This window comes from Corynebacterium meitnerae (genome assembly GCF_027570075.1).
GTDB lineage: Bacteria > Actinomycetota > Actinomycetes > Mycobacteriales > Mycobacteriaceae > Corynebacterium > Corynebacterium meitnerae.
Genome location: NZ_JAKMUS010000015.1, coordinates 1 through 55,811, shown reverse-complemented (window position 1 = coordinate 55,811; position 55,811 = coordinate 1). Strand labels below are relative to the sequence as shown.

The window sequence follows — 55,811 nt, the reverse complement described above, 5'->3', positions numbered from 1 at the left end:
AGCAATGTAGTTTTTTACACCGATGCACGCGGGAGCGAGCTGCGGGAGCGAGGTTCGGGGCCTAGAAGACGTCGATACGTCCACCGAGTGACTCGGTCTGCTTGAGCGCTTTCACCCACCCGTGTGCGCCGAGTTGGACGCGCATGACGGGGCGGGAGGAAATCTTGATGGGGGAGACGGACTCGCTGCGGGCGCCGTGGCGGGCACCCATGCGGGTGGAGGCGCGGTAGCCGGCGCCGGCGAGCTGCTCGATGGAGGGGGTGTGGGTAGAGAGGGAATCGCGGGCGCTGTGAAGCAGCTCCAGGATCTCGTCGAGGGTTTTCACCACGGCGTCAGCGTTGGTTTCGCACATGGCGCGCACGAGTTCAGGTTCGGTGCTAGCGACGCGGGTGGCGCCACGGAAGGAGCCGGCTGCGAGGGACTGGGCGAGGGTGCCACCGCGGTCCCCAACAATGGAGAGTGCTTCCGCCAGCACGTGAGGCAGGTGGGAGACGCGGGCGACGGCCTCGTCGTGCTTGGCCACGGATACCGGCACGGCCTCGGCACCGCAGATGCGGGCGAGCTTGCACACGTGGCGGAACAGCTCAATCCAGTCGCGGGGGACGGGCAGGCCAGCCTCTTCGCATTCCACGGCGTAGTCGTAGGTGATGGCCCAGGCGGCGCGCTTGAACAGGCCTTGCTTGGAGGCGCCCCAGCCGGAGTCCTCCGTGCCGGACATGGGGTGGCCGCCGACGTAGCGCGGCTGCATACCGCGTTGCTGGATGAGTTCATAGACACCCTGCTTGACGCTGACCACGTCGGTGACTCCGCAGTTCGGTGCATACATGGCAATGGCGTCGAGGACGTCTTCCACGGCGTGCATGGGCACGGCGATGATGATCAAGGCGTTGGAGGCTGAGGCGCGGGACAGTACTGCGGTGAGGTCATTGTGGGCGTCAAAGCCCTCACGGGTCGCGGCACGCACGCCGGCCTTGGTGTGGGTGTAGCCGAAAACGCTGATGTCCTCGGCCGCGAGGTCGCGCATGATAGATCCGCCGATGAGTCCTAGGCCCACGATGCAAATGGGTGGAAGGTCGCGCTGCGCGCGTGAAATGGAGTCAGGGCGGAGTTGGTCGATCACGCTGACAAGTTTTCCATAACCCGAGTAATCTCACTAGACATGAGTCAGACAGGGTTCGAAGAGGGCTACGCCGTGACCGTTGCGCAGCGTGATGGCGGCTGGCATGTGGCGGAGTTTGAGGACCGGTTTGAGACGTTGGGTGCCTCTGTCCAGGCTGTTCGTGGCCTGCGGAGTGAGGGGGCGGCGTTTGCGCTCCTCAACGTGGAAGAGGAGTACCTGGTCATCGTGCGGCCGGGGCCATCGCGCGTCCGTGTGCTGATCTCCGATGTGACGATGGCGGTGGATGATGATTTCGCTGCTGACATCTGTGATCAGGCAGGGCTAGAGATCCCGGAGATTGATCCGGATGAGCTGGATAATGTCGATGGTTGGGCTGACGGGGACTTTGCCATTCTGGAGGATATTGGCTTGTCGGAGGAGGTCCTCGCGGTGCTCGTGGATGACCCGATGGCGGACCCCTCCGCCACCATTGAGGCCATCGCTGAGGAACTCGGCTTCGCGGATGAACTGGATGACGCGCTCCAGTGAGTCAGCTTCAACGTCGCGCGCAGGAGCGGATGCGCCGCGCCATCGAGGTTGCGCGCACCACTCCGCCGGGGGATATTCCGGTCGGCGCGGTGATTTACGGCCCGGATGGCCGCGAGATTGCCACGGGGACGAACCGGCGCGAGTGTGATCAGGATCCGGCGGGGCACGCGGAGATCGTCGCTATGCGGGCCGCGGCGGAGGCGCTGGGGTCGTGGCGGTTGGAGGGGTGTGAACTCGTCGTCACGCTTGAGCCGTGCACGATGTGCGCGGGAGCTGTGCTGGGCGCGCGTGTGAGCTCGCTTGTTTTCGGCGCGTATGAGCCAAAAACGGGAGCAGTCGGATCGCTTATCGACGTCTTGCGGGACCCCACCCACCTCCACACCGTCGAAGTACGCGGCGGCGTCCTGGAAGCTGAAACCGCCGGTTTGATGACGGAGTTCTTTGAGCGTTTGCGCTGATCAGGCGCTTCCTGTGTGGATTGACACTGAATTGTTACCCATTAGGCAGGTGATCGTCCCTACCATGGGGCCCACTGTTACAAACGAGATTTAAAGGAGAGATCATGGCTGATTTTGATGCTGCCGCTGACAAGCTCAAGGGCAAGGGCAAGGAAGCTCTGGGCAACCTGACCGACGACAAGGGCCTGGAGAACGAGGGCAAGGCTGACCAGCTTGCTGGTGAGGTCCGCGACAAGGTGTCCGAGGCTGGGGAGGCCGCGAAGGACAAGTTCAACGAGGTCGCTGCCAAGATCCAGGACAAGCGCGACGAGGCTTAAACTTCTATAGGAAATTTGGCTCCCCGGCCGCGTTGCCGTTACTCTGTTTGGCGGTAGCGTGTCCGAGCGGCCGAAGGTACTCGCCTCGAAAGCGAGTGAGGGTAAAACCTCCGCGGGTTCAAATCCCGCCGCTACCGCCAATTTCAAGAAGTTCGTGGTTTGGGTAAAATTCGGTGGATAACCGCCGTTTTTACCGCTAAACCACGAACTTCTTTTTCGTGTGAAGGGAGCCTTGTGGCGACGATCCTGTACCGGCTGGGTAAGTGGTCCTTCCTGAACAAGTGGAAGGTCATTGTCGCCTGGGTGATTCTGTTTGCCGCAGGTATGGCGGGCGCGCTGAGTTTGATGAAGCCGCTGTCCTCCGACTTTGCTATTTCGGGCACGCCGTCGATTGATGCGTTGGTGTCGCTGCAGGAGAATTTCCCCGATCAGTCAGACCCGGTGCAGGCACCGGGAGTGAATCTTGTGTTCGCCGCTCCGGAGGGGCAGCGCCTAGATGAACCGCAGAATATGCAGGCGATTGATGCCACGGTCGGCTACATCCGTGACAACTTGGAGGGGCTGACCGGCACCACGCGTTTTGGCAATCCGGTTGAGGTGAACCAGCAGCTTTCTGAGCAGATTGTTTCCCAGATGACGCAGATGGGCATGCCGGAAGAGCGTGCCAAGGCGGACGCACACAATATTCGTTTGGTTTCGGACGACGGCAGGATCGGCTACACCACCTTCGAATTCGGCGCGGAGACCTCCATGCAGGTCACCGATGAGGAGCGCGAGGTGGTCAACGAAGCGCTGCGCATCGGCCGCGACGCGGGCCTGCAGGTGGAGGCCGGCGGGCCTGGTTTTGGTGATCCGATTGAGATCAAGGCCACCTCTGAGGTGGTGGGCATCGCCGTTGCTTTCGTGGTCATGATTGTCACCTTCGGCTCGCTGATGGCCGCCGGTATGCCGGTGATCACGGCGGTGCTGGGCGTGGGTCTGGGCACCTTCCTCACGCTCCTGGCCACCCGGTGGGTGGAGCTCAATGAGGTCACACCGACGATGGCCGTGATGATCGGCCTGGCGGTGGGCATTGACTACGCGTTGTTCATCCTGTCTCGCTACCGCGCGGAACGCCGCCGCCTCCCCGGCCCGGAAGCGGCCGGTTTGGCGGTGGGTACGGCGGGTTCCTCAGTGGTGTTCGCCGGTGCCACGGTGTTCACCGCCTTGGTGGCGTTGGTGCTCGCGCGCATTGAGTTCCTCACCTGGATGGGTCTGTCCGCCGCTGTCACCGTGGTCATCGCGGTGCTCGTGGCTATCACTCTGTTGCCGGCACTCATGGGGCTGCTCGGCGACAAGATGTTCGCCGCCAAGATCCCTGGCCTGGCTGGTAACCCCGGCCCGGGCAAGCGCCCGGCGAAGGACCTGAACACCCGCTCCCTTGGCCGCAGCTGGATCAACACCATCAAGCGTGCTCCGGCGCTGGTCATGGTCGTCGTGGTGCTCATCCTTGGTGGTTTGAGTATTCCGGTGCTGGGCATGGAGATGTCGCTGCCGTCGGACGCCAATGGTGACAAGGACACCACCCAGCGCAAGTCCGCCGACCTCATGGCGGAAGGCTTCGGTGAGGGCGTGAATGCGCCGTTCCTCCTCATCGTGGACGGCCACAGTGCTAACCCAGACTCGGAGGCCTTGAAGCCGTACATGGATTCCATCCCGGATGAGGCGGTGGACAGCGACCAGAAGAAGGCGGCCCTGGCCACGTTCATCTACGCGATGGAGCGCGCCGGCAGTGTCAACGGCATCATCCACGCTCAGCTGGCCGGTGTCAGCGATGACATGATGGCCGCTCAGATTCTGGCCAGCCCAGCGACGGGGCCGGATGACCAGTACACCGTCGACATCGCTCACGCTCTGCGCGAGACGGACGCGGAGATTGAGGACGCCACCGGCGCCGAGATCGGACTCACCGGCTTCACCGCGGTGCAGATGGACATCACCGAGGAGCTCGCCGCCGCGATGCCTCTCTACCTGGCTATCGTGGTGGGCCTGGCCATCGTGCTGCTTATCCTCGTCTTCCGGTCACTGCTCGTGCCGCTCGTCGCTGGTTTGGGCTTCTTGCTGTCTGTCGGCGCGGCCTTTGGCGTCACGGTCGAGGTCTTCCAGAACGGTCTCACCGGCTTGGTTAACACCCCGGGCCCGATTCTGTCCTTCCTTCCGATCCTGCTCATCGGCGTGACCTTTGGCCTGGCCATGGACTATCAGGTCTTTTTGGTTACGCGGATGAGGGAGGAGTACACGCGGCGTCGACAAGCAAACGATGACGCCGATGCGATCCTCGCGGCCGTCGAGCACTCCACCGTCGAAGGCTTCGCCCGCGGTGCGCGCGTGGTCACCGCGGCGGCGATCATCATGATCTCCGTCTTCGTCGCCTTCATCGACCAGCCGTTGCCGTTCATTCAAATCTTCGGCTTCGCGCTCGGCGCCGCCGTGCTTTTCGACGCTTTCTTTGTCCGCATGGCCCTCGTCCCCGCCACCATGTTCCTGCTGGGCACCACCGCGTGGTGGATGCCCGCGTGGCTCGACCGCATCCTGCCCGACTTGGACGTCGAGGGCGAAGCGCTCGAGCGTCAGTTTGAATCCCAAGGAGTTCCCGCATGACCGACACCACGTTTGAACTGCGCACAACGCTTTATAGCGAACCCGGCCGCCACGGCCGCACCGGCACCATCCATACGCCCCACGGCCCGATTCAAACGCCCGCGTTCATCCCGGTGGCCACCAAAGCCACGGTGAAAACTCTGACTCCGGAGCAGGTCCGTCAGACCGGTGCCCAGGCGATTCTGTCGAACGCGTATCACCTGTATCTTCAGCCCGGCCCCGACATCGTTGATGAGGCAGGCGGCGTGGCTGCCTTTGAAAACTGGCATGGCCCCACCTACACCGATTCCGGCGGCTTCCAGGTGATGAGCCTGGGCGTCGGCTTCAAGAAAGTCCTGGCCATGGATGTCGCCGGGTTGACCGATGAGGACATCCGCGCCGCCAACAAGGAACGCATGGCGCGTGTCGACGATGACGGCGTGGACTTCAAATCCTTCATCGACGGCTCCTCCCACCGCTTCACCCCGGAAGTGTCCATGCAGATCCAGCACCAGCTGGGTGCGGACATCATGTTCGCCTTCGACGAGCTGACCACCCTCGTGGACACCCGCGCCTACCAGGAACATTCCGTGGAGCGCACCCACCAGTGGGCCCGCCGCTGCTTGCTTGAGCACGAGCGCCTCACCCAGGCCCGCCCGGACAAGCCACTCCAGTCCCTGTGGGGTGTGGTGCAGGGCGCGCAGTATGAGGACCTACGCCGCCAGGCCACCCGTGGTCTTCTTGCCCTTGATGAGGAAGCCCGCGCTGAAGGCCGCCGCGGCTTCGGTGGCTTCGGCATCGGTGGTGCTCTGGAGAAGGAAAACCTGGGCACCATCGTCGGCTGGGTTACAGACGAACTGCCGGAGGATAAGCCCCGGCACCTGCTGGGCATCTCCGAGCCGGATGACTTGTTCACCGCCATCGAGGCTGGCGCCGATACCTTCGACTGCGTCGCCCCCACCCGCCTCGGCCGCCGCGGTGGCGTGTACACCCTCGATGGCCGCATGAACCTCATGGCCGCCCGCTTCCGCCGTGACTTCTCCGGCGTGGACGAGGAATTCGGCGGCTACGTCTCCGAGAACTACTCCCGTGCCTACATCCACCACCTCCTGCGCGCGAAGGAATTCCTCGCTGGCACCCTGTGCACCATGCACAACCTCGAATTCATGATCCGCCTGGTGGACAACATCCGCGCCGCCATCGACGCCGGTGACTACGAGGCCTACCGCGACGAGTTCCTCGGGCGCTATTACGCGGGGCGCTAAAACTTCCTAAGATGTAGGTATGTACCTACAGGAGGTGTGAGATGACAACACTTAGCGCGCGAGAATTTAACCGCGATGTCAGCGCTGCTAAACGTGCGGCACTAGATGGGCCGGTGGTAATTACGGACCGCGGCCGTGCGTCTCATGTGCTGTTATCGGTGGAGCGATATGAGGAGCTTTTGGGGGATACGGTCAACTGGGCGAACCGCCTGCATATGGAAGATGACATCGAGTTTGCGCCGACCCGTATGGATTTTGAGCCCAGGGTCCCCGATTTATGAGCTTCTTGCTAGACACAAATGTGGTGAGCGAACTGCGCAAGCCAGCCTTGAAGGTTGATCCTGGAGTGTTGGCCTGGTCCGAAAAGCACCCGCTCGTAGAGCAATTTCTTTCCGCTGTTACGGTTTTTGAGCTCGAGCTTGGAGTCGCACTGAAGGAGCAGCGCGATCCAGCCCAAGGGAAAATGCTGCGTGCGTGGCTGGAAAACCAGGTGAAGCCCACTTTCGCGGGACGGATCTTGCCTTTCGACGATGCCGTGGCCGGGTACGCCGCGCGCATGCATGTGAATGATCCTCGACCTTTAGCGGATTCATTCATCGCAGCCACGGCACAGTTGCACGGTCTCACCGTGGTGACCCGAAATGAGCGTGATTTCACCTCATTCGGAGTGCCCTGCATTAATCCATGGTCGGCCTAAGCGTCAGGCATCCGATATATCTGACAGTTTCGGCCTCGCGCCCCCGACATGGCCCAGGTCGCTCCTGGGGCCATGTTAGATAATGCGAACCTGGGGCTAAGCCACCACCGCACTCGCACGTTCTTCCGCCCGGCGCACGGCGGCGATGGTCGGGTAGGTAATCGGCAGCAGGACTACCTCCATGAGGGTCTTCCACAGGAAGCCAACCACAACGTAGTTCACGAACGTGCCCACCGAGTCAACACCAATCACACCAGCGGCGATGGAGCAGAACAACAGTGTATCGGCGAATTCACCAACGATGGTGGAGCCAATCAGACGCGCCCACAGGCGGTCTTTGCCGAAGCGATCCTTCATCTTCTGCAGCACCCACGCGTTGAGCAGCTGGCCCACAACATAGCCGGTCAGCGATGCGAGGATGATGCGCGGCAGCAGACCCAAGACAGCGGAGAAGGTGTCCTGCATGTCGTAGAAACCAGCGGCCGGCAGCCAGATGGCGATGTAGAAGGACGCCACGGCCAGCAGCGCAACACCGAAACCGGTGAACACGGCGCGACGCGCGGTTTTGAAGCCATAGACCTCAGCGATGACGTCGCCGATGACGTAGGAGATGGGGAAGAGGAAGAACGCGCCATCGGTAACGAGCGGCCCCAACTCAACGCCCTTCTGCGCGGTGATGTTGGAGATGAGGAAAACTGCGCAGAACACCGCCAGCAGGTACGGGTACGGGGAGCGCGCGACGGGGTGAGTAACTGGGTTCGACATGCGAAATATCATTGCATACCGAGGGCAGGGGAAGCACGTGCCTTCTGCTTTTCTTTCAGCGCCTGAATAAAGAATGCTCAATAATAATGAGCGCTCAATAATAGTGAGCGCTCAGGTGGTTGCTATGGACCCCAATGTTGAAGGTGCGAATCTTGTCTTGAAAAGGGAGGGATTCCCTTTCCGGTTGGAGCCGATAGGGTCTGTGGCCCAGGCTTCAGCTGAGGACGGAATGACCCCTTGCCCGCATCAACAATTGACTTAGACGCTGAAATTCGCGTAGACACCAGTGATGTCACAGATGAGGACATCATGAATGTTCAGAGGGCGTCCGATTGTTTGTGTGCAGGTCCATGCTTTGCTAGAGGGGAAGCACGCTGAAATCTCTGCGTTCGCAACGCAATATCATTGCACACATGCAGCATTCACAACCTGCCGCCGGCCGTTATGCCCCGAGTCCGAGTGGGGATCTTCATTTTGGCAATCTCCGGACGGCGCTTCTCGCGTGGCTTTTCGCGCGCCAGTCGGGGCGGCAGTTCTTTATGCGCGTCGAGGACATCGATTCGGAGCGTTCCAGCATGGAATCGGCCTGCCGCCAGTTGGAGGACCTCGCGGCGCTGGGCATCGAGTGGGATGAGCCGGTCATTTATCAGCATGAGCGCGGCGATGCCTATGCGGCGGCGTTGGAGCAGCTCGACACGTATGAATGTTATTGCTCCCGCCGCGACATCCGGGAGGCCGCCTCCGCGCCGCATGCCCAGCCAGGCATGTATCCAGGCACGTGCCGGGATCTCACAGAAGAGCAGCGTGCTTATCGACGTTCCCAGCTCGCCGCCCAAGACCGCCTCCCCGCCATTCGCCTCCGCGCCCATGCCCACGAGTGGACCGTCACGGACTACTACAAGGGTGAGTTCACCGGCCCAGTCGACGATGTCATTCTCAAACGCGGCGGCAACCTTAAGCAGGCACAAGCAGGGGATTGGGCGTACAACCTCGCCGTCGTTGTCGACGATGGCCACCAAAACATCGACCAGATCGTCCGCGGCGATGACCTCCTGGGTTCCGCGCCCGCCCAGGCATACCTCGCGCACGAATTGGGGCTGAAGCAGCCGAATTACATTCACGTTCCGCTTGTAGTAAATGCCCAAGGAAATCGTTTGGCAAAACGCGACGGCGCGGTGACCTTGCGGGAGATGTTGGCGGAGAAACCAATCACTGAGATCTTCAGCCAACTCGCCGCCTCAATAGGCGTTAGTGATGTGACCAGCGCTGATGAGGTGCTGGAGAAGTTTGATCCACGAAACCTATCCCAAGAGGCGTGGGCGTTGGTGCTTCCTTAATTATTGGAATAAGCTGGGCAAGGTCTGACATTCCCCGTCAAGTAATCTGGATTCTTAGAAAGAAGAAGCAGTGAAGATTCGCAAGACCGCTGTCGCCTGTAGCACCGCCTTGGCTCTTGGGGCAACGGCCCTTGTGGCGCCCCAGTCGCTGGCTGCGCCCCTGCAGTTGGAAGGAAAAGTACAGGCCCCAGAGGTCGGCTGTGTGCTGAAAGGCTCCACATGGTGGCGCGATTCCGTCTTCTCCGTGAGGTCGTCTGAGGACAATCGTGTCATCAGGCCAGGTAAGAATAAGACCACGTTGACGGTGGCTTACGCCGGTGATGCTCAACGTATTCTTTCGAACCCGCGAATGACCTTCACCCTGCGCAATTCGAGCAGCGAAGACCTTGAGTACTCGCTGACAGATGCAGCTCAATCTGTCGTTGGCACGGGGACAATCGGGCCAGGGGAGACCGCGGAGGTCGTGTACGAGGACTCGGGTACGTATGAGCCCGCCATTGGACAGAAGCAGGAATGGAAGTTCGATCTTCAGAGCGTTGGGGGTGGAAAATTCGCTTACTGGAGCACTCCTATCGGTGCAGATGTTGCGGTTGAGGGAAGAGTGGAACCGTGGCCGATGGAAGACGAGCAGTGCCGTCACTACATCCCGCAGGGGAATAACCTGGCTTACCCGCGGGGTATGTTCGCGGACGGGAAGCCTCATGATCCGAGTTTGAAGCTTTGGCACTCTGATTACTCGTACAGCGAGAACAGGGACCGCGTGATCTCTGATGCAGACAGGAAGCGGATTGAAGGCAAACTGTATTCCCGCTTGGGAGCGAAGGGGCCTGAGGATCCGATTGAGGGTGCTGAAGTGTCCATCGGGCACGCGTCCTACTCGAAGAGAGATGGGCAACACGCTCACACCTTGATGCTTCCGTATGGTTTCGTTCCTGCTGGGAGCCCAGATGATGAGAAGCCTGAGGCGGTGTACCTGAAGCTGGTTGCTCAGCCTCGCCCGGAGACCAAGAACTCTAAGTACGAGATTTACCGGGAGCCCTTCACGCTAAGGCGAGTGGAGGGTACGAGCGGTAAGTCGCTTGCGTCCCACGCGGAGTACGTGGGCAAACTGTGGCTATCTAAAGTCAATGCCCAGTTTCTCCCGACTGAAACATACCCAGGGAAAGTTGTCGCCGTTGACACTGCGGAGTCGCCAGAGGAGCTTGCCAGCAGATGGTTCCCTAACGACACCCGCATTGAGCTATCCACAGACAGCAAAAATAGCGTGGTAAAGAACTGGGATTTGCGTATTTTTGAGGGTTCCTTGATTCTTACTATTCCGGAAGATGCAACCCCGGGAACAGTGAAATTCAATGTTGACTTCGCTTACGCAGATGGCTCTGTGGACAAAAATGTTCCGGTTGAGCTGATCATTATGGATCCAGTTGAGTACGGCGAGGTGACCGCAAAACCCGGTGCAAGCGTCACTCTGAAACCGAAGATCGGCGCGGACCGTGAGGGGATTCGCTACTTCCTCGCGGAAGGTCAGGCCCTTCAAGGTTGGAAAGTGGATCTGAATAAGGACGGCACCCTCAACGTCACTGTTGCTGATAAGGCACGGGACGGAGACCGAAAGGCGATCGAGGTCAACCTCATCTACCCAAACGGTGAGATTGGTACGGCGCACGCTGTTGTGAACGTTCGCGATAAGTCCTTCTGGTGGTGGGTCATTCCGCTGCTGGTGCTCGGTGGCATCGGTGCTTTCATCATCGACATGCTTAACCGTGTCCCGTTTGTACCCCACCGCTAAGCAGCCCATCGGATCGTGAAAGTGAGAACCATGAATAAGTTGATGGCTCGGATTGTGGCAGGCGTTTCGCTGTCTACTGTGGCTGCTATGGCTGCAGCCCATGTCCCGGTGGCGAACGCATTGCCGGAGACCTTTGCCTCGCCACCGATAAGCGCTGGGGACTGGCTACTAACAAGCGGTTCGCGCGATGCTTGGCTTGACTGTACTCGAGTGAGCGGATCTGCTCGTGATTACGCGAACACCCGGAGCCAAAGCTATCCGCATTACGGTATTGAACACGACGCGAAGCGATTCGAAGACCGGACTGAGTTTTATGTAAACGTGGAATTGACTGATCCTGCAGACCGTGTGCCGGTGTCTTTGGATTTTGATATTGAGATCAAGAACCAGGACTCCCGGGCAATGCCGTACTCCATCGAGGCTGTGCCGGTTGATGGTGGAGGCGCGGATGTAGTACCGCCTGCCTCATCCGGCGGGATTGTGCAACCGGGTGAAACCGTTACTGTCACGGCACCGATTGGTACATCAGCGTTGCCGAAGTATCGGTATGCGCAGGATGCTGGCCCCGAAGAGTCACATCGCTGGGAGTACAAGATCACTGTCCCCAATGACAAAGGCAGCAACGCCGCGTTCCTGCCGAAGATTCATGGGTACAGGAAGCTGAACGTTCTGCCGTGGCCGATGGAGAGCGAAGACTGTCGTCCGCTTATTCCGCTGTATCTGGAGGATCTTTCTCTCCCCGCCGATGGGCAGGCGCACAAGACCGGCATGTTGATCGCTGGTGTGCATCAGGATGAAGCGTCGAAAAAGCGTATCGACGGAGAATTGACCTACAACGGCAAACCCGTCCCTGGTGCGACAGTGAGCATCCGTGGCAAGGGTGAAGTATGGGCGTCTATCCCCGAGGGGGCTCTGGGCGAGGAGGCTTCCGCTGACCCTCAGCGCGTCAAGGTACGGTTCTTCGCAAAACCGCGCCCGGACACCGCAGGCCTCGGCATTCAGGAATACTCTGAACGGACTGTGCTGAGAGGAACGAGGTTGTTGACGGAGGATCCATACTGGTGGTGGCGAGATTTTTATTACCGCGGGTCTCGTAAATCCAGAATCACGCAAGACCACAAGGTTTTTGAGCGTGAGTTAGACGTGACCATCCCAGAGAAGCACACCAAACCGGACGAGCCGGAGAAGACCAGTTCTGAGAAGCTGAGTTCGGAGAGCTCTCCGCTGTGGTGGCTTGCGCTCATTCCAGTGTTTGGGGTGATTGGCCTGATCGTGGATCAGTGGGTCAAATTCCAGCAGGGTAAGTTCTGAGTTAGATAACAAAAATTCCCCCAGACCTGCACATTCAGGGCTGGGGGATTTTGCGGAGGATGTGGGATTTGAACCCACGAGGGTCGTGAAACCCGCACGCGTTCCAGGCGTGTGACATAGGCCGCTAGTCGAATCCTCCAACGACGCTTTTTCTCGTTCCGCGGGCGTACCTGCGGAACGCGTCGAGGAGTTACTTTAGCGGATTGGGTGGTGGGGACAAAATTGGTGGTGGGGGTGGGCGTCGAGAAGCGAAAAGGGTGCTTTTTGAAGAGCGTGAGAGGAACTACTACACTCGGGCGCAGGATCTCACGCGGTGCTTATCTTGTGAACTCCCCCAGGGCGGGAACGCAGCAAGGGTCAACGAGCTCTGGCAGGTGCGTGGGGTCCCTTTATTTTGCCTACGGGGGGTAGGGGTGTGAGCGTGACGCATGTAGTCTGGGCGGAGTAAACAATCCACTCCTCAAAGGAAGTGAACCCATGTCCTTGCTTGATTTGGATACCGCTGCACGTGAAGATCTCACCGCGAAGGTGCGTGAGGAATATGAGGCGCTGAAGGCCCGCAACCTTAACCTTGATTTGACGCGCGGTAAGCCTTCGGCTGAGCAGCTGGATTTGAGTGATGATCTGCTGGAGCTGCCCGGCACGGGCAACTATGTGGATGTCACGGGCGCGGATGTGCGTAATTACGGCAACCTGCAGGGCATCAAGGACATCCGCGAGATCTGGGGCGAGGTCATCGGCGTGCCGGCGGAGAACCTGTACGCGGGTGATGCGTCCTCGCTGAACATCATGTTCGACCTGATCAGCTGGTCCTACACCTTTGGCAACAACGACTCCGAGCGCCCGTGGAGCGCTGAGGAGACCGTGAAGTGGATCTGCCCGGTGCCGGGCTATGACCGTCACTTTGCCATCACCGAGAAGTTCGGTTTTGAGATGATCACGGTGCCCATGCTTGAGGATGGCCCGGATGCGGATGCCATTGCTGAACTGGTCAAGGACCCGGCGGTGAAGGGCATGTGGGTTGTGCCGATGTTTGCCAACCCGACGGGCGCGACGGTGTCTGAGGAGGTCGTGCGCAAGCTCGCAACGATGGAAACGGCGGCGCCGGACTTCCGCATCGTGTGGGATAACGCGTATGCCGTACACACGTTCACGGAGGAATTCCCGCAGATTATCGACGTAGTGGGCCTCGCCGCCGAAGCCGGCAACCCCAACCGTTTCTGGGTGATGAGCTCCACGTCCAAGATCACCCACGCTGGTGCCGGCGTGGCCTTCTTCGCCGCATCTAAGGAGGACCTGGACTGGTACTCCTCCATCGCCGGTATTCGCGGCATTGGCCCGAACAAGATCAACCAGCTGGCACACGCCAAGTTCTTCGGCGATGCGGACGGCGTGCGAGCGCACATGCAGAAGCACGCGCAGATCCTCGCGCCGAAGTTCGAGGCTGTGCTGGAAATCTTGCAGAACCGTCTTGGTGAGTACAGCGTCGCACGCTGGACCACCCCGGCCGGCGGCTACTTCATCTCCCTCGACGTCGTCGACGGCACCGCCACCCGCGTGTGGGAGCTTGCCCGCGAGGCCGGCATCACGCTGACCAAGGCCGGCTCCGCCTTCCCGAAGGGCGAGGACCCGAACGATCGCAACATTCGCCTCGCGCCGTCGCTTCCGCCTATTAGCGAAGTCCGCACCGCCATGGACGGCGTAGCCACCTGCGTCCTGCTCGCCGCGCTGGAGAAGCTCGAAGCCTAGTGTCGCCCGAAGAAAGGCTCGCCTGGCTTACCGACGTCTTAGGTCCCCTCGACATCATTGATGTCGCTGGCTATCCCGTCGGCCTAGCCACCGTCATCCCCGCCGCTGTGAGCATGGGTTTCGGCGACGTGGACAGTGGGCTCGTGGCCGGCGACATGGACGTGCGCTGTGAGATCATCTGTGCGGCTGCCGGCGCCGGTGCTTCGTCGCAGCAGCGCGCGATGGCCGTGGCTGGCACGTGGAACATGCTGGTGGAGCTTGGGATTCCCGCTCAGCCGGGGACCCTGCTTCCGGGCCTGGTGGACGATCCCGCGCTGACGGTTCATCATGGTCTGCTGCGCGAACCGCAGATCTTCGACCGCGGCACGCCGATGATGACAGAACCAGGCCGCATGACGCTGCTTCTGGAGCTGGTTCTGCTCACCGATGAAGAATATGGGATCGCCGCCGAACAGGGCCTTGACGTGCTAGAACGTCGCCTGCGCCGCCGCCGGATGGACCTGGGGGACTGGGGGCGGGACTAGGCGAGCTGATGCTGCTAGCTGATTCCGCGCTCAGACAGGTACATCAAGATCGCGCGGACGCGGCGATTCTCCTCATCGGGCGTGAGCCCGAGCTTGGCAAAGATGCTGGATACATGCTTGGCCACCGCAGCGCCGGAGAAATAGAGCTTCCCGGCGATCTCGGCATTGGACAGGCCTTCAGCCATGAGCTCGAGCACCTCCCGTTCGCGTGGGGTGAGCGTGGTCAGCCAACGCGAGCTGGCGGCCATGAGCTCGCTGGCGACATCGGGGTCGATGACCACACCACCGGCTGCGACAGTCTCACAGGCCTGGACGAAGTCTTTCACCTCAGCGACACGGTCTTTGAGCAGGTAACCGGTTCCGCCATCGCCACCGGAGAACAATTCGCGGGCATAAGCAGGTGCGACGTATTGGGACAGAACCAGCACGTTCACTGGGCCTTGCTCGCGCAGCTTCAAGGCTGCTTGGAGCCCATCGTCGAGCATTTTGGGTGGCATGCGGACATCGGTGATCACCAAGTCTGGGAAGTGTTGTGCCACAGCGCCGGGTAAGGCATCTGCATCACCGACCTGCTCGACGACCTCGTGGCCGCGCCGAGTCAGCAGGCCCGCAACCCCTTCACGCAGTAGGGCGGAGTCATCAGCGATCACGATCTTCATGGTGCTAGTCCACTTTCTCCTCGGTACAGCAGCAACGGTATCCGCGCTGTGACGGTGGTAGGTCCACCGTGGGGTGAATGCACTTCTATTGACCCGCCGAATGCAGCGATGCGTTCGCGCATGCCATCGAGCCCTCCGCCCGAAATGAAGCGGGCCCCACCGTCGCCGGAGTCAGTGACTGCGATATTGAGGGTGTGATCGCAGGTGATCAGCACGCTGACGGGCGCACCAGGGGCGTGCTTCGCGGCATTGGTCAGGGCTTCGGAGGTGAAGAAATATGCGGCGGCGAGGACGGAATCGTCGATAAGCGGAAGCGCGTGCGGGGCACGGACAGTGACGTGCGGGCCATACTTGGCGGCGGCGGTTTCGACGGCTTCGACGAGTCCGCGGTCGGTCAGTTCGCGCGGGTGAATGCCGTGCACAGTGCGGCGGAGGGCGTCGAGGCCGTTTTTGAGGTCGCGGGCAGCGGCGTCGAGAAGCGGTGAATCGGTCTCAAGCTGTGCTTCACCGAGCTTCATCGCTGCCGCCACGAAGTACTGCTGCGCGCCATCGTGCAGGTCGCGCTCAATGCGCAGGCGTTCGATCTCGTATGCTTCCGCAATCTTGCGCCGGGACGCCGTGAGCTGGTGAATTGCTCGCGCGGCCTCAGCCTCGTGGTTCTTCTTCCGCCACATGCACACGAGGGTAGCGGGGTAGTGCTAGCACTACCCGTATTTGGGAGCCTGTGCCATGGCGGCCGCACGCGGCGAGCGGTGAAATAGAACCATGCTTGAACTGAACGACATCACCAAATCATTCACCCAGCAACGGGTCCTCGAAGGCATCAGCCTGAATATCGAGCCCGGCGAATCCGTCGCGATCATGGGCCCGTCTGGCTCCGGCAAATCGACATTGCTCCACTGCATGTCCGGCGTGCTCGTCCCCGATCACGGCGAGGTCCGCTTCAACGGACGCGACATTGCATCGCTTAACGACGCCACCCGCTCCCAACTCCGCCTCGACCACTTCGGCTTCATCTTCCAGGACGGCCAGCTCCTTCCTGAGCTGACCGCGAAGGAGAACGTGGCGCTGCCGCAGATCATGCGTGGCGAGTCCCGCTCGAAGGCCCACGCGGAAGCCACTGACATGCTCACCCGTCTGGGTCTGGGGAATTTTGTGAACCGCTTCCCCGGGCAGCTCTCCGGTGGGCAGAGCCAGCGTGTGGCGATTGCGCGTGCCCTGGCCGGGCCGCCGTCGGTGGTCTTTGCCGACGAGCCGACCGCCGCTCTCGACCAGGCCACCGGCCACGAGGTGATGCAGCAGATCACTGCTGTTGCACAAAAATTCGGAGTGACGCTCGTGCTGGTCACCCACGACCCGAAGATCGCCCAATGGTGCGACCGCAGGATCGAGATCCGCGATGGCCTTATCCACGCTGAGGGTGCTGCGAAGGCGGTGCAAGCATGAGCGCCATGACACTGATGACCGCTGCGCAGTCCTCCACCGCAGAGGGCCGCGCACAACGCCAGACCGGCGAACGTTGGGTCCGTGCCTTGTCGCTCGTGGCATTCTCGGTGTCCACCTGGATCCTGTGCACCCTGGCTGCCGGAACGTGGATGTTCGCGCAACGCATGTGGCACCCGCATGAGGCGGTGAGGGTGATCGACGCAGACCTCGACGGCCTACTTACGTTGAGCTACGTCTTCCTTGCTCTCTTCGCATCATTGCTGGTGGTGCCAACCTTGCTCGGCCTGCTTACTCAGGCTGCGCGTGCGAATCTCGGTGGGCGTGAAGAACAGTTGGCGATTCTGCGCCTGATCGGCGCGACCTCCGGCCAAGTGCGCGGAATGATGATTCTCGACGCGTTGCGCCAGGCACTCGTCGGCCTTGGCATTGGCACTGTGCTGTACCTGGTCAGTGTTCCTGCATGGTCGCTGCTGACCTTCCAAGAAAAGCGCATCGGCACATGGGAGATGTTCACCTGGTGGATCGTGCCTGTTGCCTGGCTCGTGGTGCTCGTTTTGGCCGCAGCGTCTGTCTGGCTCGCCCTGCGCCGTGTGGCTGTTACCCCACTGGGAGTGACCAAGAAGATTCCGCCAAAGGGGCAAAGTGCGATCACTCTGGTCATCTCGCTTGTGGCAGCTTTTGCCCTGTACCGTTACTTGAGCACACTAACGATCGCGCCGGGCGCCAATGCCATGGACTTCATCATGCTGCTCGTCGTCGTTGCCGGCGTATTAATGGTCAACGCTCTCATCGCGGTCGGTGTGATCCAGTTGATCGCCCGATTCAGCTACCTGCTTCCTGGCTCCGCCAACTACGTGGCCACCCGCCGCGTCGGACGCGGCGCAAGGACGACGTGGAAGCGTGTCGCTGCGCTGTACTTCCTTGCATTTACCGCTGGTATCAGTAGCTGGATCTCTGCCATCCCAGAAATCGACGCAGACCCGGCCCTAAATATGATCACCGGCGATATTCCCACAGGAGTGGCCCTCACTGCGGTCTTTGGTGCCATCCTCCTCGTTGCCTCCACACTGCTCACCCAGGCGTTGGCTGTGGTGGAGCAGAAGCAGCTGACCAAGTCCCTTTACTTCGTTGGTGCGCCCGCGAAGTACCACACCTCCGTGGCTATCCGAGAGATCGGCGTACCAATGGTGCTGGTCACCCTATTGGGCTTCGGCATGGGCAACCTGCTGGGCTTCGTCATGGTCGCCGTTCCCGTCGACGTGTTACCCCAGCTCACCCTCTTCGCTGCCCTGATCGCGCTTGTTCTCGCCGGCTGCATTGCCGCCGTCGCCGCCACGGGCGAACTCCGCGAGCGCGTGCTTACTGAGACCGGCCGCCTCAACGACTAGCGCCTCAGGTACCTCGCGGTGATAGGACACTTTCAACGCTGCCCCGTTTCCCAGACACTGGAGCCCTGAGTCCACACCAAACGGGCTAGGGCGCGGGTGAGTGTCCTAGGTGCCTAGTAGGGTGAAACCGTGGCTTTGTACCGGAAGTATCGCCCGTCCTCGTTCGCCGAGATGATTGGGCAGGAGCAGGTGACCCGCCCGCTGTCCACGGCGCTGGACAATGGGCGCGTCAATCACGCTTATTTGTTCTCGGGGCCGAGGGGGACGGGTAAGACGTCGTCGGCACGCATTCTGGCGCGTTCGTTGAACTGTGCGGAAGGCCCGACATCAACGCCGTGTGGCGTGTGCCCGTCGTGTGTGTCGCTCGCGCCGGGTGGTCCGGGCAACCTTGATGTGACGGAGATGGATGCCGCCTCGAACGGTGGCGTCGATGAGATGCGTGAGCTGCGCGAACGTGCGTACTTCGCGCCGGCGGAATCGCGCTACCGCGTGTTCATCATCGATGAGGCCCACATGATCACCGGCGCGGGCGCGAATGCCCTGTTGAAGATCGTGGAGGAGCCGCCGGAGCACCTCGTGTTCATTTTTGCGACGACGGAGCCGGAAAAGATCATCGGCACCATCCGCTCGCGCACCCACCATTACCCGTTCCGCCTGCTCACACCGCAGGCGATGCGCCAGCTCGTCGAGCGCACGGTCGCCGCGGAAGGTGTCACCGTCGACGAAAATGTGTACCCACTGGTCATCCGCGCCGGTGGCGGGTCGCCGCGTGACACGCTGTCCATCCTCGATCAGCTCCTCGCCGGCGCCGGCCCGGAGGGTCTCACGTACGAGCTCGCCTTACCGCTCCTTGGGGTCACCGACCTCTCGCTTATCGACGCAACCGTGGACGCCCTCGCCTCCCGCGACGCCGCCGCCCTCTTCCAGACCGTCGACGACGTCATCGAAGCCGGCCACGAACCCCGCCGCTTTGCCATTGATCTGCTGGACCGCCTGCGTGACCTGATGATCATTCACGCTGTTCCGGACGCTTTCGGCCAGGGCCTCGTTGATGCCCCTGCTGACCGCGCACAGATCCTTGCTGCCGAAGCCGACAAGTTCCCCGGCAACCAGCTCGCTGCCCTGGCTACCGAGGTCAATGAGCGCATCACCTCCCTCCGCGGCGCCACCTCCCCGCGCCTGCTCCTGGAGATCATGATGGCGCACCTCCTCGGCGTCGCCGCCGGCACCCAAGCCCCGGCTGCAGTCACCGGACTGGAAGAAATCCGCGACGCTTCCGCTGCCGCCACCGGCGTGGGAAACCAGCCTCGTGGTGCCGCCGCTGCCCTGGCCGCTGCCGCCGCAGTCCAGGCCACCGCGAAGCCGGCGTCCCAGTCCACCCCGGCGCCGCGCGAGGCACCCAAGCCGGAGCCTCAACCTGCGGCCCCACAGCCAGCTCCAACGCCCGAGCCGGAACCCTCCCAGCCTGCCGCTGCGCAGTCGAGCGAAGATCTCATGGAGCGGATCCATAAGGAATGGATCACCCTGAGGCAGTTTGTCGGTGAGCGCAACAAGGTCGCTGAGATCATGCTCGCGGAAGCCAAACCGCTGGGGATGGAAGGCACTACCTTGGTGGTCGGTCACAACACAGGAGCGTTGGCAGAGCGCATCAACTCTGAGCACAACAACAAGGACATCGTTGCTGCTCTGAGTGAAAAACTTGGTACCACGATTGCTGTGCGCTGCGTGGTGGGCACGGACCCAAAAGCCGAGGGCTTCAGCCCAGCAAAGGATGAGCCGGCGGCGTGGAACCCGCGGGCCGCACTGGCTGAAGCGGAAGTAGCGAAAGAACCCCAGCAGCAGAAGCAGGAACCAACTCCACTTCCAACCCCGCCATCCCCAGCGCCAGCAGAAACAGGAGCTGCGGCTGCAGCGGCGGCGGCAGCGGCTGATGCTGCGAAATCCTCTGATCCGTGGGCGCGGCCGGCGAGGAAGGTTGGTGGGGAAGAGGACGTCGAGAAGCAAGCTGAGCATTTCAGCGACGGGGCGCCACTCCCACCGGAGCCCTCCGACCCGGACGAACCGGACGCGCCGGAGTACACCCGGGAGGACGAGGAACGGGACATGGTCGACCAGTCCATGGAGGCTGGGGAGCTTGACCGCCGGAATCCCACCGAGGTGGCCATGGACTTGCTCGCGGAGGAACTCGGCGCGCGGCCGCTGTAAAACAGCCGGTACACTAGTGGCCAGATCTGATTAACGTTTTGAAGAAAGGTTCAACACTATGACTCAGCCAGAGCAGCCAGGTATGCCCGATATGCAGGAACTCATCCGCCAGGCGGCTGAGGTCCAGGCACAGATCCAGCGCGCACAGGAGGAGATCCTCGCAGCTGTCGTCCAGGGCACCGCAGGTGGCGGTCTTGTGAATGTCACCATGACCGGTGGCGCCGAGATCACGGACCTGACCATCAGCCCGGAGGCAGTGGACCCCAACGATGTGGAGACCCTGCAGGACCTGATCCTCGCTGCTTACCGCGATGCGCACACCAAGGCTGGTCAGCTCGCACAGGAGAAGATCGGTCCGCTGACCCAGCAGCCGGCTGACGGTGGCAATGATTTCACCCAGATGTTCGGTGGCAACTAGTCCTAGTTAGGTCTAGCGCAACGGGGCCTTAGGGCCCCGTTTTTCTGTGAGGAGGAACCATGTTTGAAGGACCGCTCCAGGACCTTATCGACGAGTTTTCCCGCCTACCCGGCGTCGGCCCCAAAAGCGCGCAACGCATTGCGTTCCATCTTCTGAAGACGGATCCGGATGACATCGATAGGCTGCGAGCGGCACTCGCTGCCGTCCGCGATGGTGTAGCTTTCTGCCGGATCTGCAACAACGTCTCCCGTGAAGAGATCTGTCGCGTCTGTGCTGATAGTGGCCGGGACGCCGGGCTGATCTGTGTAGTTGAAGACGCCAAGGACATCCAAGTAATCGAGCGGACTGGTGAGTACACCGGCCGCTACCACGTGCTCGGTGGGGCACTGGATCCGTTGGCAAATGTGGGGCCGAAGGACCTTGCTATCTCCAGTCTCCTGCAACGCATCGGTGGGGTCTTGCCGGACCTCGATGGCGTTGCTCCGGAGGACAACCCCGTGATCCACGAGGTCATCCTGGCCACCGACCCCGACACCGAAGGGGAGGCTACCGCCTCCTACCTGGCGCGGCTGTTGAAGGACTTCCCGGATCTCACCGTCTCGCGCCTGGCCTCGGGCATGCCGTTGGGTGGGGACTTGGAGTTCGTCGACGAGCTCACCCTCTCGCGCGCCCTCACCGGCCGACTGAAGTTGTAGCACCGCTGCTTGTGGTAGCCGTCTTCAATGGCGAAGTTAGTCCCGTCCGCGATGTGAGTCCCACAAATCACATAGGCAACATTTGACCTGGGGTTTTGCAAGGGCGGCCCGGACGGGACTAACTTGCCGCGCGGGGGCAGCGGGGAGAGGCGCGGGGTGCGGGGGCAGCGGGGAGAGGCGCGGGGTGCGGGGGCAGCGGGGAGAGGCGCGGGGCGCGGGGTTAGCGCATGCGCTCGGCGCGGAGGCGGTCGACCTCGGGAAGCTCGAGGGGCTCGAGGTCAGCGAGGGGGATACCGAGGGCGCGGGCGAGAAGGAGATCGGCCAATTCCGGATTGCGGGCCAGGGCGGGGCCATGCATGTAGGTTGCGATGACGCTGCCCTGAACTGCGCCTTCCCCGTTCGTGCCGCCAGCGGCGTTGCCGTTGCCGGTGCGGATAGTGCCCAGGGGTTGGGCGTCAGGGCCGAGGACGGTGCCGCCCAGGTGGTTTTCAAAACCGGTGAGTGGCTGGGTCAACTCTTTGGTGATCCCGGCGTGAGTGGGCGTGGACACTACTTCGCCGATGGAGCGGGAGGGGAGGGGGGTGGTGGTGGCGTCGATAAGCCTGAGGCCGTCGACGAGCTTGCCGTGGGCGCGGAAGGAAACGCCGAGGACCTGAAGGCCGGCGCATACTGCGAAAATGGGGCGCTGGTTGGCTGCGGCGCGGGTAAGGCCACCGTCGGCGATGAGGTGTTCCGCGGCGAGTACCTGGGCGGAGTCCTCGCCACCGCCGAGGGTGTAGACGGAGAGGTCGTCGGGGATGGCGTCGCCGAGCTTAAAGGGGATGATGTCGGCGTCGATGCCACGCATGCGGGCGCGGCCGCGCAGGACGAGGGCGTTTCCATCATCGCCGTAGGTGCCCAGGATGTCGGGCAGGATGAGGCCGATGGTCAGCTTCTTAGCCATGGGAGACCTCCTTGAGCAGGGCGTTCTTCAGGTTGAGCAGCGCGGTGTAGTTAGCCAGGACCTCCACGCGTCCGGGTGGGCAGGCCTTGATGGCTTTAAGGGGGTCGTGGATGAGCTCGTGGGAGATGCCGGCGTAGAGGAGGCGCACCGCTAGGTCGGTGCCGCGTTCGCCGGAGGCTTTGACGGCGATGCCGTCGAATTCTTCGAACTTGACGTCCCAGAGCCAGGAGAGGTCCTCGCCATCACCCTGTTGGCCATTGACGGCGATGACTAGGCCATCAGCGTCACGGTCCACCATGGACAGGGCTTCTTGCCATCCGGCGGGATTCTTAGCCAGGAGGAGGTGGATGTGGTGCTCACCCCAGGTGATGGTGGTGTAGCGGCCGGCCACGTCGTCGACCTGCTCGGTTGCGGCGATGGCGGCTGCGGTGTCGGCACCGTAGACATCCACTGCGGCGGCCACGGCTTGGGCGGCGTTGCCACGGTTAGCGCGGCCGGGCAGAGCCAGGTTAAGAGGGTGGACGGTGCCATCGGGGGAGGTCAGGCCCTCATCAGTGACGGTCCATTGGGGGGTGGGGCGGCGGAAGGAGCGGCCGCTGGCAAGCTGCTTGGTTGCGTACCAGTCCTCCTCAGTGCGCACGATGTGCCCTGCGCCGCGGGGGTTGGATACAGAATCACCGACCCAGCCGGCGCCGGCGGAGACCCAGACGACCTTCGGGGCATCGAAGGCCACGGAGGTCATGAGCACGTCATCGCAGTTAGCCACGACGGTCATGCTCGGGTGCATTTCCACCGTCTTGCGCAGGGCGCGCTCGATGGAGTTGATCTCGCCGACGCGGTCCAGCTGGTCGCGCGTGAGGTTGAGCAGCACGAGGGCATCGGGCTTGAGGCGGCGCACGATGGCGGGAACGTGCAGCTCATCGACCTCTAGCACCACGTGGGAGGCGGACTTATCGGCCAGGAGCGCGGAGATGATGCCGGCATCCATGTTGTCGCCGCCATCGTTGGTGGCCACGGTGAATTTTGTGCGCAGCGCGCCCACCAGCATGCGGGTGGTGGTGGACTTGCCATTCGTACCGGTGACCAAGATGGTGGGGCGGCCGGCCAGCTGATCCAGGATATTCGGGTCGATTGCGCCGGCAATGAGGCCGCCGATCATGCCGCCAGCACCACGCCCAGTTGCGCGGGAGGCGGTGGTTGCGAGCTTCGCCGCGCTGACCGCGACGGAGGAACGCAAACGTTGAAACGGCCCTGTTTTCCCAGTGCCGTGGCTACCGGGTGTGCTCGAACTCATGGGTTAAAACTCTAGACGATCACGGTCAGCCACCGTGAGGGCGCGCTTATTGCTCGCGCAGGACGGCAAAAAACTCTTCGTCCGTAATGAGTGGAATGTTCTTGCGCTCCGCGTGCATGGCTTTGCCGCGCAGTTCGGAGGCAGGGCCGGTGACGTTGCTGATCACCAGGGATGTTTCGCGGGAGAGCTTCTCCGTGTAGGTCATGTCGGCGTCGAGGATGGCTTGAATGATGTCGTCATGGTCCATCGCCACGTCGTCCGTGACCACCACTTCCATGCCGGGGCGCAGCCCAGATTTCGCGGTGTAGATTCCCGGGTTGCCCTTCGTGGGCTCAGCCTTTTCCGCCCGCACGCGAATGCGGGAGCGCTGCAGCCCGAAGCGGTCATTGGTCAACTCATCGGGGGTGCGAGTAACAAGCTCGCCAGCCTCACGTTGTCGCAGGTAGAGCTGCATTAAAGCGAGGGTTCGCTGGCGCGAGGTCGTCTCCTCAGGCTCAGCGGCGCGCGCGGCGCTTGCCTGTACAGGCGGCAGCTCAACACCAGCTTGGGCCGCCACGGCATCAAGGCGGGCGTCAGTGAGGACGTTTCCTTGTTTCCGGGCAGTCGCAAGCGTATCGACGATCCCAATCGGCGCCGGCACATGCCCCACCCGCTGCCTCCGTCGCCCTTGCCTGCGGTTACGGGAACGGTTCGCCCGGGCAGCCGCGTTCATTGCGCGGCGTGACTCGGACACAATGAAACCCCAGGCAAATGGCGCATCGTGGACGATGAGCGTGCGTCCATCAATGAAGCGGTCCAGGGTGCGCAGGTGGCGCCCAAACTTCGGGGCGCGATCGAACAAGCTGTAATCCACACCGTGCATGTGGCGTGGTCCGGGATCCCCACCACAGTTGAAGATGGCGTGGAATTCGTCCCCGACCTCACCCGCATCATTGAAGGCCACACCGTCGAGGGTGACCAGGCGGCCAGTGCTCGGGTGAATGTTCGTGGCTTGCGGGTACAGCGCAACGTAGGGGTAGAGCTCGGTGAGGTTCGGCTCCTCGGCGGGAGTGTCGTTGTTGTTTACCACTGGAACTCCAGAATAGGCACGGGCGCGGGGGCGTTCGGGTTTTCTTGCGGAGCGGGGACCGGGGCCGCCGGAGCAGGAGCAGGTGCAGGCGCCGGTGCGGGGGCGGGCGGTACATAGCCTGGGTCCACATGCGGGCGCGTTGGCGGAAGTGGCTGGTAGTTCTGCTGGGCAGGTGCCGGATTCGGATTCGCAGGAGCAGGCTCCGCCGGGGAGGTCTCCGTCTCAGATGACGGGGATTCCTCCGCGGACGTTGTCTCCGAAGAAGACGACGCTGGTGAAGAAGGCGAAGAGTTCGTGGCCTTAGACGCGCTCGAATCATTCACGTACGCATTGATCTCACGAGCATGCTCACCCGTGCTGGTGTAGTACGCAATAAACCCCACCACACCCAGCGCGATGGCAGCGCACAACACGGCGGCCATCTGCATGTTGAGGAGGGACGCGAACTCAAACTTCCGGCCCGTAGGGTCGGACGGAGTGCGCTCCGCATCCGCCGCCTTGGCTGCCGCTTCTGCTTCAGCATCCGCCGCGAAGTCCTCGTTGTGCTTGGACGGTTGGCTAGATGGGCTCCGCGTCGGGCCGAGGGGGTCGGCGTGGATGGTGAGGGCTGGGGCGCCGTCGATAAGCGAAAAAACGCCATGCGCAAGCGCGATCAACCCGCGGCTTTCCAGCAACCGCAAGGACGGGCTGAGCTCCATTCCCGCAGGTCCATCGAGCTCGCCGACGATGTGGCCGTCCACGAGGGCGACGACCTCGCCCGCAGCATCGAAGCCGATTTCCACAGCGACGGGCGCGCCATCGGTGCGCACGCCGAGAGCTTCGGCCGCAGCTTCATCGAGGTAGATCACACGCGGAGTGCCTGTTGGCAACCACACACTTTGAGCGTGCGGGGACAAGTCGGAACGGTGAATGCCATCATCAGCATTGCGGCCCATGCGCCCCTCCGATCCGTGTGAAACCAAAAACCAGTAAACCCTTTCTAGAGAAAGAGCCTAGTCGGGGAAACTTACTGGCCCAAAGGCTGCCTGATATTCAGGCTGCGGTTGGCGGCAGACACCATGGCCTTGATGGACGCGCGGGTGGTGGAACCAGCGATGCCCACGCCCCACGCGTCAGACCCGGCGACGGCGGCGTGGATGAAGCACACTGCATCTGCATCCCCACCAGCCGTGCGTGCCTGCTGGCTGTAGTCCGTGACCTCATAGTCCAAGCCCAGGCCACGCAGTGCGTCGGCGAAAGCAGCGATCGGGCCGTTGCCGGAACCCGTGATGGTCTTGGTCTCACCGTTGTAGACAACGCCGGCCTTGACGGAGGCCTCATCCTCGTCCGTCTCAGCAGCGTCGACGTGCAGGCTGACCAGCTCCAGCGGGGATTCCACGTCGAGGTACTCGCCGGCGAAGACATCCCACATGTTCTTGGAGTTGACCTCGCCGCCCTCCGAATCCGTGATGGCCTGCACGACGGAGGAGAACTCTGCCTGCATTGCCTTGGGCATGTTGATGCCGTGGTCCGTCTTCATGATGTAGGCCACGCCACCCTTGCCGGACTGGGAGTTCACGCGAATCACAGCCTCGTAGTCGCGGCCCACGTCCTTCGGGTCGATCGGCAGGTACGGGACCTCCCACACGGTTTCGCGCAGTTCCTCCCACGCGACATCCGTGGAGGAAGCGTCTGGACGGACCTTTTGCGCCAGGGCATCCAGGCCCTTGTTGATGGCGTCCTGGTGCGAACCGGAGAACGCCGTGAACACCAGGTCACCGCCGTACGGGTGACGCTCCGGGACGCGCAGCTGGTTGCAGTACTCCACGGTTTCGCGGATGCCAGCGATGTCGGAGAAATCAATCTGCGGGTCCACACCCTGGGTGAGCATGTTCAGGCCCAAGGTGATCAGGTCCACGTTGCCGGTGCGCTCACCGTTGCCGAAGAGGCAGCCCTCGATGCGGTCCGCGCCGGCCATGTAGCCGAGCTCTGCTGCTGCGACGCCTTCACCACGGTCATTGTGCGGGTGCAGGGACAGGATGATGGAGTCACGCTTCTTCAGGTTGCGGTGCATCCACTCGATGGAATCGGCGTAAACATTTGGTGTGATCATTTCCACCGTGGCCGGCAGGTTGATGATCATCGGGTTCTCCGGAGTGGCCTCCATGATGTCCACCACTGCGTCGCAGACCTCGGCGGCGAAGTCCAGCTCCGTGCCGGTGAAGGATTCCGGCGAGTACTCCCAGCGCCAGTGGGTGTCCGGGTAGTCCTTCGCAATGTCCTTGATCAGCTCAGCGGCATCGGTGGCCAACTGCTTGATGGCGGCGCGGTCCTTGCGGAACACCACTTCACGCTGCAGCTTCGAGGTGGAGTTGTAGAAGTGCACGATGACGCGCGGTGCGCCGGCGCATGCCTCGAAGGTGCGGCGGATCAGGTGCTCGCGTGCTTGGACGAGAACCTGGATGGTCACGTCCTCCGGGATCATGTCCTCTTCGATGATCTCGCGTACAAAGTTGAAGTCCGTCTGGGAAGCGGACGGGAAACCGACCTCGATCTCCTTGTAGCCCATCTCCACGAGCAGCTTGAACATGCGACGCTTGCGCTCCGGGCTCATCGGATCAACCAGAGCCTGGTTGCCGTCACGCAGATCCACCGCGCACCATTGCGGTGCAACGGTGATCTTCTTGTCCGGCCAGGTGCGGTCCGGCAGGGAGATGTCCTCTACCTCTTTGGCAAAGGGGAGGTAGCGCTCGAACGGCATTGAGGAGCCGCGCTGGGTATTCCAGGCCGGCTGGCCTGGGTTGCGCGGGCCGGTGGGCTTGCGGGTTTCAGCGGGCGGAGCGATGCGGGAATCAGAAGGGGTCATGGCTAGTCCTTAAAAGAAAATCACGGGTGAAAAGAGAAATACGGCCGGCATGACAAACTCCGCGACGGGGTGCCGGCCGTGAAGAAAATGGCCTAGAACCCGCCGCGGCTTAGAAGTAGGACAGCTCCTCGATGGAGAGCTGCCACACGCTGTGCGGTAGCCGATGACATGGTTCACATCGTAGCCAAGAAGAGGGCGTGCGCAAGCATCTTGCACAGATTAGGGGGAACTACATCTTTTGAGCGATATTCTTAAGGCGGATAGGGTGGGGCTTGCATTGACAAGTTCGTATGTCGTTTATTTCATTCAGCTGCACCTCGGCTGAGAAGGAGTTTTCCCATGAAGTCCCTGTACCAAGCAGCAGTTGCGTATTTAATCCTGGGCCTTGCCTCTGGCGTTTTCTACCGTGAATTCACCAGGAGCCAGGGCTTCACCGAGGGTCAGTTCAGCCAGCTTGGCGTGACCCACACTCACCTGCTGATGCTGGGCTTCTTCGCCTTCCTGATCTTCCTGCTGCTGGAGAAAAACTTCGCGGTCTCCCGCTCTAGCAAGCTGTTCACCAGCTTCTTCTGGTTCTACAACATCGGCGTTGTGGTGACCGTTGGCATGATGCTCTGGCGCGGCAGCCTGACGGTGCTCAACATGGAGGGCAACGCCATGATGTCCGGTATCGCCGGCCTGGGACACATCTCCATCACTGTCGGTCTGGCCTGCTTCATGGTTGCTTTGGGTCGCGCAATCAAGGACCCGGTTCCGGCTAACGCCGAAAAGGTCAACGCCTAAGCGCTAGATCGATTTCCGCGACAGGAAATAGGTCGCAGTAAACATCGCCACTACCGCCACTGCCATGAGGGCCCAGCCCCACATGGTGGTGACGGTAAATTTTTCGCCCAACAGCGCCATGCCGAGGGTGTACGCGAGTAGCGGCTCGAAGATCTTCATCGCGGGCAGAGACTGGGAGAGATCGCCCGCGCCGAACGCGTATTGCTGCACGATCGTGCCCACCACAGCTGCTGCGAGCAGCGCATACAGTGGCCACGTCGTGGTCATTTCGGCCAGGCCGCCGCGCACAAAAGCGTCGACCGTCGTTTTGGAAAACACGGCTAGGTAGCCAAAGATCGCGCCGCACACCGCGCCCAAAAGGAATGCGCGAAAAACAGAGCTTTGTCGCTTTGCGACGATCACAGTCACCCCCATCGCCGCCACCCCACACCCCACGGCGAGGAGCCATTCCTTCCCCGCTGCCATGCGGGTTCCCGGCTCAGGCCGGCCAAGGATGACCAGCACGCCCACCGCGATGGTGAGCACGGTGGCCCAGAAGGATTCGTCGAGTTCCATCCGCCGTTTGTTCACCCGGGCCGCCAGCACCAAGGTCATGAGCAGCGACAGCACCAGCACTGGCTGCACGACAAGGAGCGTGCCAAAACCCAGCGCTACTGCCTGAAAGCCATATGCAACCCACGCCAAAGACAGGGACAGCCACCACACTGGGCGCTTGATGGCCCCGATGGCACCCACGGAGTTTTCGTGCTCCGCGTTGTGGCGCAGCACAATCTGGTGGCGCCACACCGTTCCAATTGCGATAGTCAGCGCCGAGAGAAGCGCGAAGACTATGGCGAGGGTGTTGTTGTGCACGGACAGCATGGTACTCAACGATGACCGCTTCACGGCTGAAGCGCTGCCAGTCAATTGCCATGGAATCCTTCCCGGCATAAGCTTGGCGCAAGCTGCAATGCGCGTGGGAAAACTTTGGGATTCAGCTCAAATATTCACGTGACAATGCTTTGGGATGATTGATTTAGAAGGATTTCACGTGCGTTCCTCTCAACTGTTTAGGCGGATTGTTGCTGCGGTGACGTCGGTAGCAATGTGCGCGTCTTCCGTTTCTGTGGCGCAGGCGCTGACCGATGGCAATATTTCGAACCTCACCAACTCTGGTTTGGCTTTTTGTAATGGCCGCGACGTCCAGTGCTTCAAGGAGGTTGGTGATGAGGTCCGCGTGGAGTACACCATTCAGTTCAGCAACGGTGTGTCCTCGAGCGATCACGGGCAGACCGCTCGCGGGAAAGCGATTGCGATTCCTTCTGTCATTGAGAACGTCGAGCTTGAAGTCGTATCCGTTCCTACTTTTCCTCAGGAAGACGGGGAGATTGGCTACCCGGCCGATGAGAGCTTCTATCAGATGACCCCTGAGGGTGGCATTGAGCCGATTGTTCTCAATGAAGAGCTGAATATTCGAACCTTGGAATATGGCCCTGACGCTGAGGATTCTGATTACTGGGATTGGCGCGACCCGGAAGATCCCAACTTTGCTGAAGAAAAGCAGCGCACAGTGCTGTCTACCGGTGACGAAATTGATGTTGAACGCTACGTGGGCGAGGACTTTTTCAAAGCCGCTGATAATCGTTTCGGTCTTGCCGTTGAGGATCCAGCCGGAGTTGAAGAGCTCGATGTTGTCGGTTTGAACGGGATGGATTTCGGGACAAAAGAGCACTACTGGGATGAAGGGCCGCTGGCCAATATCTCGATCGGCGTGATGGAGCGTAAGTATCCCTACGACATCATTGCCATGAACGCCGTGCCCCGCCCCGGCATCACTACCTTGAAGCTGAGCGGCACTGTGAAGACGAAATCGGAGCAGGCCTATCTGCCTATCCGTGTGCGCGATTCCTACTGGAAGTGTTCTCAGGAAGGTGGCGGCCCGGGCAGCTATGAGGAAGGCTGCCAGTCGCTCGCTGAGTACGCCTGGGGCCGGATTGAAAGCCGTTTGCCGCGTTACTCGCTCGACGATCAGGTAGTGACGCAGGCGAATATTGAAAACTCCACACCGCATGGACTGAATGGCTATAACTGTTCCGTCAATGAGGACTTGTCCCTGACAGAAGGTCGGCCTGTCCTGGATCGTTTGGGTGCGGACCTCGTGCCGCGACCCCTTCCGTTCAAGTTCCACGGTCCTTCCGTAGAACCGATCTATGAGGGAACGTATAGCGGATTCGGCGAGGCTTATGCCAGTGTTTTCACGTTGAAGAACAACCCGGACGTCCAGTATCACGTTGCCGGTTACGGTGTCGAGGACGATGGGTGTGACCAAAGTGGTGTCCTCATCCAGAAGTGCGACTTTGTGGCTGACGGCAGCTCCATAAAGAGCCCATGTGGTGCCGCTATTGCCGGTGTCACGCTTCCGATGCTGCTGCTCATCCCGCTTGGTGTCATGTCCGCTCTTCGCGCGCCGGGTTTTGACAAGCTCGATCAGCAGCTCGATTCCGCACTCCGCATTGCTCAGGGCGAATTCCTTAACGGCGTGGGCATCAACCCGGGCAACTTCTACCAGGTAGCCAATAACGCTGGCGAGCAAGCGGCCCGAATCGCTCCGCTCATCGGTATTGCTGTGGGCGTTCTGGGCGCTATCGCGGTGGCCATTGTGGCGGGTACCGAGCTGTCCAAGGCGTGTGAGTTGAATACGCCGGGGGCTTCGTCCCGGAAGGATGGGTCGTCGTAAAGCTTTCATTTGAAACGCCTTTGGTTCGCCTGTCTATTAGCTGACAAGTAGGTGGATATTTGCTAGGTTGTTTTCTTGTCAATTACTGAACGTGCGAGGAGCAACCACATATGAATATGAAACGGGCATTGAAAGCCGCCGTCGTAGCGGTGACCACCGCGGCAATGTGCCTCACTGCAGCACCGAACGCGAACGCGAACCTGCCAAATAACGACAGCATTCACAACCCCGGCAACTCCGGCGGCGTGAACTGCAACGGCAAGGACGTCGAGTGCTTCAAGAAAGTCGGCGACAAGGTCGAGGTGGAGTACACCCTCCAGTTCAACAACGGTGTCCTTTCCTCTGACCATGGCCAAACCGCACGTGGTCGCGCGGTTGCTTTCCCCTCCGTCCTGGAGGACGTGAAGCTCGAGCTCGTTTCTGTTCCCGCGCAGGGAGATATCAAAGACACGCCCAGCGGCGGCGTAGCAGTTGAGCAGGTGAACAAGGAAGTCCCGCTGAAGGACGCCACCTTTGGTGAGATCACCGAGGAAGACGATTCCGAGGCGACAGAAAAGCCCACGGAGCCGACGATGGGCTGGACGCCTGATTACTCAGGCGGCAACGTTGACCCGTACGTTGACACGTATGTGGACGAACCAGGGAAGTTCTACGCCACTCGCCTGACCGCGGAGGAGCTTTTCAAGGAAGTTGAGCACTACCGCTCACTGGAGGGGAAGACTGGCCAGGTCGACGTGATCTCGTCGCATACCACTAGCAATGACACTTCAGTGCTGTACAACATCAGCATCGGCACGATGCGCCGTGACATGCCTTACGACGTCCTTGTGTTTGGCACCGCGCCCCGCCCGGGTATCACCACGCTGAAGCTGAAGGGCACTGTGACCACCAAGAGCGAGAAGGCGTATCTGCCGATTCGCGTGCGCGATGTCTTCTGGAAGTGCTCCCAGGAGGCAGCAGGTGCTGGTTCCAAAGAAGAGGGCTGCCTGAGCCTTGCTGAATACCCCTGGGGCCGCATCGAAAGCCCACTGCCGGAGTACTCCCTGACTGACCAGGATGTCACGGAGCGTGTTTCCCGTCAGCACACCAAGCACGGCCTCAATGGTGCGTCGCAGTGCAGCGTGACCACGGATCTGTCTGTTGCTGAAGGCCGTGAGGTTCTTGACCGAATCGGTGCGGATGTGGCTGCGCGCCAGAGCCTCGGCAAGCAGTACGCGGAACAATTCACCCTCAATCAGGCCCTGTCAGTTCTCTACTTCGTCGCGGGTTACGGAATGAAGGAAGACGGCTGCGACCAGGCGGGAATCCTGGTGCAGAAGTGTGACTTCACCCTTGAGAAGCAGCCTGACGGCTCCGTCGTTGTCATCTTCAACATCAACAACGTGACCAACGTGTCGATCAAGGAGAGCGGCTACAAGATCGAGCAGCGTCCGGATGGCACCTGGATCATCACCACCACCGACGGCAAGCCGGTCACCGGCAACATCACCCTGAACTACCAGGTGGGTGGCAAGCAGTACTCCAAGGTCATCAACATCACCAACAACAGCTCGCTGAGCAGCGGTAACCAGCTCAGTAGCGGCAAGGGCCAGGCTGGTGAAGGCTCGAGCGTCGACGGTAAGTGCATCGCGTCCATCGTGGGCCTGACCGCTCCGCTGCTTCTCCTGATCCCGCTGGGCATCCTGTCCCAGGTGCAGATCCCGGGCTTCGAGCACGTTCACGCGCAGCTCAATGAAGCAATGCGTGCAATTAACGACGAAGCCCAGCGCACCTTCGGCATCCACGACGCAGACCGCTCCCGCCGCGCGAACAGCCTTGCTGAGCAGGCTCAGGCCGCTGCAGCGCAGGCAGGTCCGATGATCGGCGCAGCAGCTGGTGCCCTCGGTGCTATTGCTGTGGCGCTCACCCTGGGTGACCTTGCAATGCGTGCGTGTGGTTACGAGGAGCAGACCTCCTCGTACAAGATCATGAAGGCCACCGGCAAGGAGGGTTCCTCCAAGGATCAGGAAAAGGATCCGGCCGCGGAGCCTAAGGAGTAAAGGGAGCACTCCCTCGCAGCCACAGTCCGCACTGTTCTTTTCCTGTTCGGTCCCACCGTGAATGTATGAGGGCAAAACTTAAGGCGGTTACCCGTAAAGTGGGTACCGCACATTGTCCGGGTGGATGACCCGGGGTAGAAGAAAGGCGAACTGTGGCACTGATCGTCCAGAAGTACGGCGGGTCCTCTCTCGAGAGCGCGGAGAGGATTCGCGCGGTGGCGAAACGGATCGTCGATACGCATAAAGCGGGCAATGACGTTGTGGTTGTCTGCTCTGCGATGGGCGATACGACGGATGAGCTGCTCGATCTGGCGGCTCAGGTGAACCCGACGCCGCCGCCGCGTGAGATGGACATGCTGTTGACCGCGGGTGAGCGTATTTCTAATTCCCTCGTGGCTATGGCGATTGCCTCCTATGGTGCGCCGGTGCAGTCCTTTACCGGCTCGCAGGCTGGCGTGATCACCACCGAACGTCACGGCAATGCCCGCATTCTTGAGGTGACGCCGGGTCGCGTGCAGGATGCTATCGACGCAGGCAAGATCGCCATCGTCGCCGGTTTCCAGGGTGTGAACCGCGATACCCGCGACGTGACCACGCTGGGCCGCGGTGGCTCTGACACGACCGCCGTGGCGCTGGCCGCAGCGCTGGAAGCTGACGTGTGTGAGATCTACTCCGACGTCGACGGTGTGTACAGCGCGGACCCGCGCATTGTCTCCGATGCGAAGAAGCTTGATCACCTTTCTTTCGAAGAGATGCTGGAACTTGCCGCGTCCGGTTCGAAGATTCTTGTCCTGCGCAGCGTTGAATACGCCCGTGCATTCAATGTTCCCATGCGAGTACGCTCGTCTTACAGCAACGACCCCGGCACGCTGGTGTCCGGAGCGATGGAGGATATCCCCGTGGAAGAAGCAGTTCTGGTTGGTGTGGCCACCGACGACTCTGAGGCAAAGATCACCGTGCTTGGTATCCCGGACGTGCCGGGTGAGGCCGCGAAGGTGTTCCGCGTGCTCGCTGATGCAGAGATCAACATTGACATGGTCCTGCAGAACACCTCTTCGCTGCATGACAACACCACGGACATCACGTTCACCCTCCCCATTGCTGATGGCCCGCGCGGGATGAAGCTGCTCGAGGACCTGGTGAAGCGCGAGGGTTGGCAGAACGTCACCTACAACGATGAGATTGCCAAGGTCTCCCTCGTGGGTGCCGGCATGAAGTCCCACCCGGGCGTCACCGCTGATTTCACGGAGGCGCTGCGCGACAAGGGCATCAACATCGGCATGTTGAACACCTCTGAGATCCGCATTACCGCTGTCGTGCGTCGCGCGGACATGGAGGACGCCGCGCGTGAGATCCACGAGAAGTTCGACCTCGGCGGTGACGAGCCGGCCGTGGTGTACGCAGGGACCGGGCGCTAAGCCCATCCTTGAAACGCGAAAGCAGATTGGAGTAATTCATTGACTACGGTCGCAGTCGTTGGCGCAACCGGCCAGGTCGGCCAGGTTATGCGCGATATCTTGGTGCAGCGTAACTTCCCGGCAGACAAGGTGCGTTTCTTCGCGTCCCCGCGCTCGGCGGGCAAGGAACTGGAGTTCCGTGGTGAGCAGATCGTGGTGGAAGACCTCACCCAGGTCACGCCTGAATCCGTGAAGGACGTGGACATTGCCCTGTTCTCCGCCGGTGGTTCCACCTCCAAGGAATGGGCTCCGGTTTTTGCTGAGGCGGGTGCCACGGTGGTGGACAACTCCTCCGCATGGCGCAAGGACGATGAGGTTCCGCTGATCGTCTCCGAGGTCAACCCGGAGCAGGCGAAGGGCCTGAAGAAGGGGATCATCGCTAACCCTAACTGCACGACGATGGCGGTCATGCCTGTTGCCAAGGCGCTTAACGACGAAGCAGGGCTCACCACCATGCGCGTCGCCTCCTACCAGGCCGTCTCGGGCTCCGGCCTGGCCGGTGTGGAAACGCTGGCGAAGCAGGTAGCTGAGGTGGGCGACCATAACGTGGAACTCACCCACGATGGCTCTGTCTTGGTGCCGTCTGACCTTGGCCCCTATGTCGCACCGATCGCGTTCAACGCGCTGCCGATGGCCGGCAATTTCGTCGATGACGGCACCTTCGAAACCGACGAAGAGCAGAAGCTGCGCAACGAATCCCGCAAGATCCTCGGCCTGCCTGACCTGAAGGTTTCTGGTACTTGCGTCCGCGTGCCTGTCTTCACTGGTCACACCATGGTTGTGCACGCTGAGTTCGAGCGTCCGATCACCCCGGAAGATGCCAAGCGCGTCCTCGAGGCAGCACCGGGCGTCACTGTTGTTGACGTCCCCACGCCGCTCGAAGCAGCAGGCAAGGATGACTCTCTGGTCGGCCGCATCCGCCAGGACCAGACCGTCGATGACAATCGTGGCCTCATCTTTGTCGTCTCCGGCGACAACCTGCGCAAGGGCGCAGCCCTCAACACGATTCAGATCGCTGAGCTGCTGGTCTAAACAGTTTCAATCGCCCGCGCCCGCCACCAGATCTCGGCGAGCGCGGGCTACGCGTGAGCGGATCGTGCCCACGCGCACGTTAGCGATCTTCGCTGCCTCCTCATACGTATAGCCCAGGACCTGGGTGAGGATGAGGGCTTCTCTGCGTTCGGCAGGGAGAGCGTCGAGAAGCGATTGCGCATCAAGCACTTCGCTCCACGTATTTGAGTTATCGAGACTTGGCTGCTGCGCGGCAACATCGTCATACTCAACCGCCGCCTTGCGCGGGCGCGCCATGTCGTGGCGGACTGAATCCACCCACGTGCGACGGGCCAGGGAGAGCAACCACGTGCGCGCACTCGAACGCGCCGCAAACCGGGGCAGCGACCCCATCACGCGCAGATACGTCTCCTGCGTCAGATCATCCGCGTGCTCCCTGCCCCCAAGGTGCGCGAGCAGACGCCACACATCCTCCTGCGTTGCGCGAATGAACTCAGACAGTGCCTGCTTATCGCCACGGCCGGCGCGCAGCGCCAACTCCGTCACGTAGGCATCGTCCCTCTTCATCACGAGGACTGACGTTACCAGCAGGAAGCCCAATCACTGCGAGGGTGGCTCTCAGTGCAAATTCAGGTAACAGGCAGGGAGTGGTGAGCTCATTCACCGTGAAGGTTCCTAAAGGATGCGTAAGGTCGGACCGGTAAGTAAAACCTGATAATCGCTAGACATAAGGAGGGCTTCTCAATGACTGACAAGAACCCAGCAGAAGACATTGTGAAGAAGGGCGAGCGCCCTGCCGGCAACGGCCAGACCACTCGCCTCGGCGGCCAGCCCGTCGCATCCGAAAACATTTCCATTACTGCTGGTCCGCAGGGGCCGAACTTGCTGGATGACATCCACCTCGTGGAAAAGCTTGCTCACTTCAACCGCGAGAACGTCCCGGAGCGCATCCCTCACGCAAAGGGCCACGGCGCTTTCGGTGAGCTGCACATCACCGAAGACGTGTCCAAGTACACCAAGGCCAAGCTGTTCCAGCCGGGCACCGTTACCCCGATGGCTGTTCGCTTCTCCACCGTCGCCGGTGAGGCCGGCTCCCCGGACACCTGGCGCGACGTCCACGGCTTCGCGCTGCGTTTCTGGACCGAGGACGGCAACTACGACATCGTGGGCAACAACACCCCGACGTTCTTCCTGCGCGACCCAGTTAAGTTCCCGGACTTCATCCACTCCCAGAAGCGTGAGCCAGCATCCGGTCTGCGTAACGACGAAATGCAGTGGGATTTCTGGACCCGCACCCCGGAGTCCGCACACCAGGTGACCTACCTCCTCGGTGACCGCGGAACCCCGAAGACCTCCCGCCACCAGGACGGCTTCGGCTCCCACACCTTCCAGTGGGTCAACGCTGAAGGCGACGCAGTGTGGATCAAGTACCACTTCAAGACCCGCCAGGGCTGGGAGTGCTTCACCGACGAAGAGGCCGCCAAGGTAGCCGGCGAGAACGCTGACTTCCACCGCCAGGACCTCTACGAGGCCATCGAGCGCGGCGACTACCCGATCTGGGACGTCAAGGTCCAGATCATGCCGTTCGAGGACGCGGAGAACTACCGCTTCAACCCGTTCGACCTGACCAAGACCTGGTCGCAGAAGGACTACCCGCTTGTCGACGTCGGCTACTTCATCCTCAACCGCAACCCCAAGAACTACCACGCTCAGATCGAGCAGCTGGCTCTTGATCCGTCCAACATCGTCCCCGGTGTTGGCCTGTCCCCGGACCGCATGCTGCAGGGCCGCGTCTTTGCTTACGCTGACCAGCACCGCTACCGCATCGGACCGAACTACAAGGACCTGCCGGTCAACCAGCCGATCGTCCCGGTGAACACCTACGCTGAGCGTGGCCCGATGGCGTTCTTCTTCAACAACGAGGGCGAGCCGAACTACACTCCGAACCGAACCGACAAGGGCGCTGGCTACCTGGACAATGGTGAGGACTCCTCCTCCAACCACACCACCTACGGCCAGGCTGAGGACCTCTACGTCAACCCGGATCCGCACGGCACCGACCTGGTCCGCGCCGCCTACGTCAAGCACGCTGAGGACGACGACTTCGGCCAGGCAGGCACCCTCTACCGCGAGGTTTTCGACGATGGTGAGCGCGAGCGCTTCATCCACAACGTGACCAACAAGATGCTGCCCATCAAGGACGAGGACGTTGAGGAGCGCACCTTCGCCTACTGGGGCAACGTCGACGCTGACCTGGAGACCAAGCTCCGCGAGGTGCTGGCCGCCAAGCGCGCCGAGCAGGGCTAGCCCCTAGCCCTCAGCGCACGCCCAAGCTCCAAACGCAGAACCCGCACTCACGTGCGGGTTTTGTTTTTCCGAGGACGGGGTCGGTTTGACTATCGCACCTTCCAGCGATCCGTGACCTGGGGTTTTGCCCGGCACCATTCGCCATAGTCAAACCGTCTGTTTTTAGGCATGCCGAATAGCCGGTCAAGCCGGCTATTCGATGAGTTGGCGGGTTATCTGCCGTACAGGAGTGTCATTGCCCCGAAGGGGTGGACGGTGTTGGGGATGAGGTATCCGCGTGGTGATCTCCACATCGGTGTGCCTCTGATGTTTTCCACCCGCCCGTGGTGGGGTTTGGATGGGTCATCATCATTGGTGCGGTTGTGATACCGGCACAGCATGGCCAGGTTATCCATGTTGGTCAGCCCACCTTGGGACCAGGCTGTGATGTGGTGGACTTCGCAGTTATCTGCCGCGTGCCGGCAGTCCGGCACTGGACACGTCGGCATGGTGGCGCGGGCCAGGTCGCGTTGTTTCTGGTTAGCGAAGCGTTGCGTGTCATACAGGTTAACCGGGCCTTCCTGCGGGTGGAACATCGCTACTTCTAGGACGTCCCCAAAATTCTGCTGAAGGAATTCCGCACCGGTCATGGTGGTGCCATCGGTGAGCCCCAGGATGACATCATTTCCGTGACCTTTCATGATTGTGATGTGCTCGTCCATCGGGATGAGGATCAACGGGCGGGGTACTGCAGGGGCAATACCTGAAGGTTGATCGTCTTCGTCGGGGCGTAGGCCGATCCTTTTCATCACGTTTTCGTACATCTGCGGACCGGCAGGACCATCTCCCAGGTTTTGACGGGCCGCGAACTCAATAGCTGCCGCGTCTTTTTCCAAGGCCATGATGGTCACCGGGCGCCGTGTGCCACGAGACTTACCAAACCGCATTGTTGGCTCCGGGACAGGCTTGTCCACCTCCGGCACGATGTCCTTGGAACGGCGCTTGAGCGTGTCGTAGTTGCCCGGGACGGACAGCAACGCCAAACGCAGCCGCCATTTCTCGGCGGGGTCCTCAATGGAGGAGATCCGGCCTTCGATGTAGACGAGTTGATCCAACGCCTTCTTCGTCGAGCGTGCCACCTTGATCGCGTTGGCTTGCTTACGGGTGAACGTGGTTTTGCCGTAGTAAGCCTTGTGGACTTTTACTAATTCGCGAACACGGGAAGGGCTGCAGCCAGCATCGAGGAGTACCTGGGCATCAAAGTCTGCCAGGGCCTCGATCGGGTTGGTTAAACCCGCTACCAGTGATCCGAATGCGTTCATGCCTTGCACGCTAAACCGAAACGCAACAACGCGCGAGAAGGGCCCCAAAAACCTGTGGATAACCCAAAAATCTATCCACAGGGAGCGCGGGCTCAAGCCCGCGCAGGAAGCGGAGGACCAGCAACAACAGGCCGGTTCCCGCAAACCCCAAAAAAGTTTTAAACGCTTACCGCGGAATCAACCGGCGGCGCGCGGATCCACCGCGGTCACGCCGTGGATGGAGCGGCCCATGATGAAGGAGCCGACGGAACCGACGATCCAGACGCCAAGGATGGCGATGGTGGCGCGAATGGTGTCCGCAGTGTTGAAGCCGTCGGTGGCCCAGTCCGCGGTGAGTTTGGCCAGGATGAGGGCCGGGAACGCGACGCAGACCAGTGGCCCTAGTAGGTTCACGCGGGTCAGCGCGTTGGGGGCGCGGAGCTGGAGGATGAGGGTGGCCACCGTCATGAAGACGGCGACGGCCACGAAGAACAGAACGATGAACTGCCAGATAGCCATTAGCGGCGCCCCCTCGAGATAATGCGGGACATGGACAGGGTGGGGATCGTGCCGCAGACGAGGGCGGCGAGGATGGCGATTTCGTAGCCAATGAAGGTGTCGTTGAAGATCGTCCATACGAAGTAGAGGCAGACCGCGCCGTAGAAGATGTAGTCCGCGAGCACGGCGCGGTTGAGTTCGTCCTTGTCGCGCAGGATGGCGATCATCCCGATGATCAGGCACGCCACGATGATCACGATGGCACCGATGAGGATTGCTTCAAACATGTGCGAGGGTCACTTCCTTCCAGTTCGGGCACGCCGGGAACGCCGCCGGCGCCGCGCCTGGTCAGCAGCATCAACGGGGTCGGCGGCGTCAGGGTTGGTGGCGTCGCGAAGGTCTTCGTAGGGCTCCCAGAGAACCTGGGAGGGGTCGACAGGGGTGTCCTTGACGCGCGGGGCAACGTGTTCTTCCATGTCAGCCAGGCCGGCAATGATGTCTTCGGGGTTGGAGCCGAAGGCGGCTTGGACGAGCATGATGCGCGGTTTGCCGGCACCAGTGTCGCGGAAACCCATGGCCAGGGTGGATGGGGTGGCGGTGACGGAGGTGGAGAACCAGAACAGTTCCCATTCGCTGTCTACGCGCAGGGGGTAGTAGATGACAATCGGCGTGATGCCTGATTCGCCCCGGAACGCGGCGAGGGCGGTGGAGAATCCGGCTGCCAGGATTTCTTTGATGATCCAGAAGAAGTAGCGGATGCCGTGGAGGATGGTCTTCATTAGTGGCCTCCTTGCAGGGTTGCGGCGTCAGGCACACCGATCGGGTCGGGGCCGAGGACGGCGGAGGTGTAGGAGGGGACGTCGAGAAGCGCGTCCACTGATTCGGTCACGGCGCCCCACAGCGGGCCGGCGGCGATGAACATGCAAAGCGAGATGAGCATAAGGCTTGCCGACGGCGCCAGCAACGCCCCTCGCACATTCAGGTTCTCCGGGAACCGCTGCATCGGCTTGCCCCAGAACACTTCGCGCCAGACGCGGAACATGGCCAGCATCGCGCCGAAGGAGGCGACGATGATTGCGCCGATGACCACCCAGGAGGCAAGGTCAGCGGGGCGCGCGGCGGCGAAGACGAGGGAGAGTTTGCCCCACAGGCCGGAAAATGGCGGGAAGCCGATGACGGAGAATGCGCCGGCGGCAAAGATCGTGGCGGTGAGGGGGTCGCGTCGCGCCAGGCCGGAGAGCTTGGACAGTGTGCCGGTGCCGTAGGTTTCCTCGATGGCGCCGGAGTTCAGCGTCAGCGCGCCGATGGTGATCATGTGGTGCAAGGTGTACATCAGGCCGGCGGCGAGCGCGTAACGGGCGTCATCCTGCGTGAATGCCAGCATGATGAGGATGAATGGCATGCCGTTGATCATCTGGTAGCCGAGGACTTGGCGGATCGTGGATTCGGCAAGACCGGCGAAGGCACCGACGAGCATGGACACGATCATCACGCCGATGATGAGCCAGTTCCAGCGAGCATCCATGTCAAAAATGACCACCCAGATGCGGAAGAGCATGTACACCGCGACCTTCGTGTGCAGGCCGGAGAAGAGGCCCATCACTGCAGCGCTTGTCGACGTATACGTGCGCGGCAGCCACGTATGCAGCGGGAACACAGCGGCCTTCGCGCAGATGGCGGCAACGACGATGGCCATGGCGACGGTGACCGGACCATTGCCGGCGGCAGCGCCTTGGAGTGCGCCGATGTTGACGGCGCCGGTGACGGCGTAGACGTAGCCCACGCCCATGACCAGGAAGGTCGATGCGGCGAGGTTCACCAGGACAAAGAGGCGTGCGGACTTGAGACGGTGGCGCGTACCCGACATGGCGATGAGGCCGTAGGAGGGCAGCAGCATGACCTCGATCATGACGAAGAAGTTGAATAGATCCGCCGTGAGCAAGGCACCGGAGACACCGGTGATGAGCACCAGCGTCAGTGGTGTGTAGTACCGCGTGCGGGTTTCGCCGGAGACGATGGCGAACCAGTTGGAGATCAGCGCCACCAGCATGGTGGTGATGATCATGATCGCGGAGAATTGATCACCCGCAAAGGCGATGCCCGCCCCACCTTGGTAGAGGCCGATGATGTGGCCGATGGTGCCGTGCTGCGCGGTGTAGAAGTACAGCCACACACCGCCGGCGAGGTTGAGGGTGGGGATGAGGAGGGACAGGGCGTCGTTAAGCATGCGCCACGGCGAGAGTGCCGTGACTGCCGCAACGATGAGAGGCAGCGCAACAAAGACAGGGAGGAGTGCGTCAGGTGCCACTAACCACGCACCCCCTTGTAGGCGGTGCGGCCGGCCGTGGTGAGGGCGTCGGGTCCGAGCTTGGCGGCCTGGTCGTCGTCGAGGATGTTGTCAATAGTGTCATCATCGCGTCCTAGGGCGGCTAGGAGCAGCAGGATCGTTGTGGTGGCCATGGCGATGACAATCGCGGTGAGCACGAATGCCTGCGGCAGTGGGTCCGCCATCTGGTCCATGGACGTCTGGGAGGGGAAGGACTCTCCACGCCACGCACCGTTGCCGGCTGCCAGGAGGGTGAGGTTGCTGGCATGGCCGAGCAGGGACATGCCGAAGATGATGCGCACCATGCCGCGCTGCATGATCAGGTACACCGCCCCGGCAATGAGGATTCCAACTGTGGCTGCGTAAATCATTGCGCGCCTCCCTTCGGGGTCTTTCGCGATCCAGCAGCAATGGCGCTGGCCAAGTCAAGCGGTTTCGCTGCCGGATTGATCGGCTTCGGATGGGACTGTGCCGCCCCGTCCGGCGTGGAAATCTCAGGCACACCGGGTAGGGGATTGGGGCCGTCACGGTGGTAATCCAGATGCTCGCGGTCTGCGCCGGGGCGCAGGTAGCCACCCATGCCGTTGATGGCCATGGTGAGCATGCCGAGGACGGCGAGGTAAATGCCGGCATCAAAGATCAACGAGGTGGTCATGTGCTCCCCGGCGATCTCACCGTGGATGGCGTACATGAAGCCACCTTCGATGAAGCCGAGGAAGCCAGAAGAAATGGCCACGATGATGCCAATACCGGTGAGGTAGATCGGGGTCTTGGCGCCCACCGCGTTACGGTCCGAGCTTTGCGACAAGTAGCTCAACACAAACGCGGTTGCCAGCACGAGTGCGGCGATGAAGCCGCCGCCCGGGGCGGTGTGGCCGCGGAAGAAGATGAGCACAGACAGCACGACGAGGATCGGCGTGATCAGCTTGGCCACCTTCCGTAGCGGCAGCGTGTTCAAGCGCGATTGGCCGAACGGTGCCGGGCGGGTGCCCTCCTGGAAGTCATGGCGTGGCACCGAGGCAGTAACAGCGGCGATCACCACGGCGGCCATGCCCAGGACGGAAAGTTCGCCCAAGGTATCAAAGCCACGGAATTCCACGATGATCACGGCAACGATGTTGTCCGCACTCGTGAGTTTGCCGCCCTCGGTCAGGTACCACATGGCCAGGTCGGAGCGTTCACGACGCCCAGTCAGCGAGTACACGCCCAAGAACGCGATAATGCCGGCTACAGCCGCGAACAGGATGGACCACGTCTTGCGCTTCGCAGGCGTCTCTGGGAAGAGGCGCGGCTGATAGCGCAGCACCATCATGATCACCACGATGGTCAGTGCTTCCACCGTGAACTGGGTGAGTGCCACGTCCGGTGCGCCGAGCAGCAGCATCTGCAAGCTCATGCCAACACCGGCGGTGCCCAGCAAGACAGCTGCTGTCATGCGCTTCTTGGTTGTCATCAGGCCAAAGACGGACAGGGCAATGATGGTCAGCGGGATGAGATCCCAGTAGTTGCCCAGGCCGTCCGTGCGCGGAGCTGGGATCACACCGTCAACACCCGTGGTGAACACGGCGGTGACAGCACCCATGGTCACGATCACGGCCACCAACCAGACGAGGTGGCGCGACGGGTTGAAGCTGTTGGCCATGGCGCCAACGAATCGACCGATGCGCTCGGAGCCTTTCACCACACCACTCAGGACATCATTGCCGGTAAACGGCAGCAACGCCTTGTTCTCCAGCGCTGCAAAGACCGGCTTGCGCACGAAGAGGAAGGCGATGCCAGCCGCCAGGACAACCATGGACACGATGAACGGCCAGGTCACGCCGTGCCACAGAGCCAGGTGCGACTCAAAGCCGGCGGTGGGGGCGATGGAGGTGACGGCGTGGGTCACAGGGCCGTCGATAAGCGAAAGTGCAAAAACCGCGGGCACAGACATGAGGCCGGGCAGCGCGGCCGGAAGCCACAGCGAAACGGGCGCTTCGTGGACGTCGGACATGTCGCGCGGGCCGTCGATGAACGCGCCGAAGACGATCTTGGCGGAGTAAACGAATGTGCACAGCGCGGCGAGGCCGCCGAGTACAAGGAGCAGCGGGCCGTACGCGGTGGTGTGGAACGCGTCCAGGATCGATTCCTTGGACACGAAGCCGAACAGCGGCGGGATCGCGGCCATGGAAGCGGCCGCGACAACGAGGGCGCCGAACGTGAACGGCATCTTGTCCCACATGCGGCCCAGACGGCGGATGTCGCGCGAGCCGGCCTCATGGTCAATTACGCCGATGAGCATGAACAGGGAAGACTTGAACAGCGCGTGCGCGAGCGTGTGCACGAGTGCCGCGGCGAGCGCGAACGGCGTACCCACGCCGACGGCCGCGACGATCCAGCCCAGGTGGGAGACCGTGGAGTACGCGGTGAGCTGCTTCAGGTCCGTCTTCGTGATGGCAAAGATCGCGGACATGAGCGCCGTGCCCAAGCCCGCCGTCACCAGCAGGACATTCCACGTGGTGTTGCCGGCGAAGATGGTGGAGAAACGCAGCAGCAGGTAGATACCCGCCTTGACCACGGCGGCGGCGTGCAGGAACGCAGAAACTGGGGTGGCGGCGGCCATCGCTTCCGGCAGCCAGAAGTGGAAGGGGAACTGCGCGGCCTTAGTAAAGCCGGAGATAGCAATGAGCAAGGCCACGCCCGTGACCAGCTTGCTGTCCTGCTGCCACACATCCGCGGCGAGGATCTCGCTCAGACGGGTGGTGCCCGTGGTCACCGCCGCAATAGCCAGGCCGGACAGCAGCGTGAGGCCTCCGAAGAAGGTCAGCGCAAGGGTGCGGAAAGAACCGGCCTCACCTGACGAGCCGGACCGCGCGATGAGGAGGAAGGACGCGATGGAGACGAGCTCCCAGCCGATGAAGAGCAGCACCACATCGTCTGCAAGCACGAGCAGTAGCACCGACAGGGTGAAGGCCGTCATGATGGTGTAAAAGCTCGTGTTGCCGTCATTCTTAGGCAGATACGCCGCTGAATAAATGAGCACGATGCCGCCGATACACAGGGCCAGCAGCGCGAAGAAAGCACTCAGCCCATCAGCGCGCAACGCAATATCAACAGTGGTACCGGGGCCAAGGAGATCCTCAGCCCACGTTGTTTCGAACACGAGGGGATCAGCGCCGGTCAGTGAGCGTGCAAGCACGCCGGCAGCGATGAGCATGACGGGGCCCAGGACCCAACCAGCCCTGCGATCCGCCACGCGCACTAGCACCGGGGATGCAACCACAGACGCGGCAACGATCCCGAGAACGATTAGAAGAGCCATAGGCACGGGGTATTTCTGGTTACGGGTGCGCGGGCAAGCCCACCCATGGGACGTTATCCAACGTATCAGGTGCCCGCACGCACGGCCGAGTTGCTTTTTGCTTATCCGCGCCCCACCCCACAGCGTGTCACACCAGAAACAACCGCCACATTCGTTACATTTTGCGCTATGAAGTGGAACGTTGTCCTTGCGTTTGTCGTGTTCGTCGTCGCGGCAATCTCGCCTATGAACCCTGCCACCACGTGGACGAGCCCTAATTCCGACCAGGAATCAGGGGCTCCTGCCGCATATGCCGGACCAGACCAACTCGTGGGTGCGCGCCGGGCAGCCGGTGAAGCGGCGGCGCAGGCCAGCTTCCTCGTTCAGGGCACGCAGAAACTCGTCGACGGCACCGAGCAACTCAAGGACGGCTCCGGTGAACTCGTTGACGGGATCCAAGCTGCCCGCGACGGCGCGGACCAGTTGTCCAAGGGCATGGTGGAACTCCAAAACGGCACCGGCGCACTAGCGGATGGTGCAACCCGTCTTGCGGATTCCGTCGATGGCGCTGTGGGCCAGGTCGTCGGTTTTGATGCCGTCCGCGGCCAGGTTCTCTCCGCCATTGACGCAACCCTGCGCAGCACCAAGAACTCCCGTGACCCGCAGGTGGTCGACCTCCGTGGGCAGCTTGAGAGTCTGCGCTCCCAGGTAGAAACCGCTGAATTGCCCGCTGATATTGAGGCCCAGCTCAACGAGCTCAAGACCGGTTCCCGTGAACTGGCCAACCAGCTTTCCGTTCCCGGCTACGCGTACCACGACGGCATCTACAGCGCGACGAACGGTGCCCGCGACCTAGCCAATGGCCTGAACGAGATGAACGGGAGGGTTGGTGAGGCCACCGGCGGCATCGATGAACTCGTTGACGGCGTGGGCAAGATCGACGACATGGCCAACACCACCAAGGACCGCATCAGCGACGTGCAGCGCGCCCTGCCAGCACCTGCGCCGGTCGCTGCCGGCTCTGGCGAGGAGGCCAACGCCCCAAGCTCTGCCCTCGCCCCGCTGGCCGCGATGCTGGTGAGCGCCCTCGCCGTCATCGCCGGTGTGGCGTTGGCTCTGGCCGCTTACGCCGCGCGTGGTCGCAACCGTTGGCTCACCCTCGGTGTCGGCACCGCATTCATCACCGCCGCTGGCCTCATCCTCGTGAGCATCCTGGGCACCAGCCTGAGCCCGCTGGCCCTGGCCATCAGTGGCCTGGCCCTCGCCCTGGTGACCTTGGCATCGGCTGGCTTCACCTGGATCGTCCGCGCATCCTTCGGTCGCACCGGCGGCACTGCCGTCGCCGGTATCTTCGGTCTGCTGCAGATGGCCGTCGTCGGTTGGGTGTGGTCCACCGCCGCCACCGGCAACGTTGACCTACTGTGGCGCACCGCTTCTTCCGCGCTGCCGATGCACTGGTCCACGGCCGCTATCTCAGCTGCTGGTAACCAAGGCTCCGCTACCGCGATGTGGACCGGCCTGGCGCTGAGTGCATTCCTGGCCTTGCTGGGTGGCGCTGCCGTGGCCATGAGCGCGCGCACCGTGGATGATGTGGAGTACGAGGAGTACTACGAGGATTACGCCGACGACCTGGATGAAGAAGCGCCCACGGAGGTCGCCACCGCGGTTGAAGCGCCTGCGCCGGCGCCCGCGCCTCGTCGGGCACGCGGGTCGCGCCTCGGCCGCGAATAAAATGCCCGCCGCCACCAGTGCATTTGAAAAAGATTTCCATAAACGCCCGATGGGTATTTTCTATCGGTGATTCGGGTGGTAAGAATGGGGTGTCAGTTCGTATGCATGAGGCGAACTGGCGACCATTTTCCTTTCAGGAACAGGGTTAGATAAAGGGCATTGCTGGGGGCAGCGGTGCCCTTTATCGCTTTTTGCAGGCGCGGGGCTGAAACACGGAACACGGTGCGGAAAGTTGATCACGCGGACCGAGTCCCGGGCCAGGTGGGGGTTAAGTAGTAGAATGTGTGTCTGATTCTTGCGATTTCCGCAGATCAGACTATACAAATCGGGCTTGAATAAGGATTTAGTCCTTATTCGGGCCCGATTCTCGTTCAATCCGTCGGAACGGCACTTCAGTGTGGTAGCTGGATGCTGGTTAGCTTTGCCGGTGACACCAAACAGACCACGATGCCCAGTATGTACTGGGCAAATGAAGAAAAACGGCACCACCACAAAAGGAACGACCAGATGGCGGTGCAAAAACCCTGACTGTGGATCTTCCACCACCCACCGTCGGCCTGATCTGACTAAAACCCGCGACTTCAAAGCATTTCACCGATACGTGACCTCCACGAGGTCACTAACCGAGATCGCCTGCGATGCCGGAGTCAGCAGATGGACCCTCGACCGCCGATTCGAACCGTTATGGCTCATCGATGTTCCCAACACCCCAGACCCCAACAGGGTCTACGACCAGATCTTCATCGACGGCACCTACACCGACGCCGGCTGCCTGCTCGTAGCAGCAAGCTACGACCACGTCATCGCCTGACACTCCTCCTGGATCCAGGCGGGTATGCCTACCTGTCGTGCGACGCGTTGACGATCAAGGTGCGTGAAGGCGGCCGGGTAGTCAAATGCTGCGTACTACTTGCCACTGGGGTCAACGCCGACGGGTATCGCGAAATGCTCGGCATGCACGTCGCCACCGCGGAATCCAACGCGTCGTGGAAAGGCTTCTTCCAAGACTTAAAGGCCCGCGGGCTTCGCGGTGTCTTCCTTATCACCAGTGATGCCCATGAGGGCATCCAGCACGCCATTTCTGAAGTGCTGCCCGATGCGTCCTGGCAGCGGTGCCGGACTCATTTCGCGAAAAACCTCTACGAAAAGGTCCCGAAGCCACAGTGGCCGATGGTCTCTGCGATGTTCCAGACAATCTTCCAGCAACCCGACGCCTCATCTACTTGGCGACAAGCCCGCGAAGTCGTTGATCTACTGGAACCAAAATTCCCGCAGGTTGCGGCCTATCTAGAAGAGTCGCTCGATGACGTGTTGGCGTTTACCGCAGCGCCGAAACCAGTCTGGACGAAGGTGTGATCCAACAACCCCACCGAAAGGCTCAACCGGGAGATCCGCCGACGCACCGATGTTGTGGGCATCTTCCCGAACCGCGAATCCATCATCCGGCTTGTCGGCGCGGTCCTAGCAGAACAGCACGACGATTGGATCCAGCAAAAACGCTACATGTCACTATCGGCACTCGAACACACCAAACACCTCATGCACCACCCAGGAGGTGATCATGGCGACCACCACCAGCTAACCGCCTGACAAAACCCCAAACTTCATACCGAGCCGAAAGCACAAACCGCTACACCACTACACGGGACTTGACCGCTCGGAGCTTCGGTTACTCATGAGGTTCGCAATGGCGGAATTGTTAACATAGGCTTGACCTCGTGAGCGAGTGCCGGTTCTGCTCGGCTTGGGGCAGCGACCGGCAGCTCGCGCCGCGCGAGTCTGTGGCGTATGAGGCCGCGGATCGCGGTGCATGATCCACAGTTGAAATAGAGAAAAGAGAGTGAAACGTATGACGAAGCGCGTGAGTGTGATTGTTGGGAGCCTGCGTCGTGGCTCCTTTGCCCGTAAGATTGCGCACAACCTGATTCCGATGTTCCCTGAGGGGTACGAGGCGAAGATCGTGGAGATCCGCGACCTGCCGCTGTACGATTTCGACTACGACGACCCAGAGGTCACCGACAAGCCGGTGCCGGCGGAGTACACGGAGTTCCGCGAGACGATTAAGGCCTCTGACGGGGTGCTGTTTGTGACCCCGGAGAACAACCGCACCATCCCGGCGTGCCTGAAAAACGCGGTGGATATTGGGTCGAAACCCAACGCCGACGTTGCGTGGAAGGGACTCCCGGCGGGAATTGTGAGCCACTCTGTTGGACGCATGGGCGGGTACTCGTCGCAGAAGAACCTGCGCCTTGCGCTTTCCTACTTCGACATGCCAACGCTTGGCCAGCCCGAGGTGTTCCTGTCGCAGTCGCCTGAGCTTTTCGGTGACGGGGATAAGATCACCCGCGAGTCAACCGTTGAGTTCCTGCAGAAATACATTGACCGCTTCGCTGAGCTGATCGAAAAAACCAGCCGCGATTAGTTTTCGCGGGCGCGTAACCCAAAGGCGAGGGGAAACCGAACACGTTTCGGTTTCCCCCTCGTTTGTTGTGTGGCAGTTTTGTGTCGCCGCGGCCGCGCGGTGGCGCAGGCGCTAGCTGTCTGCGCCCCCTGCGTCAGTTGCCGCCTCGGCCCGCAACGCCTCGACAAGCGCCTCGTGTGCGTCCCAGATTTCGCGCGGCATATCGGGCAGCTCGCGCAGGTGCTCAGCGCGGTGATCGGTTTCCTGCAGCCAGCGTTCAACGTCAACCCGCAGCAGTTTGTCGAGATCCGCCGCGTCGATTTCGAGACCGGTAAAGTCGAGCTCTTCAACAAGCGGGAGCACGCCGATCGGGGTTTTGCGTCCCTTGACTTTGCCGTCGCGGTACTGTGTGAGCCAGATCAGCGCGCGCAGGTTCTCGCGGAAGCCCGGCCACAGGTAACGACCGGTTTCGGGTTCGCGCTGGAACCAGTTGACGTGGGCAAACATCGGCATCTCTTTCAGCTGCCCGAGCACTTTAAGCCAGTGTTCGGCGTAGCGACCCTCGGAGTACGAGAAGAACGGACGCATCGACATCGGGTCGTAACGCAGCTGCCCGTCAAGCCCGTCCGCTGCGAAAGTCGCCTCGGCGCCGAGTGTCAGCCCGTCGTAGACGCCATCAACAAGGTTGTCGATTGCGCGGATCAGCGGTTCACGATCGCGGGTGCGGCCACCGAAGATAATCGCGTCAACGACCACGCCCTCGGGTTTGGAGACGTCTTCGGCGAGGTTCGGGATGCGCTCCAGCGGAATCGTGAAGCGGCTGTTCGGGTGCGCCCACGGTTCGTTTTGCTGCTCGGCGGTGCGGTCGGTGATTTTCGCGCCGGTCCAGTCGAGCCACCCTGCCGGGTCGGCCGGGGGTTCGGGGGTGAGACCCTCCCACCACACCTCGCCGGTGACTTCGTTGTAGGCGGTGTTGGTGAAGATCGTGCCCGATCCCTCAGCGATTGCCGCCATCGCGGTGGGGTTGGAACCCTCGTTGGTGTCTTTTGCGACACCGAAGGCACCGTTTTCGGGGTTGATGGCACGGAGTTTCCCTTCGTCGTCAACCCACATCCAGGCGATGTCGTCGCCGTAAAAATCAACGCGGTAGCGGTCGCCGAGTCCGTTTGGCGGCAGCGTCATCGCGAGGTTGGTTTTCCCTGACGCGCTCGGGAAGCCGCCGCACACGTGCGTGGTGACGCCGGTTTCACGGTCGTGGATCCCAAGCAGCAGGAACTGCTCCGCGAGGAACTTCCCTGAGGCGTAACCGTCGTAGGACGCCTGGCGCAGACCGTGGGCGATTTTACCAAGCAGCGCGTTGCCGCCGTACGCGGAGCCGAAGTGCAAAATGGTGCGCTCGTCTGCGACGGTCACAAACATCCGCTCGTCGGCGTCGGTGCCCTGCTGCAGCGCGGTCAGGTCACCGGTGACGTGCACACCGCGCACGAAGAAGTCCTGGTCGCTGACACCGTCGAAGTGCTCAATTCCGACGCGGGCCATGCGGATCATCTGCAGCACCACGTTGCGGTCGTCGGTGAGCTCAACTCCGAGCGCGAAGTTCGCAAGCGGGGTGCCGGGAGGGGCCATCAGGTACGGCACCACGTACATGGTTTTACCCGCCGAAGCGCCGCGCATGCGGCTCGTCAGCAGCGGTTTGACCTCGCTTGAGTGGCGCCAGTTGTTGTAGCGCCCGCGATCCGCCTCGTCAGCCGTGGCGACAAAGGTGCGCTCTTCGGTGCGGGCGGTGTCTTTCGGGTGTGACCGTGAGTAGTAGCGACCTTTGCCTGCGCGCAGCATTTCGCCGGCGGCGATGGCCTCTTCGAGCAGCCTGGCGTCATCCGCTGCTGAGACGAGCTCGATCTTTTCAGGATTGGTGATCTCTGCCCACTCGCTCACAAAAGCGCGAACGCTTTCCACGTGAATCTCTGGAGGAACTTGAAATTGCTTTGATGCGGTCATCAGGCGCCCTCATTCTTTCTTTAGTTTCCGGGTCTCACTTGTGATCTCTACCGTAGTACGTCGAGCCTGACAGCACCATAAGTATCCCCTTTGAGTCTTGGGTTCGGTATGACGTAGTCTGTACTTCGGCGTGTCGTAGATTTGTGAGATTATTCGTGCTAAACACTATATGTGGTACCCGCAATGTGGGTCAGGACTAGATGTAGGGGTGGGATTGCTGAGGTGCAAATGCTGAGAGGAGAACATGCTGATGAGTGAACGCAGGGAAGGCCGAACACGAAGCGTCGCGGAGGTGCGAGTGCTCGAGGGGCAAGATTCACCTGACCTGGTGTTTTTCTCGAGCGTTTCGGAGAACACCCTCCGCTTCGTCGAGAAGCTCGAGCGCCCGGCGGTGCGGATCCCACTCCGACCGCGCACAGAGGGAATGATCCGAGTGACCAGGCCCTACGTGCTCGTGGTTCCGACCTACGGCGGCGGAGCGCAGGCCGGGGCGGTGCCGCGGCAGGTGATTACGTTCCTGAACGATCCTGCAAACCGCGCGCTGATCCGCGGCGTGATTACCGCGGGGAACACCAACTTCGGTGAGCACTACTGCATCGCAGGACCGATCATCTCAGCCAAGTGCAAAGTTCCTGAGCTGTACCGCTTTGAGCTTCTTGGCACCAACCGCGACGTTGCTCGAGTCAAGGCTGGTTTAGACGAATTTTGGGCACGACAGAACACATTAGAAGCAGAAGCAAATGAGGAGGACGTCGCATGACGATCGCCACACCATCAGAAACAACCACCCCCAACACTGCACGGGTTGGCGGGGTCGGCGAGCGGAAGGACTACCACGCGCTCAACGCCCAGCTGAACCTGTTTGCGGCGGACGGGTCGATCCAGTTTGACAAGGATCACGAAGCGGCGGAGGCCTACCTGAACCAGCAGGTCATCCCGAACACGAAGCAGTTCGCTTCGGTGTGGGAACGCCTGGAGTGGCTGATCGAAAACGAGTACTACGAAGCCGAATACCTGCGCGCCTACGACAAGGACTTCGTCGAGCGCCTCCACGAACAGGCCGACGCTTTCGGGCACAAGTTCCAGACCTTCCTCGGTGCGTTTAAGTTCTTCACCTCCTACGCGCTGAAAACCTTCGACGGCAGCCTCTTCCTCGAAAACTTCGAGCAGCGAGTTGTTGCCACGGCGCTGTTCCTCGGTCAGGGTGACGAGGAACTGGCTTCGAAGACGGTCACCGAGATCCTCTCGGGCCGTTTCCAGCCGGCAACTCCGACGTTCTTGAACGCGGGTAAGAAACAGCGCGGCGAGCTCGTGTCGTGCTTCCTGCTGCGCGTTGAAGACAATCTCGAATCGATTGGCCGCAGCATTAACTCTGCGCTGCAGCTGTCCAAGCGCGGCGGCGGTGTGGCGCTGCTGCTGTCAAACCTCCGCGAGGCGGGTGCCCCGATTAAGCAGGTCGAGAACCAGGCTTCCGGTGTTGTTCCCGTGATGAAGATCCTCGAAGACAGCTTCAGCTACGCGAACCAGCTCGGCGCTCGCCAGGGCGCAGGCGCTGCGTACCTGCACGCGCACCACCCCGACATTATGCGGTTCCTCGACACGAAGCGTGAAAACGCTGACGAGAAGATCCGCATTAAGACCCTGTCGGTTGGGGTTGTGATTCCGGATGTGACCTTCGAACTGGCTAAGCAGAACAAAGATATGCACCTGTTTAGCCCCTACGATGTGCTTCGCGAAACCGGTATTCCGCTTTCGGATCAGTCAATCACCGAGCGCTACGACGAGTTCGTCGCGAACCCGCGGATCCGCAAGACCACGATCAGCGCGCGCGAGTTCTTCAAGACCCTCGCTGAGCTGCAGTTCGAGTCGGGCTACCCGTACGTGCTGTTCGAAGACACTGTGAACCGTGCGAACCCGCTCGAGGGGCACATCAACATGTCGAACCTGTGCTCGGAGATTCTGCAGGTGAACACCGCCTCTGAGTACGACGCCGCAATCGGGTACGAGACGATCGGTCACGACATTTCGTGCAACCTCGGCTCGCTGAACATTGCGCAGGCAATGGCCAGCCCGGACTTCGGCGCAACCGTTGAGATTGCGGTGCGGGCGCTGACGAGTGTGTCGGATCAGACCGACATTCAGGCGGTGCCGTCAATTGCCGAGGGTAACCGTGCGTCACACGCCATCGGCCTCGGCCAGATGAACCTGCACGGCTACCTCGCTTCGCAGCGCATCCACTACGGCAGCGAAGAGGGAATTGACTTCACCGACGCGTACTTCCGCACGGTGACCTACCACGCGCTGCGCGCTTCGAACCAGCTGGCGATTGACCGCGGTGCGACCTTCGCGGGCTTCGAGAAGAGCGACTACGCTGACGGCAGCTACTTCGACCGTTACACGGCCGAGGAGTGGGTGCCAGAAACCGCGCGGGTGCGTGAGCTCTTCGCCGAGGCTGGAGTTGCGCTGCCGACGGTTGCGGACTGGGAACAGCTGCGCGAGTCGATCCGCGAACACGGTATCTACAACGCGTACCTGCAGGCGGTGCCACCGACCGGGTCGATTAGCTACGTGAACAACTCGACGGCTTCGATCCACCCGATCGCCTCGAAGATTGAGATTCGTAAAGAGGGCAAGCTCGGCCGCGTGTACTACCCGGCTCCGCACATGACAAACGACAACCTCGAGTTCTTCGAAGACGCCTACGAAATCGGCGCCGAGAAGATCATCGACACCTACGCTGCTGCGACCAAGCACGTGGATCAGGGTCTGTCGCTCACGCTGTTCTTTAAAGACGAGGCGACCACTCGCGACATCAACCGCGCGCAGATCTACGCGTGGCGCAAGGGCATCAAGACGCTGTACTACATCCGCCTGCGCCAGCCCGCGCTCGAGGGAACCGAGATCGAAGGCTGCGTTTCCTGCGCGCTGTAGTCGCGTTCGCGCCCGCGTGTGCGCCCGTGCTGCGCGCGCGGGCGCACCGCGCGCCGTCCGCGCACTCCGCGCACTGACCACCAGACACCACTAGTGAAAGAGCTTTATTGAACTATGACTGATCCGTTGAACACCGACCGCCCGCTGCAAGAGATCTCGGTCACCCCGCCGTCGTACCGCCACGACCCGGCAGCGCGGCTGCGCCCCATTAACTGGAACCGCGTCACCGACGACAAAGACCTCGAGGTGTGGAACCGTCTGACCGCGAACTTCTGGCTGCCAGAGAAGGTGCCGCTGTCAAACGACATCCCCGCGTGGCAGAAAATGACCCAGGAAGAGCGCACCCTCACGATGCGCGTCTTCACCGGTCTGACCATGCTCGACACCGTGCAGGCAACTGTCGGTGAGATCGTGCAGATCCAAGACTCCCGCACCGAACACGAAGAGGCCGTCTACACCAACATTGCGTTCATGCAGTCGGTGCACGCCCGCTCGTACTCCTCGGTGTTCTCAACGCTGACGAGCACCCCGGAAATCGACGACGCCTACCGCTGGGCAGTTGCCAACGATCTGCTGCAGGAACGCTGCAAGAAGGTGCTGCACCACTACTACGGCGATGATCCGCTCAAGCGTAAAGTGTCTTCGACGCTGCTGTCGTCGCTGCTGCTGTACGCAGGGTTCTACCTGCCGCTGCACTTCTCGGTGCACGCGACGCTGACGAACACCGCAGACATGATCCGCCTGATTCTGCGTGACAAGGCAGTGCATGGTTACTACTCGGGTTACAAGTACCAGCGCGGACTCGAGACGCAGAGCAAAGAGCGTCAGGAAGAGATGCGCAAGTTCACCTTCGACCTGCTGGAAGAGCTCTACGAGCTTGAGCTGCAGTACTCGGGTGAGCTGTACGAGCCGCTCGGCCTGATGGACGACGTTGCCGTGTTCGTGCGTTACAACGCGAACAAGGCGCTGATGAACCTCGGTTACCCGTCGCGGTTTACCGCTGAAGAGACCGAAGTGAACCCTGAGATTCTCGCGGCGCTGTCACCTGGCAGCAACGAAAACCACGACTTCTTCAGTGGATCAGGATCGAGCTACATCATCGGTAAGGGCGAAGACACCACCGACGACGACTGGGACTTCTAGGCTCAAGGGCTTAACGGCTCGAGGGCTCAGCGGCTCGATTCGGGCCGCACCGTCCGAATAGCGCACCGCGGGTTGGACGCTGGCACACGCCGGCAACCTTCCCGCGGTGCGCTGTTTTGTGCCTGAGCCAGCGCGATTCTTGTCGACTATGATCGACAAAACCTCCGCAAAGTAGCAGCTTGTCGACTATACTCGACAAAACAGGGAGGTTTGTGGTGGACAGAATCATTGAACGCCCGAGATACTTTTCGCGGATCCAGCCCTTTATCGACAAACCCCTCGTGAAGGTGCTCACCGGTGTGCGTCGCTGCGGCAAATCTACGATTCTGCAGCAGCTGCAAGAAGTGATTCGCGCGGGCAGCGCTGATCCACAAGTGTTTGCGATGAATTTTGAGTCCGCTGACGGGCTTCACATCACAGACGCAGCGGCGCTGCTACGGCGCATCGAAGCCGAAAACCTCAACAAAAG

Annotated in this window: 48 protein-coding genes, 2 tRNA genes, 1 other RNA gene and 2 pseudogenes; 33 read left to right on the top strand and 20 right to left on the bottom strand. The window is 61.4% G+C overall.

Features of this window, described 5'->3' with window-relative positions:
* Positions 1-61 precede the first annotated feature (61 nt).
* Positions 62-1,120 carry a prephenate dehydrogenase gene (locus L8U60_RS09090; RefSeq protein ID WP_269966049.1) on the bottom strand — a complete coding sequence of 353 codons (1,059 nt, stop codon included), beginning with the start codon at positions 1,118-1,120 and terminating at the stop codon, positions 62-64.
* 39 nt (positions 1,121-1,159) lie between these two features.
* On the opposite strand from L8U60_RS09090, the gene L8U60_RS09085 reads away from it, so the two are divergent.
* From L8U60_RS09085 to L8U60_RS09050, 8 genes are all read left to right on the top strand, one after another.
* Entirely contained in the window at positions 1,160-1,648 is a 489-nt protein-coding gene (locus L8U60_RS09085) for a tRNA adenosine deaminase-associated protein (protein WP_269966048.1), read from the top strand.
* Positions 1,649-1,677: 29 nt separating this feature from the next.
* Positions 1,678-2,106, top strand: coding sequence for a nucleoside deaminase (locus tag L8U60_RS09080; protein ID WP_338026478.1), 429 nt, complete (start codon positions 1,678-1,680; stop codon positions 2,104-2,106).
* Positions 2,107-2,210: 104 nt separating this feature from the next.
* Entirely contained in the window at positions 2,211-2,423 is a 213-nt protein-coding gene (locus L8U60_RS09075; protein WP_269966046.1) for a CsbD family protein, read from the top strand.
* 52 nt (positions 2,424-2,475) lie between these two features.
* Positions 2,476-2,563 (top strand) — tRNA-Ser (locus tag L8U60_RS09070).
* A gap of 94 nt (positions 2,564-2,657) precedes the next feature.
* Positions 2,658-5,063 carry an MMPL family transporter gene (locus L8U60_RS09065; RefSeq protein ID WP_269966045.1) on the top strand — a complete coding sequence of 802 codons (2,406 nt, stop codon included), beginning with the start codon at positions 2,658-2,660 and terminating at the stop codon, positions 5,061-5,063.
* The gene (tgt, locus tag L8U60_RS09060; RefSeq protein ID WP_269966044.1) at positions 5,060-6,307 is read left to right on the top strand and encodes a tRNA guanosine(34) transglycosylase Tgt; all 1,248 of its coding nucleotides are present in this window, start codon (positions 5,060-5,062) and stop codon (positions 6,305-6,307) included. Before L8U60_RS09065 ends, tgt begins: the two co-directional genes overlap by 4 nt.
* Positions 6,308-6,348: 41 nt before the next feature.
* Entirely contained in the window at positions 6,349-6,588 is a 240-nt protein-coding gene (locus L8U60_RS09055; protein WP_269966043.1) for a type II toxin-antitoxin system Phd/YefM family antitoxin, read from the top strand.
* Positions 6,585-7,004, top strand: a complete 420-nt coding sequence (locus tag L8U60_RS09050; RefSeq protein WP_269966042.1) for a type II toxin-antitoxin system VapC family toxin — start codon at positions 6,585-6,587, stop codon at positions 7,002-7,004. Before L8U60_RS09055 ends, L8U60_RS09050 begins: the two co-directional genes overlap by 4 nt.
* 96 nt (positions 7,005-7,100) lie before the next feature.
* Here the strand turns inward: L8U60_RS09050 and L8U60_RS09045 are convergent, their stop codons facing one another.
* Positions 7,101-7,769: a queuosine precursor transporter gene (locus L8U60_RS09045; protein ID WP_269966041.1), complete on the bottom strand. Its 669-nt coding sequence runs from the start codon at positions 7,767-7,769 to the stop codon at positions 7,101-7,103.
* A 413-nt stretch (positions 7,770-8,182) separates the two neighbouring features.
* Here L8U60_RS09045 and gluQRS point away from each other — a divergent pair, with 413 nt between their 5' ends.
* From gluQRS to L8U60_RS09030, 3 genes are all read left to right on the top strand, one after another.
* Complete coding sequence (gluQRS, locus tag L8U60_RS09040) at positions 8,183-9,106, top strand: tRNA glutamyl-Q(34) synthetase GluQRS (RefSeq protein ID WP_269966040.1); 924 nt, start codon at positions 8,183-8,185, stop codon at positions 9,104-9,106.
* Positions 9,107-9,308: 202 nt separating this feature from the next.
* Entirely contained in the window at positions 9,309-10,895 is a 1,587-nt protein-coding gene (locus L8U60_RS09035; protein ID WP_269966039.1) for a YPDG domain-containing protein, read from the top strand.
* A 30-nt stretch (positions 10,896-10,925) separates the two neighbouring features.
* Positions 10,926-12,206: a hypothetical protein gene (locus L8U60_RS09030; protein ID WP_269966038.1), complete on the top strand. Its 1,281-nt coding sequence runs from the start codon at positions 10,926-10,928 to the stop codon at positions 12,204-12,206.
* Positions 12,207-12,259: 53 nt separating this feature from the next.
* Here the strand turns inward: L8U60_RS09030 and L8U60_RS09025 are convergent.
* Positions 12,260-12,345 (bottom strand) — tRNA-Ser (locus tag L8U60_RS09025).
* A 158-nt stretch (positions 12,346-12,503) separates the two neighbouring features.
* On the opposite strand from L8U60_RS09025, the gene ffs reads away from it, so the two are divergent.
* From ffs to L8U60_RS09010, 3 genes are all read left to right on the top strand, one after another.
* Positions 12,504-12,600: signal recognition particle sRNA small type (ffs, locus tag L8U60_RS09020), an RNA gene on the top strand.
* Positions 12,601-12,683: 83 nt separating this feature from the next.
* Positions 12,684-13,955, top strand: coding sequence for an aspartate aminotransferase type Ic (locus tag L8U60_RS09015; protein WP_269966037.1), 1,272 nt, complete (start codon positions 12,684-12,686; stop codon positions 13,953-13,955).
* Positions 13,955-14,479 (top strand): hypothetical protein, encoded by a 525-nt coding sequence (locus tag L8U60_RS09010; RefSeq protein WP_269966036.1) that lies wholly within the window; start codon positions 13,955-13,957, stop codon positions 14,477-14,479. Before L8U60_RS09015 ends, L8U60_RS09010 begins: the two co-directional genes overlap by 1 nt.
* 14 nt (positions 14,480-14,493) lie before the next feature.
* On the opposite strand, the gene L8U60_RS09005 is transcribed toward L8U60_RS09010, so the two are convergent.
* Together L8U60_RS09005 and L8U60_RS09000 are read right to left on the bottom strand one after the other, a co-directional pair.
* On the bottom strand, positions 14,494-15,138 hold the full coding sequence (locus L8U60_RS09005) for a response regulator transcription factor (RefSeq protein ID WP_269966035.1): 645 nt from the start codon (positions 15,136-15,138) through the stop codon (positions 14,494-14,496).
* Entirely contained in the window at positions 15,135-15,812 is a 678-nt protein-coding gene (locus L8U60_RS09000) for a sensor histidine kinase (RefSeq protein ID WP_269966034.1), read from the bottom strand. Before L8U60_RS09000 ends, L8U60_RS09005 begins: the two co-directional genes overlap by 4 nt.
* A gap of 91 nt (positions 15,813-15,903) precedes the next feature.
* Between L8U60_RS09000 and L8U60_RS08995 the strand changes: the two genes are divergently transcribed.
* The 5 genes from L8U60_RS08995 (at position 15,904) to recR (ending at position 21,290) form a co-directional block, all read left to right on the top strand.
* On the top strand, positions 15,904-16,584 hold the full coding sequence (locus tag L8U60_RS08995) for an ABC transporter ATP-binding protein (RefSeq protein WP_269966033.1): 681 nt from the start codon (positions 15,904-15,906) through the stop codon (positions 16,582-16,584).
* Positions 16,581-17,972 carry an FtsX-like permease family protein gene (locus L8U60_RS08990; protein WP_269966032.1) on the top strand — a complete coding sequence of 464 codons (1,392 nt, stop codon included), beginning with the start codon at positions 16,581-16,583 and terminating at the stop codon, positions 17,970-17,972. The genes L8U60_RS08995 and L8U60_RS08990 overlap by 4 nt, the downstream gene beginning before the upstream one ends.
* 129 nt (positions 17,973-18,101) lie before the next feature.
* Entirely contained in the window at positions 18,102-20,177 is a 2,076-nt protein-coding gene (locus L8U60_RS08985) for a DNA polymerase III subunit gamma and tau (protein ID WP_269966031.1), read from the top strand.
* Positions 20,178-20,235: 58 nt separating this feature from the next.
* Positions 20,236-20,595, top strand: coding sequence for a YbaB/EbfC family nucleoid-associated protein (locus L8U60_RS08980; RefSeq protein ID WP_269966030.1), 360 nt, complete (start codon positions 20,236-20,238; stop codon positions 20,593-20,595).
* 59 nt (positions 20,596-20,654) lie between these two features.
* Positions 20,655-21,290 carry a recombination mediator RecR gene (recR, locus tag L8U60_RS08975; RefSeq protein ID WP_269966029.1) on the top strand — a complete coding sequence of 212 codons (636 nt, stop codon included), beginning with the start codon at positions 20,655-20,657 and terminating at the stop codon, positions 21,288-21,290.
* Between the two features lie 220 nt (positions 21,291-21,510).
* Here the strand turns inward: recR and L8U60_RS08970 are convergent, their stop codons facing one another.
* From L8U60_RS08970 to leuA, 5 genes are all read right to left on the bottom strand, one after another.
* Positions 21,511-22,233, bottom strand: a complete 723-nt coding sequence (locus L8U60_RS08970; RefSeq protein WP_269966028.1) for a type 1 glutamine amidotransferase — start codon at positions 22,231-22,233, stop codon at positions 21,511-21,513.
* Positions 22,226-23,527: a Mur ligase family protein gene (locus L8U60_RS08965; RefSeq protein WP_269966027.1), complete on the bottom strand. Its 1,302-nt coding sequence runs from the start codon at positions 23,525-23,527 to the stop codon at positions 22,226-22,228. The genes L8U60_RS08970 and L8U60_RS08965 overlap by 8 nt, the downstream gene beginning before the upstream one ends.
* A gap of 46 nt (positions 23,528-23,573) precedes the next feature.
* Entirely contained in the window at positions 23,574-24,596 is a 1,023-nt protein-coding gene (locus tag L8U60_RS08960) for a DNA polymerase III subunit epsilon (protein WP_269966026.1), read from the bottom strand.
* Positions 24,590-25,531: a hypothetical protein gene (locus L8U60_RS08955; RefSeq protein ID WP_269966025.1), complete on the bottom strand. Its 942-nt coding sequence runs from the start codon at positions 25,529-25,531 to the stop codon at positions 24,590-24,592. The genes L8U60_RS08960 and L8U60_RS08955 overlap by 7 nt, the downstream gene beginning before the upstream one ends.
* Positions 25,532-25,602: 71 nt before the next feature.
* On the bottom strand, positions 25,603-27,441 hold the full coding sequence (gene leuA, locus L8U60_RS08950) for a 2-isopropylmalate synthase (protein WP_269966024.1): 1,839 nt from the start codon (positions 27,439-27,441) through the stop codon (positions 25,603-25,605).
* A 339-nt stretch (positions 27,442-27,780) separates the two neighbouring features.
* Here leuA and L8U60_RS08945 point away from each other — a divergent pair, with 339 nt between their 5' ends.
* Positions 27,781-28,224, top strand: coding sequence for a DUF2871 domain-containing protein (locus L8U60_RS08945; protein ID WP_269966023.1), 444 nt, complete (start codon positions 27,781-27,783; stop codon positions 28,222-28,224).
* Positions 28,225-28,227: 3 nt separating this feature from the next.
* On the opposite strand, the gene L8U60_RS08940 is transcribed toward L8U60_RS08945, so the two are convergent.
* Positions 28,228-29,085: a DMT family transporter gene (locus L8U60_RS08940; protein ID WP_269966022.1), complete on the bottom strand. Its 858-nt coding sequence runs from the start codon at positions 29,083-29,085 to the stop codon at positions 28,228-28,230.
* Between the two features lie 169 nt (positions 29,086-29,254).
* Between L8U60_RS08940 and L8U60_RS08935 the strand changes: the two genes are divergently transcribed.
* The 4 genes from L8U60_RS08935 (at position 29,255) to L8U60_RS08920 (ending at position 35,468) form a co-directional block, all read left to right on the top strand.
* The gene (locus tag L8U60_RS08935) at positions 29,255-30,940 is read left to right on the top strand and encodes a hypothetical protein (RefSeq protein WP_269966021.1); all 1,686 of its coding nucleotides are present in this window, start codon (positions 29,255-29,257) and stop codon (positions 30,938-30,940) included.
* A gap of 110 nt (positions 30,941-31,050) precedes the next feature.
* Positions 31,051-32,979, top strand: a complete 1,929-nt coding sequence (locus L8U60_RS08930; RefSeq protein WP_269966020.1) for a hypothetical protein — start codon at positions 31,051-31,053, stop codon at positions 32,977-32,979.
* A 152-nt stretch (positions 32,980-33,131) separates the two neighbouring features.
* Positions 33,132-34,397: an aspartate kinase gene (locus L8U60_RS08925; protein ID WP_269966019.1), complete on the top strand. Its 1,266-nt coding sequence runs from the start codon at positions 33,132-33,134 to the stop codon at positions 34,395-34,397.
* A 39-nt stretch (positions 34,398-34,436) separates the two neighbouring features.
* Entirely contained in the window at positions 34,437-35,468 is a 1,032-nt protein-coding gene (locus tag L8U60_RS08920; RefSeq protein WP_269966018.1) for an aspartate-semialdehyde dehydrogenase, read from the top strand.
* A gap of 6 nt (positions 35,469-35,474) precedes the next feature.
* On the opposite strand, the gene L8U60_RS08915 is transcribed toward L8U60_RS08920, so the two are convergent.
* Complete coding sequence (locus tag L8U60_RS08915) at positions 35,475-36,014, bottom strand: RNA polymerase sigma factor (protein WP_269966050.1); 540 nt, start codon at positions 36,012-36,014, stop codon at positions 35,475-35,477.
* A 177-nt stretch (positions 36,015-36,191) separates the two neighbouring features.
* On the opposite strand from L8U60_RS08915, the gene L8U60_RS08910 reads away from it, so the two are divergent.
* Positions 36,192-37,754 (top strand): catalase, encoded by a 1,563-nt coding sequence (locus L8U60_RS08910; RefSeq protein ID WP_269966017.1) that lies wholly within the window; start codon positions 36,192-36,194, stop codon positions 37,752-37,754.
* A gap of 212 nt (positions 37,755-37,966) precedes the next feature.
* On the opposite strand, the gene L8U60_RS08905 is transcribed toward L8U60_RS08910, so the two are convergent.
* The 7 genes from L8U60_RS08905 to L8U60_RS08875 form a co-directional block, all read right to left on the bottom strand.
* Entirely contained in the window at positions 37,967-39,055 is a 1,089-nt protein-coding gene (locus L8U60_RS08905; RefSeq protein WP_269966016.1) for an HNH endonuclease signature motif containing protein, read from the bottom strand.
* A 177-nt stretch (positions 39,056-39,232) separates the two neighbouring features.
* Positions 39,233-39,553, bottom strand: a complete 321-nt coding sequence (locus tag L8U60_RS08900; RefSeq protein WP_269966015.1) for a Na+/H+ antiporter subunit G — start codon at positions 39,551-39,553, stop codon at positions 39,233-39,235.
* On the bottom strand, positions 39,553-39,819 hold the full coding sequence (locus tag L8U60_RS08895) for a cation:proton antiporter (RefSeq protein WP_269966014.1): 267 nt from the start codon (positions 39,817-39,819) through the stop codon (positions 39,553-39,555). Before L8U60_RS08895 ends, L8U60_RS08900 begins: the two co-directional genes overlap by 1 nt.
* A gap of 9 nt (positions 39,820-39,828) precedes the next feature.
* The gene (locus L8U60_RS08890; RefSeq protein WP_269966013.1) at positions 39,829-40,311 is read right to left on the bottom strand and encodes a monovalent cation/H+ antiporter subunit E; all 483 of its coding nucleotides are present in this window, start codon (positions 40,309-40,311) and stop codon (positions 39,829-39,831) included.
* Positions 40,311-41,840, bottom strand: a complete 1,530-nt coding sequence (locus L8U60_RS08885; RefSeq protein ID WP_269966012.1) for a monovalent cation/H+ antiporter subunit D family protein — start codon at positions 41,838-41,840, stop codon at positions 40,311-40,313. The genes L8U60_RS08890 and L8U60_RS08885 overlap by 1 nt, the downstream gene beginning before the upstream one ends.
* The gene (locus tag L8U60_RS08880) at positions 41,840-42,229 is read right to left on the bottom strand and encodes a cation:proton antiporter subunit C (RefSeq protein WP_269966011.1); all 390 of its coding nucleotides are present in this window, start codon (positions 42,227-42,229) and stop codon (positions 41,840-41,842) included. Before L8U60_RS08880 ends, L8U60_RS08885 begins: the two co-directional genes overlap by 1 nt.
* The gene (locus L8U60_RS08875) at positions 42,226-45,159 is read right to left on the bottom strand and encodes a DUF4040 family protein (RefSeq protein WP_269966010.1); all 2,934 of its coding nucleotides are present in this window, start codon (positions 45,157-45,159) and stop codon (positions 42,226-42,228) included. The genes L8U60_RS08880 and L8U60_RS08875 overlap by 4 nt, the downstream gene beginning before the upstream one ends.
* A gap of 168 nt (positions 45,160-45,327) precedes the next feature.
* Between L8U60_RS08875 and L8U60_RS08870 the strand changes: the two genes are divergently transcribed.
* The 4 genes and pseudogenes from L8U60_RS08870 (at position 45,328) to L8U60_RS08855 (ending at position 49,291) form a co-directional block, all read left to right on the top strand.
* Entirely contained in the window at positions 45,328-46,869 is a 1,542-nt protein-coding gene (locus tag L8U60_RS08870) for a hypothetical protein (RefSeq protein WP_269966009.1), read from the top strand.
* A gap of 427 nt (positions 46,870-47,296) precedes the next feature.
* A pseudogene (locus L8U60_RS08865) lies at positions 47,297-47,677 on the top strand (IS1/IS1595 family N-terminal zinc-binding domain-containing protein); the annotation flags it as partial.
* A gap of 11 nt (positions 47,678-47,688) precedes the next feature.
* Positions 47,689-48,459: pseudogene (locus L8U60_RS08860) on the top strand (IS256 family transposase); the annotation flags it as partial.
* A 259-nt stretch (positions 48,460-48,718) separates the two neighbouring features.
* Positions 48,719-49,291, top strand: coding sequence for an NADPH-dependent FMN reductase (locus L8U60_RS08855; protein ID WP_019174205.1), 573 nt, complete (start codon positions 48,719-48,721; stop codon positions 49,289-49,291).
* Positions 49,292-49,402: 111 nt separating this feature from the next.
* Here L8U60_RS08855 and L8U60_RS08850 read toward each other — a convergent pair whose 3' ends face one another.
* Positions 49,403-51,268, bottom strand: coding sequence for a phosphoenolpyruvate carboxykinase (GTP) (locus tag L8U60_RS08850; protein WP_269966008.1), 1,866 nt, complete (start codon positions 51,266-51,268; stop codon positions 49,403-49,405).
* Between the two features lie 250 nt (positions 51,269-51,518).
* On the opposite strand from L8U60_RS08850, the gene nrdI reads away from it, so the two are divergent.
* From nrdI to L8U60_RS08830, 4 genes are all read left to right on the top strand, one after another.
* Entirely contained in the window at positions 51,519-52,028 is a 510-nt protein-coding gene (nrdI, locus tag L8U60_RS08845) for a class Ib ribonucleoside-diphosphate reductase assembly flavoprotein NrdI (RefSeq protein WP_016664109.1), read from the top strand.
* Positions 52,025-54,199: a class 1b ribonucleoside-diphosphate reductase subunit alpha gene (gene nrdE, locus L8U60_RS08840; protein ID WP_269966007.1), complete on the top strand. Its 2,175-nt coding sequence runs from the start codon at positions 52,025-52,027 to the stop codon at positions 54,197-54,199. The genes nrdI and nrdE overlap by 4 nt, the downstream gene beginning before the upstream one ends.
* A 114-nt stretch (positions 54,200-54,313) precedes the next feature.
* Positions 54,314-55,342, top strand: a complete 1,029-nt coding sequence (gene nrdF, locus L8U60_RS08835) for a class 1b ribonucleoside-diphosphate reductase subunit beta (protein ID WP_016664111.1) — start codon at positions 54,314-54,316, stop codon at positions 55,340-55,342.
* A gap of 215 nt (positions 55,343-55,557) precedes the next feature.
* Positions 55,558-55,811 (top strand): AAA family ATPase (locus L8U60_RS08830; protein ID WP_269966006.1); only part of this gene is annotated, 254 nt, incomplete at its 3' end.

Excerpts from the sequence above, each read along its gene's own strand:
- L8U60_RS09085 (WP_269966048.1), top strand. The coding sequence starts at position 1,160 with ATGAGTCAGACAGGGTTCGAAGAGGGCTACGCCGTGACCGTTGCGCAG.
- L8U60_RS09080 (WP_338026478.1), top strand. The coding sequence starts at position 1,678 with ATGCGCCGCGCCATCGAGGTTGCGCGCACCACTCCGCCGGGGGATATT.
- L8U60_RS09075 (WP_269966046.1), top strand. The coding sequence starts at position 2,211 with ATGGCTGATTTTGATGCTGCCGCTGACAAGCTCAAGGGCAAGGGCAAG.
- tgt (WP_269966044.1), top strand. The coding sequence starts at position 5,060 with ATGACCGACACCACGTTTGAACTGCGCACAACGCTTTATAGCGAACCC.
- L8U60_RS09055 (WP_269966043.1), top strand. The coding sequence starts at position 6,349 with ATGACAACACTTAGCGCGCGAGAATTTAACCGCGATGTCAGCGCTGCT.
- L8U60_RS09050 (WP_269966042.1), top strand. The coding sequence starts at position 6,585 with ATGAGCTTCTTGCTAGACACAAATGTGGTGAGCGAACTGCGCAAGCCA.
- L8U60_RS09045 (WP_269966041.1), bottom strand. The coding sequence starts at position 7,769 with ATGTCGAACCCAGTTACTCACCCCGTCGCGCGCTCCCCGTACCCGTAC.
- gluQRS (WP_269966040.1), top strand. The coding sequence starts at position 8,183 with ATGCAGCATTCACAACCTGCCGCCGGCCGTTATGCCCCGAGTCCGAGT.
- L8U60_RS09030 (WP_269966038.1), top strand. The coding sequence starts at position 10,926 with ATGAATAAGTTGATGGCTCGGATTGTGGCAGGCGTTTCGCTGTCTACT.
- L8U60_RS09015 (WP_269966037.1), top strand. The coding sequence starts at position 12,684 with ATGTCCTTGCTTGATTTGGATACCGCTGCACGTGAAGATCTCACCGCG.
- L8U60_RS09005 (WP_269966035.1), bottom strand. The coding sequence starts at position 15,138 with ATGAAGATCGTGATCGCTGATGACTCCGCCCTACTGCGTGAAGGGGTT.
- L8U60_RS09000 (WP_269966034.1), bottom strand. The coding sequence starts at position 15,812 with ATGTGGCGGAAGAAGAACCACGAGGCTGAGGCCGCGCGAGCAATTCAC.
- L8U60_RS08995 (WP_269966033.1), top strand. The coding sequence starts at position 15,904 with ATGCTTGAACTGAACGACATCACCAAATCATTCACCCAGCAACGGGTC.
- L8U60_RS08990 (WP_269966032.1), top strand. The coding sequence starts at position 16,581 with ATGAGCGCCATGACACTGATGACCGCTGCGCAGTCCTCCACCGCAGAG.
- L8U60_RS08980 (WP_269966030.1), top strand. The coding sequence starts at position 20,236 with ATGACTCAGCCAGAGCAGCCAGGTATGCCCGATATGCAGGAACTCATC.
- recR (WP_269966029.1), top strand. The coding sequence starts at position 20,655 with ATGTTTGAAGGACCGCTCCAGGACCTTATCGACGAGTTTTCCCGCCTA.
- L8U60_RS08970 (WP_269966028.1), bottom strand. The coding sequence starts at position 22,233 with ATGGCTAAGAAGCTGACCATCGGCCTCATCCTGCCCGACATCCTGGGC.
- L8U60_RS08965 (WP_269966027.1), bottom strand. The coding sequence starts at position 23,527 with ATGAGTTCGAGCACACCCGGTAGCCACGGCACTGGGAAAACAGGGCCG.
- L8U60_RS08955 (WP_269966025.1), bottom strand. The coding sequence starts at position 25,531 with ATGGGCCGCAATGCTGATGATGGCATTCACCGTTCCGACTTGTCCCCG.
- leuA (WP_269966024.1), bottom strand. The coding sequence starts at position 27,441 with ATGACCCCTTCTGATTCCCGCATCGCTCCGCCCGCTGAAACCCGCAAG.
- L8U60_RS08945 (WP_269966023.1), top strand. The coding sequence starts at position 27,781 with ATGAAGTCCCTGTACCAAGCAGCAGTTGCGTATTTAATCCTGGGCCTT.
- L8U60_RS08940 (WP_269966022.1), bottom strand. The coding sequence starts at position 29,085 with ATGCTGTCCGTGCACAACAACACCCTCGCCATAGTCTTCGCGCTTCTC.
- L8U60_RS08930 (WP_269966020.1), top strand. The coding sequence starts at position 31,051 with ATGAATATGAAACGGGCATTGAAAGCCGCCGTCGTAGCGGTGACCACC.
- L8U60_RS08915 (WP_269966050.1), bottom strand. The coding sequence starts at position 36,014 with ATGAAGAGGGACGATGCCTACGTGACGGAGTTGGCGCTGCGCGCCGGC.
- L8U60_RS08910 (WP_269966017.1), top strand. The coding sequence starts at position 36,192 with ATGACTGACAAGAACCCAGCAGAAGACATTGTGAAGAAGGGCGAGCGC.
- L8U60_RS08905 (WP_269966016.1), bottom strand. The coding sequence starts at position 39,055 with ATGAACGCATTCGGATCACTGGTAGCGGGTTTAACCAACCCGATCGAG.
- L8U60_RS08900 (WP_269966015.1), bottom strand. The coding sequence starts at position 39,553 with ATGGCTATCTGGCAGTTCATCGTTCTGTTCTTCGTGGCCGTCGCCGTC.
- L8U60_RS08895 (WP_269966014.1), bottom strand. The coding sequence starts at position 39,819 with ATGTTTGAAGCAATCCTCATCGGTGCCATCGTGATCATCGTGGCGTGC.
- L8U60_RS08890 (WP_269966013.1), bottom strand. The coding sequence starts at position 40,311 with ATGAAGACCATCCTCCACGGCATCCGCTACTTCTTCTGGATCATCAAA.
- L8U60_RS08880 (WP_269966011.1), bottom strand. The coding sequence starts at position 42,229 with ATGATTTACGCAGCCACAGTTGGAATCCTCATTGCCGGGGCGGTGTAC.
- L8U60_RS08875 (WP_269966010.1), bottom strand. The coding sequence starts at position 45,159 with ATGGCTCTTCTAATCGTTCTCGGGATCGTTGCCGCGTCTGTGGTTGCA.
- L8U60_RS08870 (WP_269966009.1), top strand. The coding sequence starts at position 45,328 with ATGAAGTGGAACGTTGTCCTTGCGTTTGTCGTGTTCGTCGTCGCGGCA.
- L8U60_RS08855 (WP_019174205.1), top strand. The coding sequence starts at position 48,719 with ATGACGAAGCGCGTGAGTGTGATTGTTGGGAGCCTGCGTCGTGGCTCC.
- L8U60_RS08850 (WP_269966008.1), bottom strand. The coding sequence starts at position 51,268 with ATGACCGCATCAAAGCAATTTCAAGTTCCTCCAGAGATTCACGTGGAA.
- nrdI (WP_016664109.1), top strand. The coding sequence starts at position 51,519 with ATGAGTGAACGCAGGGAAGGCCGAACACGAAGCGTCGCGGAGGTGCGA.
- nrdE (WP_269966007.1), top strand. The coding sequence starts at position 52,025 with ATGACGATCGCCACACCATCAGAAACAACCACCCCCAACACTGCACGG.
- nrdF (WP_016664111.1), top strand. The coding sequence starts at position 54,314 with ATGACTGATCCGTTGAACACCGACCGCCCGCTGCAAGAGATCTCGGTC.